This window comes from Methanosarcina sp. (assembly GCF_049706645.1).
Classification (GTDB): Archaea; Halobacteriota; Methanosarcinia; order Methanosarcinales; family Methanosarcinaceae; genus Methanosarcina.
The window spans coordinates 1-57,671 of sequence record NZ_JBNAKP010000020.1; the positions used below are offsets into that span (position 1 = coordinate 1).

Sequence of the window (57,671 nt, forward strand, 5' to 3'; positions counted from 1 at the left end):
TATACAAGGAAACTATGGTTTAGATATTTAAAGAGAAAAACGAAGAGGCGAGGGTTCACTTCATCCCCTACCTAAAGGAAGGGGTATTCGTGACCCTCTGCGCTCCCGTTGTAATAAAATGCTGGTTCTCAGCATTTTCTTATTTTTACTTAAGATTCCTTATGCGGTTGCGGATTCCAAATCAACTACGGTCAGGGATTCCACAGGGCAAATCTTTGAGCAGGCTCCACAACGGACACAGATTTCGTCATCGATAATTGCCACTCCGTCCAGAATCCGAATTGCCAGTTCAGTGGTTTCAGGATCAAAATCTTCACTCTTCATCAGTTTTACGTTTACAGGGCAAACGGAAGCACATATGCCGCACCCAACGCATTTTTTGGACTGAACTATTTTTTTGTTTTTCTTATCTGCCTTTGCCATTAATAGTCACCTCAAAATTTTCCAGAAAACTGCCAGACAACGGGAGTAAGCCACAGGAAGTTGTAGAAGCTGGAGCTGGCTGCGAATATAATCATAAATTTATATTTGTTCTGTCGATGATATATTTGATATTTTTAAAATATATGAAGATTTCGAAGCAAGCCTTTTCAAAAAAATGTTTGATCGCAAACTTTTTCAAAAAAGTTTGATCAAAAACGCAAGCCTTTTCAGAAAAGGCTTGAGCGAAAACCCGATAAGCGGCGTGATAAACCGGCGCAACGGTTTACGCAAACCTTTTCAGAAAAGGCTTGAGCGAAAACAACGTAACGGCGTGATCAACCGGCGCAACGGTTGCGGCCCAACGATTGTGGCTCAACGGGTGCGGTTCACTCAAAGGGGGATTACATTCCCATGATCAGATCTGCAACACCTATACCTGTCATAGTGAGGGCAGTTACTACAATTCCTGCTATCATTACTCCTGCAGCAATTGCCGGTAACGCCTGCCTGAACTTGACCCCGAACACAAATGCCGCTGCGCAGCCTGACCAGGCCCCTGTAGCCGGCAGGGGTATGGCTACGAAGACGGTCAGCGCAAGGAGTCCGTATTTTTCAAAACTCTCGGTATTATTCTGGCGGGTCCTTGAGAAAAGCCAGGTGAAGAACGTATCAAAGATGGAGTAATGTCTGAGATAGTTTGAGACCGGTTCAAGGAAGAGCAGAAGGGGGATTACAGGAAGAAGGTTTCCAAGCACCGAGAAGAAAAAAGCCTCGAAGGGTCCCATTCCATAAATGCCCATCGCAATAGGGATTGCTGCTCTCAGTTCGGAGACCGGTAGAGCTCCCAGAATCAGAACTGCAAACCAGTGGGGAACAGATCCCAACATTTCTACTAATGCTATTTCAACAGACATGGTAATCAGGATTTATTAATTTGTATGTTCCTATTTTGAGAGAAGGCAGGATTCAAGCCCTTTCAACCTCTCTTGAGAGACCTGGAGTCTATAGAAGCTTTATTCCGGTTCATCAAACCTTAATCTGTGCTAGAAAGCGCAAAATGTGCGAGCAAGGCTTCGAGCTGGATCTTTTCAGTAGCTCCTTCAGTGAGCCTGAAATCAATCTCACCTATGATATCTACGAGTTCGACAATGCGCTTTTCAGAAAGCCCGAGATCCAGAATCATCCGGTTATCCATTTCGGAGATTGCCCTGTAAATCTGTCCAATTATATCTTCCCCAGAAAGCCCCTCTTCATAAAGCAACCTGTTCAGTTCCTTCCGTGCAGCCCTGAAATTTCCACGCAGGGCAGTTTCGATCAGGTTTCTGATATCCTCAGGATTTGCAGTTGCGGTAGTTCTATAAATGGTTTCCCTGGATATAGGTTTTTCCGGGTCTATGAAAGCAGCAGCCTGAAGAGAATTCACGGCTTTTCTCATATCTCCCTGGGCCACGTAAACAAGAGCTTCATATCCGTCTTCAGTGATGGATAAGTCCTGGTCTTTAGCTATGTATTCAAGGCGTTTCCTGATAGCCTCATTTGAAAGACGCCTGAACCTGAAAACTGCACAGCGGGACTGGATAGGCTCGATAATCCTGGAAGAATAGTTGCAGGACAGAATAAACCGGCAGTTGTTGCTGAAGCGCTCCATTGTCCGCCGGAGTGCGGATTGAGCATCCGAAGTCAGTGCATCGGCTTCATCCAGGAAGATAATCTTGAACCCTGCTCCACCCATAGGGGCAGTTTTTGCAAAGTTTTTGATTTTTGTCCGGACAACATCAATGCCTCTTTCATCCGACGCATTGAGTTCGGTAAAGTTTTCACGCCAGAGGTCTTCCCCGAAAATCTCTCTTGCAATCGAGACTGCAGAAGCTGTTTTCCCGACCCCGGGCGGCCCGGAAAACAGGAGATGAGGAAGATTTTTCGTTGCAACATAGGACTTCAGGCGTTCGATTGTTTCCTCCTGCCCTGCCACCTGGTCCAACCGGATAGGCCTGTATTTTTCGATCCAGATCTCTTCTTTAATCGTAGAGTCCTCCATTAATGCTTGCACCATAATTAGAGAAGATAATATTTAAACTTTCGAATGTTCTCAGTTGTTATGTTTAACTGCATTAAAAGTACAATTTGTGCGTTAGAGCCAGGATACAACCAATATATAAATGTATAGAAAACAAGGGATAAAAGAATGACAGAAGAAGAAAAATAACAACTTTAAAGTTGAAAAGTTAAAGAAAAACGATAACACTTTCATCTGCTTCTACTCATTGGTTTTTATTATCTCAGTCAACCTTATCAATTTTCCTAGTTTGCTGTTATTAATAATTTTTACGAATTTTACTATTTTTCACTATCGCCTTACAAATTTTTTCATAATTCAATCTTTCTACTGGTTCTACAATACTTATCCTCGCATATTTACCACTTTGCTTTTCCAAATTAAAAAAGGTATAGAAAAAATATATTCTAAAAGGTTATTGGACTATACTTTTAGGGAATTAGTATATTTGAATGCCGATCAAGGATATAGCAGTTGTCTTACATAAGTTACATTGAGATCAAATATTTTATTTAATTTGCTTGAGGAGTCGAAAATGGAAGAACAAACTGAAAAATCGAAGATGGAGAAACTAACCGAAGAGCTCAAAGAGATGGCTCTGACCCTTGGAGCCTTCAGAGTGGGCATCGCAACAACCGAAACCCTCACAGGCGGGCCTCCCTCCACGGACCTGACATATGTATTGCCAGGGGCAAAATCGGCAGTCGTTTTTGCCCTTGCTTTTGACCAGAACCTTATAGAACCTTACTTTAGAAAAGAGGACCATAAATCCCTCGATACTAATAAGGTGAGAACCACCACCCTTGCCAACGGGATAGCCCTTGAAATGGCAGGATTCTTGCAGCAGTATGGGTACAAAGCTATCCCCCAGCTTGCAAATTTCGTCTACCGTCAGGATTCGGAAAACTGGCTGCTGGATATGCACCCCCCTATTTCCCACAGGTACCTGGCCGTCCGCTCCGGGATAGGGCATTTCGGGTATTCAGGAAATATAATTACAAAGGAATACGGGTCAGCAATTGTCCTGGCGTCTGTAGTTACGGATGCAGAGCTTACCCCAACAGAGCCACTGCCGGAAGAAGAGAACTATTGTGACGAATGCAGGATCTGCCTTGCAGTCTGCTCCTCTGGATATGTGGACCCGCTTGAGAAAGTCACTGTAAATCTTGGAGGAAAGGAGTTTAGCTACGGGAAAAGAAGAAGCAACAGCCGCTGTTTCCTTGTCTGCGGGGGGCTTACAGGTCTGAATGCTTCGGGAAAATGGTCTACCTGGTCTCCGGCTCGCTTTGAAATCCCCAAAAAGGATGAAGATTTTATCGCTGCGTTGCCCGGTACAATAGAAGCATACCTAAAAAGACCGAAGATCAAAGGCGGATTTTTTATATGCCTTATTCCAGGGAACAGGATGGAATATACCTGTTCAAACTGCCATTTTGTCTGCCATCCTGACAAAGAAGTGCGGAAAGCCAGGTACAGGATGCTCGCAGAAAGTGGTGTGGTCATACAGGAATCTGACGGAACCCTCAGAGCTGTATCTCCTGAAGAAGCGAAAGAGTTTCTCAAAGCCATGCCTCCTGAGAGGAGAAAGCTGTACGAGTCGGTTCCAGAGGAATAATTGATCCAGAAGCACGGAGAATTAATTCAAAAAAGAATTAAAAAAATCACAGGTACAATGTGCACTAATGCCGCCAGAAAAAAGATCTAACAGAGAAAAAAGAGATAGCAGAAAAGAAAGATCTGACAGAAAAAAAGAGATAACAAAGAAGAAGGACATAACACAAAAAGTTTAATCCATGTGCACGGTATGCAGAGTTTCATAGATTGGTCCTTTCGGGGTCAGTGTGCTTTTCTTTAAAAGCACTTTATTTACCCACATAGTACCAATTTCTACATCTTTTAACTCCTTTAATGTATTTATGAAAGCGTTTTTCTGATCCTTCTTGAGGAATTTTACCCTGGCAAGAGTAGCATGGGCGGTAAATTCCCTGTCATCTTTTTCGAACTTGAAAGGTTCCAGTAAATTCTCTACATCGTCATGTAACGCCCTGAAATTTCCAGTTGCACCCAGCCAGAGCACTTTAGGATTCGAAGGTTTGGGAAAAACTCCAAGCCCCCCTACTTTTGCCTCGAAAGGTTCGCATGTAATGGAATCGAGAGCTGCGGAAAGTGATTGAATCCTTGATTCGTCCACATTTCCAAGGAACTTCAAAGTTATGTGAACGAGCTCAGGATCGACAAACTTCAGGTCAAAACCGGAGAATCTGTCTTGAAGCTCCCGAATCTTCTCCGTAAAACCGGGGTCTAATTCCACTGCTATAAATGTCCTGATCAAAGCATTCACCAATCTTAATTGAAAAGCGAACCAGAAAAATCTTCCTGTTAACTCTCTTCTGGAAAAATTGAGTTTAGATTCCGTTTTCGAAGGAATTGTAAACCCCCTGTGGACTGTTTATAAAAATAGAGTAAGAGGAGAGAGTGCTAAAAGCCATAACGGAAAAAAGGAAAGATCGAAGGAACTACAGGGCAATTATAATATATAAGAGATAAGTACAGAGAGATAAATAAGCTTAAGTATTTATAAAGTTGGCTTCAATGTTAACCTGAGGGAAATAATTCGGATCCGGAAAAAAGCGGAAAGTTAAAAAAATAATAACCCTAAATTTAAGAAAAATAGCATTAGTTCAAAGAAATAATATTAGCTTTAAAAATGAAAAGTAGAACCGCAAATCGGTTGCTGCAAAAAGAAAAAGTGGTGGATCATATGGATAGAGCACGTATAATTGCAGAAACGGCAGCCCGGATTTCCAGAGAACTTGATGCTGCCGCAATTATGGTTTCCGGGGAGCTGAGTTTTGAAGGGATCGAAACTGGGGGAATTCCGGTCTACTACATCTCCATGCGCCCGAAAAGCATAATAGACCATCTGGTCTCCACTGGAAAAGACGGGAAAAACCCTTTAAAGGAGCTCGGCGACCAAATAAATCGGGAAGCCTCAGGTAATTCTGAGAACCTTCAGCAGGCTGCCGCCATAGAGTACGTGCTTGGAGAACAGGAAAGCGGGATTATTGTAGGTGTAGTCGAAACTCGCGGCTCCAGTTCCATTATCGTACATAACCTCGACGAAAACCCCCTTGTAAAAGCCATGAAGGAATGTCAGGAAAGGATAAAGCCGGAAGTGATGAGTGCAATCATGAAAATTTCTTTTGATATCGTCCTGACAGGCAGAGAAGGCAAGAAAATGGGAGCTGCCTTCATAATAGGTGATTCCGAAGAGGTTCTGAAACGCTCTCACCAGATAATATTGAATCCGTACGCAGGCCACGATGAAACTTACCGGAATGTCCTTGACAAAAGGAACTGGGAATCCATAAAGGAATTTGCCCAGCTTGACGGGGTCTTTGTGGTAGATGAAAACGGCATTATCCATGCCGCAGGCCGCTACCTTGACGTTGACGGGAAAAATGTTGATATTGAAAAAGGACTGGGAGGCAGGCATGTTTCGGCAGCCGCAATCAGCAGAGATACGGTTGCGATTGCAGTTACAGTATCCGAGTCGGGCGGAGTTCTCAGGGTATATAAAGACGCAAAAGAAATAATCTGCATGGAGTGCCTGAAGCCTGCGGTAAGGTATATCTAATCCTGAGAATCAGAAACTTTTTTTTCTCAGTATCCGAAATTTTTAATTGCAAGCCAGAAGTGCAGGGGGCAGACTTTTTAAGAGCAGGTCTTTCAATGGGGTGTGTAAGGAATAAAGGCAGCAAATAGACTCATAAATAAAGAAAATATATTCCTAAACATGCGGGGAAATAAAGAGAGGGGGGCAATTCCATGAGAAAACAACTTTTTTACATTCCTTTTAGCCTTACATTCCTTCTTCTTTTGACCCTTATTCTGATCTTCGGGCTTAGTTTTCTCTTTTTTGGGGTAATTATTTCCGCTTTTACGAAAATCGGCTTCTCTATAGGGGATGCGCTTCTTATCCTGCTGTTGTCCCTTATCGGAAGCGGCATCAATATCCCTCTGGCAACCCTCAGGTCCGATACTCCGGCAGTTAGAGATACTTATATTCGTGTCTTTGGTGTGTCTTACAGGGTTCCAGTCCGGCGCGTGACAAGAAATGAAACGACAATTGCTGTCAATGTAGGAGGAGCAGTTATTCCGGTGCTGATTTCAGCTTACCTCCTTACGAAATTTCCTTCGTCTCTCCTGCTTGCAGGAGCCGGTATCTTAATAGTTGCAATCATAACTCATTCCGTAGCAAGGCCGATTCGCGGGATAGGTATCGCAACTCCGGCGCTGGTCCCACCCCTTGCCGCTGCCCTTGCTGCGATTTTGTTGACGTCTGTTATTCAGATTCCTGATTGCCCGGTTGACCAGTGCCGCGTTGTTACTGCCTATGCAGGAGGAGTGCTCGGAACCCTTATAGGAGCCGATCTACTTAACCTGGGAAAAATCAAGAACCTTGGAGCCCCGGTTGCAAGCATAGGAGGAGCAGGAACTTTTGATGGAATCTTCTTAAGCGGGTTCATTGCCCTTCTCCTGATATAAAAAAGAAAAAAAGGAGAAGGACTGTAAAAAAAGGAAAAGAACTGTAAAAAAGGAAAAAGATCCAGAAAAAGCATTAACTCTTCCTAGGATCAGTTACCTGAACTACATTATTTCTTCTCAGGAAGAACTTTAATCGGAACGGAGGAGTTATCCTTATTTACCTTATCACTGGTGGTTCCGTTAAATCCGGCAGCCGTCTTGTTCTCAATAGTAATATCCGCTGCTGGGTAGATAATATAGCCTTCCGGAGAAGTGCTGCCTTTTCCCTCATCTGAGGTCTGGAAATACCAGGAATCAGTGAAATAAGCCTTTTTATCCTTATCGAGGTCCAGAGTGATAGATTTCGAGCTTTTAAGGACAATTTCGTTTTCAGAAGCCTCCTTTACCTCAAAACCCTGATATTCATCTCCTTTTTCGATAAGCATCAAACCGTCTTTGTCAATGAGCCAGGTATACTTGAAGACCACAAAGGAGTCAGTAGCACTCGTGAATACTTTATCTACATAAGTGATAAAGTAGAGCTGGTCTTTTCCGTTCCCAAAGTCCGCAGTTGCCGTAAATGTCCGATCCTCGATAGCACCGCTTGTGTTCACGATCCCTGATTCAAGTTCTTTCCCGTTTTTATAAAGCGAGAACCAGACCTTATCGCCCTCGGAGTCGACCTGGTTAACGGCCAGAGAATAGTTTTTCCCGAGTTCCCAGGACTCCCCGGTCTTCAGTTCCTTTTTTTCTCCGGAAACCTGAGAGATCACAAGGTTTGCAAGCTGCGTAGAATCGTTTCCAACCGCGACATAGGGTTTTCCAAACCATGCAAGTTTATAGTAGAACATTCCGCCAAGTTTCTCAGGAGTTGTTTTGGGATTCAGTTCAAGGTCGGAAACAAGTTCATATTTGTTGGAGAACGGCCGCGTGGAATACACGAGTTCTTCTTCGCCGATTACATGGTTTCCGGGGTTGCCTTTGCCGAGTTCATTCCGGCCGTCTTTTTCAACATACTGAAGGCGTTCGCCCCACCGGCTTTCAGAAGCTACGAAATCTTTGTGTTTGTTTACAGGGTAGTTAAAGCCACCAAAAGTGGTAGCATTCCAGCTAAAACCATCAGATGAGACTTCGTTAGTGTCAAAAGGAAGACCTCTCAAAGTATAATTCCCAGGGTTGCTCAATTCCTTTGCTGGGTAGATAATATAGCCTTCCGGAGAAGTACTGCCTTTTCCCTCATCTGAGGTCTGGAAATACCAGGAATCGGTGAAATAAGCCTTTTTATCCTTATCGAGGTCCAGAGTGATAGATTTCGAGTTTTTAAGAACTATTTCGCTTTCAGAAGCTTCCATTACCTCAAAACCCTGATATTCGTCTCCTTTTTCGATAAGCATCAAACCGTCTTTGTCAATGAGCCAGGTATACTTGAAGACCACAAAGGAGTCAGTAGCACTCGTGAATACTTTATCTATATAAGTGATAAAGTAGAGCTGGTCTTTTCCGTTCCCAAAGTCTGCAGTTGCGGTAAATGTCCGGTCGTCAACAGTTCCGCTTGTGTTTACGATCCCGGACTCGAGTTCTTTCCCGTTTTTATAAAGCGAGAACCAGACCTTCTCGCCTTCGACATCGACCTGATTAACGGCCAGAGAGTAATTTTTCCCGAGATCCCAGGACTCTCCGGTTTTCAATTCCTTTTTCTCTCCAGAAACCTGAGAAATCACAAGGTTTGTAAGCTGGGTAGAATCGTTTCCAACGGCAATATATGGCTTTCCTCCAAACCAGGCGAGCTTATAGTAAAACATTCCGCCAAGTTCCTCAGGAGTTGTTTTGGGGTTTAGTTCAAGGTCGGAAACAAGTTCATATTTGGAGGAAAAAGGACGAGTGGAATACACAAGTTCTTCTTCGCCGATTACATGGTTTCCGGGGTTGCCTTTGCCGAGTTCATTCCGGCCGTCTTTTTCAACATACTGAAGGCGTTCACCACACCAGTTTTCAGAAGCTACAAAGTTTTTATGCTGGTTTACAGGGTAGTTAAAGCCGCCAAATGTAGTAGCATTCCAGCAGAATTCATCGGATGAGGCCTCTTTAGTGTCAACGGGAACTCCAGAAATAGCTGGAGCCGGAGCTGCAAGACCCAATGGTGCAAGCACCAAGCAAACTGTAAGCGAGGTAAGCAGTAACAATAAAGTTTTTTGAATATAGGGTTTCATAGGAATATCACTCTTTTTCATTTATTATTGATACGTAATTATAACAATCGAAAATACGCAAGTAAATATTATTATAAATTAAACTAAAAGTAACAACAAATAAAGCTAATTAGTTAATAAATTTTACTAATTTGAACTAAAAAAAATAAAAATAATACTAAATATAACATAAAAAGAGAAAAATAGAATTCTCAGCTTTTTCAATAAAAACAGGCACAGCAAGCACTGGAAGTAAAAAGAAAAGATAAAGAAATTAAAAGATAAAGAAATCGATAAAGAGCCTGTACCTGGAAGATACAGGGTCAGGCAGAGCTCAGCCCCTCACCCTGAAACGGAGCAGAGCTGCAATTCCTCCCAATTTATGAAGCTTTTCTCCGGGCTCAAAGGCTGTGCTGAAAACAACTACCTTCCCCTGGGCCTGTTCAACTTCCATAAGGAGTTTATCAATATCCTCCCCTTTTTCCCGCCCTTCCCGCAGGGTTTCGTCAGCAACAAGCAGGGTTTCGACAGCCCCGTAATCAAGAGCATTCTTAACATCTTCAAGACCATAAGCCGCTTTGCCGTCCATTGAGATTTCACGGATAAGGTCTTCCATCAGGGCTGATTCGCGGGCTATACGGGATTCCTGCATAATGCGATCCACTGCGCCTCTGCGGAGAACTTCCTGAAAGCCGGACATTCCTATCATGGAGGTGTCTTCGATCAGGGCTTTTGAAGCCATAGCCGGCTCGATTTCCTGGAAGTATTTAACGAAGTCTTCTTTGGTAAATCCGGGACCTGCAACGACTATAGACGCTTCCTCAGGGACGGCGTGCCTGAGCTGCTCTACAACTTCCCTGAAAAACTCATTTCTCAAACTGGTCTCACGCTTTCCTGAAGACTGCCGAATATGAGAATAAATTTCTATTCCGTAGTGATGCACAAAGCCGATATCGGCATCTCCCTCTTCTATTGCCACCATAACGACTTTCGGGCGCTTTGAAGCTTCTTCAGCGTCCTGGATCCGCTGGAACTGGTCGTTTTTCCAGTGCTCCTTGACTATAGAAAGATTGGTTCCGATCTCGACATTAAGGGTATGATAGGAGCCCACATCCATCCCGTGCTCTATCATCCCATGTACACGCAGCCGGTTCGCAAACTTGTGAAACTCGATCTCATCAACCCTGATTCCGAGCCTTACCTTTACTTTCTCGACCTTTTCAGGGCGTATCTTGTCACTTGCCGCATCAGCCTTCCGTTTGGTAACCGCAAAAACCAGGTCCCCTTTTTCGATTATGTATTTCAGGTGCCAGAGGTCGTCGAGGGTTTCGGCTGTTACTGCAATCTCCCCCTCCCTTCCTTTAAGGGAGCGGTTTGTAACTCTCATACCTTTTTCACTCCACGCATTTCAATTTTCTCTTCACTTCCCTTCCCGGCTTCGTCTTCGATTTTGCCTTCAAGTTCCCCTCCAATGCTCTCTTCAAATTTTGCTTTAATATTTTCTCCGGCCTTTTCTCCGGCTTCCTCTGCTAATCTGTCCCTGAATTCCTTTTCAACTTCCTTCCCGAAGCCTTTTCCGAGTTCCTCTTCGATTTCCTCCCCATTATCTTCAGGTTCGTGCTCTACTTCCGGGATTCCGTATTCCTCCCCTTCATACTCAATCCTCTCCCCCTTCCTTTCCGGCTTCTGGCTCTTTAGGTCCGATTCCCCTGGAGGGATCATCATGGCTACCTGGTCAGGAGAAGCGATCTGCTTTACGAAACGGGGATCATTGAGTTCATCCGCATAAATCCTGTAGATCTTTTTTGAAATATCATTCTGGTTAAAAGCACCCGGGACTATTTCGAGGATATAATCCCCATGCTTCCGGACAGCAGAAACTGGCCCGCCTATCACTCTCGTCTCGCCTCCTTTAAGCTCAAGCCCGACTGCAACACCGAGAGGAACGTCCTTAAAGTAATTGCGCTCCCCGCGGATGATAAAAGCCCCTTTTCTGACATACTCTCCTGATTCCGGGGTCTTTGTGACCTGCTCGGCTTTGACCCAGTAGCAGTCCCCGCTGAAGTGCCCGGCTTTCCAGAGGCTGGAATAAGAGACCGAAAACTGCGCCGCTTCCTGCAGGGTAGATTCGGGAACCTCTTTTCCACCGGTCTTGATGACTGTGAGAGGAGCACCAGGCGTCTGGGTATGGAAGACGAGATCTCTCTTTTCCAGGTATTTTTTGAAAACTTCCTCATTGGTATCGGCGTCCCTGCCTCCTACGATAAAGAAGCCGTCCGAGGATACGAACCACCTGAACCTGTCATACCAGTGCTTTTTTCGGGATGCCTGAAGCTTCCTTCCTGCCTTTGCAGCCTTTGCTACAGCCTTTTTCTCCATTGCCTTCCTGGTATCTTCGATAGCCCTGAGAGCGCCCTCTTTTTTCTTACTGAATTTCTTGACCTTCTCGTAGTATTCCTGAGCATTCTGCGGTACTGTCTTCCGGATATCAAGATTAACACTCTTCCCGTCAAGGTCCACAGTTATGGTCCCGGTCCTGGGGTCAATGTTTGTGATCTTTTGCGCAGCAGGCACGGTCTTTTTAGCCTGCTTCAGAATGGAACGGATCTCATCCCAGGAATAACCCTTTGCCCTTGCGCCATTGAGCACGGAAAGAAGCTCTTCGATAATCTGGTAATTTGCATAGACTATCTCGGCGAGGGTATTATTTTTCTCGATTTCTTTTTCGAACTTTGCAAGGCTCTCTTCCTGCTGGAGAAGCCGCCTTTCGTAGACGCCAAGGTTTTTCTCCTTTTTCTGAGCCTCTTTTACCTCTTCGACCTGCTCAAGCGCTTTTTTCCCAAAAAACTCATCAAGTGCCGTATTAAAGGAATCGAAATATTCTTTTTCAAATCCGGAATAGCGAGTAAGATCGAAAGGGAGCACATCGAAAGTTTCCAGCTTTCCGTTAATTTCTTTTTTCACATGCTGGGGTTTGAGTCCCGGAGCCCCGGCTTCAACCCCGGTTTCGGGTTTAATCTCGCTTTCGGGCTTGAATTCGGCTTCAGGTTTAAGTTCAGCTTCAGGTTTAAGTTCGGTTCCGGATTTAACCCCGATTTCGGCTTCGGTTTCTCCGGCTCCTTTGTCTCCGGCTCCTACCCTGAACAGCGGGGAAAAGAGGTCATGCATTGCATTGCAGAGCCTGGATGCATCCTCTACAGTTGCTTCTTTTGAAGGCTTTGATTTGTCAATTCCCGCCCTGGCACAGACTTCTTCTGCCAGAACTCCCCCCAGATTGAACCTTGTGGCAATCGTCCGCACTATATCAGCCTTAGACCTGGAAAAAGCCTCCATGAGGTCAGAAACCTTAGCCTCTATCGGGCTAATCTGTGCCTCTGGAAGCTCGTAAATCTCTCCGCTCCGAAGCCTCCTGTCCTTCAGAGTCACAGGATTCATGGGCAGGATAATTTTGTTTTCCGAATCAACAATAAGCACGTTCCCCCGCGCAAAAAGCTCCACAATAAGAATATTACGGACTCCTGCCCTTTCGATCCCGATTTTCACGACCCTGTCAAAATCATGCTGCTCTACAGATACGATCCTGCCCCCGGTCAGGTATTTTCTAAGCAGCATCGGAAAAGCCTGTGGAAGCGTTGGGCTTACCCTGAAGTGTTTACTTAGATGTATGCGCTTCCCGGCCTCAATAACCAGGTTGTCCCTGCCCTGGTGAAAAACGTAAAGGTTGATGCGAATCTCCTCACTCGTGGGCTGGTAGATCTTCCCGATCTTCGCATCAATAATGGACTTCGGCCCTGCTGACAGCTCGGCAACAACTGCAGCAACGTCGGCACTTGACATATCCTGTTTCATGAAGTGGATATAATAGAGGCTTTTCGTATAAGTATTACTGTCACCCGAATTGCGCCTCGGCAGAGTTGCGGCTCTGCAGTGCGCTGTCCTTTTCGCTTCGCTCAAGAGGACTTATTTATGGCAATGGTTGTTTAAGAAATTTTGAAATTGATATGGGAGAAGAAAATAGGTCGGAGCCAAGACAGCCAGAAACCCCATTTTTAACCTGTCTTGTCCCACACCGATGGTGCGGCTTTTTCGCAAAGAAATTTCGCAAAGAAAAGGTTTAGAGTTCCATCAAGAGGCGAAAGCCCAGAGTGCTGGAGCGGTACTTATTGGGGCGTCTGAGGCGAACCGTTGAACGGCAGTACCCGGATTTGATTCTCCAGCAACCACCCCGATAAACCCGATCGAAACTATTTCCTTCTTCCCATGCACAACCATCAGAAGGAGCCCCATTGTAATTCTCATGCCACTAGTCCTGCACCCATTCCCATATTTTTCCAAGTAACATTCTTCCATCTGGCACAAGTATTCATTTCTTTCACCAGATCTTAAAAAAGCATGAAGCCCATTTATACATTTGGAATTTATGCTTCTGCTAAAGTCAAGTTCTGAATTAATTTAACTCTTCAAGGGCACAAAATTACTCTTCAAAGATCCCTCCAGACAGAAACTGCTGTAAAGCCGATTTTATGTAGTATAACTATATCCCCACCAGTCACTTTTTTCGCTCTTCCTATCCATCGAATCCACAGTCCAGACACGCCAGCGGCCGGGATATGTGCCAGGGGATGAAAATGTATAGCTGTTTGTAGTCACGTAAGATGTTATCACGTTACCCCAGTACCCTAAATAAACTTCAACCTCGACTCCGTAAATTGTTGCCCCGGGAACTTCGGTCCATTCTAGCGTTATCTCATTTGGATATTCATCGAATACCGTACCATCAGCTGGCGAAACTTGTTCTGGAGCAGATAAAATGGGCTCGTCTACAGTGACTTCTGTACTATTTTCGATAACACCATTGGTCACCTGGTGAACCGGTTCATCCTCACCAGTAGTCCCCTGATCGTCAACCTGGGGATTGTCCACGCCCGTAATCCCCTGGTTGTCAATTTCAGGTTCGTTCCCATCATTAACCACCTGATCATAGATGAGCCAAATCCCACCTATGGCAGTTATCAGTGCAGCAAGTCCAGTAAGAATGCCTGGTAATGTGGTCCAGAAGGATGAACTATTCTCCCCGCTCATAAGTTATACCCCAATAAATCCTTGAAATAATTTGTAGTAATATTATGTATTTAGTATTTATACGATTTACCACATAAAACCTGTATAAAATCTAAAGATAATATTATAATTGTTTTAAAAATTCTCAGATAAACAAAAGTAAAATATGAGACAATTTATCCAGGGAAAACCCTGAAATAAATTCCAAACAAAAAGATCCAGAACCCCGAAAAGTCCCGAAACCATGGATATCCGAATCACCCACTTTTGGAAATTTTGTTTTTAAAATAATTACAAAATGCCGAAATCGGCCTCCCTGGCCACCTGCCTAACAGAAAATGGACTTTTATTTTATATGGTGATACGCCTGAAAAAAATGATGCACAGGCACAAGTGTTTAGATTCTCCGAAGAAACTTTGATCATCTTTACGACATGGCTCCTGCTGACCTTTAGAATTCGACCGCGTATTACGAATATCTATAGTCAAGTACCAAAATTTCTTTACCAATCTCAATTGAAAGGTTAACCACGGAAAGCACGGAAAACATAGAATAAAGGAAAATAGGGTTACAATTCTTCCGTGCTTTCCGTGTCTTCCGTGCTTATAAAGTAAGTCCGAATATTATTTTAGGGAATATAAAAAAGAAAAAGAACGAAAAAATCCAGAAAATGAGACCGCGGCCATAAGAGCTGAAAAGAGGAAATTAAAGTTCCCTCAAAAGCCGAAAACCCAGATTGGCGAAACAACTCTCAAATCCGCGCCTGAAACGGCCAGCTGAACGGCAGAACCCGGTATTGCAGAGCCAGCTACACCCACGAGAGACCCGAGAGGAACCATTTCCTTCTTCCCATACACTCCCATCGGAAGGAGCCCCATTGTAAGTCTCATGCCACTCGTCCTGAACCCATTCCCAGACATTACCATGCGTGTCGTAAAGCCCCCAGGGGTTTGGTTTCTTGAGGCCAACTGCGTGAGTTTTACTGCCTGAGTTTTCAACATGCCAGGCGTATTCATCAAGTTTTGACTCATCCTCGCCAAAGAAACACCTTGTTTGTGTGCCGGCCCGGCAGGCATACTCCCATTCGGCTTCTGAGGGTAAGCGGTACTTATCAGTTCCTTCCATCTCATTCAGCTTTGTGATAAATTGCTGGACGTCATCCCATGAAATCATCTCAACCGGGCGGTCTTCACCCTTGAAGTGTGAAGGATTGGTCCCCATTATTTTTTTCCATTGGTTCTGTGTGACAGCCGATCTACCCAGGTAAAAAGAGTTTTGAATTACTACTTTATGGACCGGAGATTCGGAGTCGGACCGATTCCTCTCTTCAGAAGGTGAGCCCATCTCGAATTCCCCGGCCGGGATCAGTACAAGTTGTATACCTGTAGAAGGGCTGGTAATGATTTCAGTATCAATTGCATTATCCGCCGGCGCAAAAATCGATGATTCTTCGGCTTCTTCTTTCATCAGGTAGTATCGAACTGTATTAATGTAACTCTTAATGCTGGATTTGCTTCCCACAAGCCCCACTCCATAAGATCTCCTATTAATTTGCCGATTTTTATTTGTCAGTTGTTATTTGTCAGCTGTCAAATTTTACTTGTCAATTATTATTTGACCGCTGTTACTTTCAACTTTTATCTATCAGCTTTGTTTGAGCTTATATTGTCAGGTTCTATAATCCTGCAGCATTTATTGTTGTTCGTGTTAGAATTAAACTTTACTGTCAGAGATAGCTTGATCGAAAAATCGCTATGCATTCCATTGTAATAAAAAGAGTTCCCTGAACTCGAATTGGCTGTTAAACAATTTTAAAAAAACTGATATAACCAAAAGTAAAATATGAGATTGATTTATCTTAGGAAAACCCAACCAAAATCCTAAACCAAAACCTTAATCAAAGCCCCTGATCAAAGTCACTGAATTAAGTCCCTGATCAAAGACACTACAAAATCCCTAGTCAAAATCCCTAAACAATACTCCCTGATCAGAATCCCTAAACAATACCCATGATCAAAACCCCTAACAAAGATCCAAAAACCCAGAAGCCCTGAAACCATGGACAGCCGAACAGCCCGTTTTTTGAAAACCCGCTTCCAGAATTATTACAAAAATGCCGAAATCGGTCTTCCTGACCACCTGCCTAATAGAGAATGGGCTTTTATCTTCTATGACGATATGCCTGAGAAGATGATGCACAGGCACAAAGCCTTCGGCTCGCCAGGCGAGGCTCTTGATTATCTTTACGGCATGGCTCCTGCACATGTTTATAATTCCACTGCGTATTACGAATACCCTGATGCCAGGAAGATGAATGAGAAAAACTGGCTCGGGGCAGAATTGATTTTTGACCTTGATGCAGACCACCTGCCGAATGCCCCGAAGAACTATGCGGATATGCTTGAGCTCGTAAAAAAGGAAACTTTCAAGCTCATGGATTTCCTTTTAGATGACTTCGGGTTTTCGGAGCAGGAAATCGAGCTTGTGTTTTCCGGAGGGAGGGGTTACCACTTCCATATTAGAAGCCCGAAAGTCCTGGCACTTGGGAGTGCTGAAAGAAGGGAAATCGTGAATTATCTGAGCGGGAGAGACCTTGATTTCAAATATTTTTTCAGGGATGTCGCTATGGATGGGGAATTCGGGACAGGATCGAAAACATTCAAGGGCATGAAAAATGTGCCTGTGAAATGCACGCTTTTGGGATATGATTCAGGCTGGGGGAAAAGGATTGCCCTCTACCTTACGGAGTATATGAAAACCGAGTGTGGAAAAAGGTATAAAAAAGATATGTTCCCCGAGCTTCGCAGGTACGAGAAAGTAGGCGATACTACGGTAAAAAAGTTGATTAGTCTTACAAATAGCGAAAATGGTTTAAAGGATATCCTGGAGAGGGGAAGACTTGACTTTGATGTCAGAAACTTTAAAGATATTGCTGCCTATTTTATGAGAGAATCTGTGGAGGATTTTCTGCACAGATTCGGGGCCAGCGTTGACGAACCCGTGACTGCGGATATCAAACGTTTGATCCGGGTGCCAGGCTCATTGCACGGCGGGTCGGGGATGCTGGTTAAAAAACTTGCTTTATCTGAGTTAGAGAAGTTTGATCCGCTTAACGATGCCGTTGTCTTTGGCGAAAGGCCGGTAAAGGTAACAGTTTCAAAGCCTTTTTCGGTACAATTAAGGGGCAAGGATTTAAGAGTAGAAGAAGGCATACAGGAAGTCCCTGAGTATGCGGCAGTGTATCTAATTTGTAGAGGTGTTGCGGAGTATGGATATAGAAAAAATCAGCCAGGTCCTGTATAAGGAAAAGAACCAGACAATAAAGACAATTCCGGCTGATTTTTACCTGGAGTCTGAAAAATATATCCGGGAACTTGAAGAAGAGATCGGTAAAGTAAACAATTCCCGTTCTCCGGAATCCAAGATGCTTCACGACGAGCACGAAAGAGCGCTTTCGGACCTTGAGACTATCTTCATGAAACGGATAGGAAAGGTTATTACCAGGGCAACAATCCAGTCTCATGCGGATAAACCTATTTCAAAGGATATTGAAAAGCTGCTCCCTGCGGAAAAAAGGCTTTATGACCTTGTACTGCAGGGAATTGAAGCCGCAAAAACCGAACTTTTAGGTCCTATTCTGTACCCTGATTCCGAGAATATCGCAGTCTGGCCTGAGATCGTAGGGGAAAGGCAGACTTTTGTCGGTGTAAGGGGGGACACGGAGGCAAAAATTGGAATTCCTGCTGTTGCAGCCAGCGGGGAAATGGGAGCAGGACCAGACAAAAACAATATAAATAAGGAATACGTTGTTGTCCGAATACTGAAGGATCTGCCGACCTTCACAGGTGCAGACGGCCGGAATTATACGGTCAGTGCCGAAGAAGTCGTTGTTTTGCCGCAGCTTAATGCTACAGGGCTGGTAAAGCGAAACGCAGCCAAACTGATTGCCGGACAGGAAAATTCCGGAAAAGACTTATTTCCCGGAAAAAATTAATTTTCTGAGATTTACAGCTTATTTTAGCCTGGAAAAAAGGAAGGCACGCAGTTCAGGAACCTGGTAATCCAATTAAGGCACAACGGCATAAGCCTGCCAGGTAATAGTATGAGTATTTATATGTGTAGCTATATTTGTGTAGCATCTGTGTAGCTTAACTTTGTTAGCTGCTCTGATCTCTTCCTCGATGGAAGACCGCCAGTCGTGATATCGAGATCGAAAGAGGTCTGAGGATTTTCAAGTTCATCCAATCAAAGGCTTCCCAAATAAGATCTTCCCAGGATCAAAATGTCATACGTAGACGCCATGCGTATATTCCATGTATATTCCATGTTTAACATAGTGTCTTTCCGTAAAAGCCGGAAAAGGCAAGCTCAATACCAATAATCATTAAAAAGGTGTAAAGAATGAAGATTCCAAAGAGGTTCAGGACTTACTGCCCGTTCTGTAAGACCCACAGCGAACACATAGCAGAAAGGGTCAAGAAGGGTCAAGCTTCATCCATGACTCACATTGCAAGACAGAAGAAGAGACAGCAAGGCATAGGAAACAGCGGAAAGTTCTCCAAGGTGCCCGGTGGCGACAAACCCACAAAACGCATCTGGCTTAGATACCGCTGCACAGTATGTAAGAAAGCTCACCAGAGACCCTGTTTCAGGGCAAAGAAGTTCGAGTTCAAGGAGTAAGATAAAATGGTAGACTATATCCAGAGGCCAAAAAGCAGGTTCCTGCGCGTAAAGTGCAACGACTGCGAAAACGAACAGATCATATTCGGAAGCGCCAGCCGTAAAATCACCTGCGTTGTCTGTGGAAGGACCCTTGCCGAACCAACCGGTGGCAAATCGACAATTACCACTCACATCCTCGAAGTGCTTGAATAACCGGATAGGTTAAAGCACTTTACCGGATTAGAGTAAAAAGCAATAAAGAAACAAAATTTGAGAAGTGGTGCGAATGGGAAACGATAACTGGCCCGAAGTCGGAGAATTCGTTGTCTGTACTGTAAAGAATGTGACGGATTTCGGAGCCTATGTCGAGCTTGAGGAATTCGGAGGAAGGGAAGGTTTTATCCATATCTCCGAAATTAAAGCAGGCTGGGTCAAGTACGTCAGGGACTACGTAAGGGAAGGGCAGAAAATAGTCTGCAAGGTTCTTAACGTGGACCCTTCCCGCGGCCACATAGACCTTTCATTGAAAGACGTTAACGAGCATCAGCGGCGCGCTAAAATCCAGGAATGGAAAAATGAGCAAAAAGCCGCCAAATGGCTCCAGTTCGTGGCTGAAGAGACGAAAACCGATGAAAGTAACCTGCAAGCTCTGCACGAAAAACTCGTAGAAGAGTTCGGAAGTGCATATTCTGCCTTTGAAGAAGCTGCTGTCGAAGGAGAGAAAGCCTTCAAGGGAATCAAAGTCAATAAGAAATACTTAAAGAGCATACTCAAAATAGCAGGGGAAAACATCAAACTGCCTTTTGTAGACATCGCAGGCTATGTGGACCTTACATGTAACCTTCCAAACGGCATAGAAGTCATAAAGCAGGCTCTTAGCGCTGCAAACTCTATCAATGACGTTGATGGAAAAGATGTCAGGCTCGAAATAAGTTACACAGGGGCTCCGAGATACCGGATCAAAGTAATTGCCCCGGATTACAAGAAAGCCGAATCAGTCCTTAAAAAATCCGCCCAGACCGCAGTTGATAGCATTGCCAAACTCGGTGGACATGGGACTTTCAAGCGGCACATCGAATCAGCAAAGGCGTGATACCCTTTGGGACAAAAGATCCGCAAATGCAAAAATTGCGGCAGGTACACTTTAAGGGAAATTTGTCCGGTTTGTGGGGGAAAAGCTTTCCCCACACATCCGGCCCGCTTTTCTCCTCAGGACCCTTACGGCAGGTACCGCAGAATGGCAAAGAAAGGATAAGGAATTGTTATGCAGCAGAGTACACTTGTCCGCCTGAAAGAAAATCTTGAGCTCAAAAAACCCATACTTGTGGTCGGACTCCCAGGAGTAGGACTCGTAGGCAAGCTAGTGGCAGAGCATCTGGTAGACGAACTTGGGGCCGAAAAAATTATGGAGGTTTATTCTCCGCACTTTCCGCCTCAGGTCCTGGTCAATAAAGATTGTACGGTCCGTCCGGTAAGCAATATCATATATCACGGAAAGGCGAAAGAAAATGATCTGCTTTTCCTTGTAGGAGACCATCAGAGCACAACCTCGCAGGGGCATTACGAACTCTGTTCTCTCTACCTTGACATTGCGGAAGAATTTGGAGTGCCGAGGATTTACACGCTTGGAGGATATCCTACAGGCAAACTGACCTATGAGGAAACAGTTCTTGGGGTTGCCAATGATACGAAATTGATTGAAGAAATCAAAGAGTATGGGGTAGAATTCAGGGAATCCGAGCCCAGCGGAGGAATAGTTGGAGCGTCGGGCCTGCTTGTAGCTTTCAGCAGGATGCGGGGTATTGATGCTGCCTGCCTTATGGGCATGACCCCTGGATATCTAATGGATCCTAAAAGCGCCCAGTCCCTTCTAAAGGTAATCTGTAAAATGTTCGGGATCGAGGTAAACACCGAGTCGCTTGAGAAAAAGGCCGAGGAAATGGAGAACATCCTGGAAAAACTAAAGGAAAAAGAAGAACAGCAGATTATCCAGGAAGTCAAGCCAACCGAGGAAGACCTGCGCTACATAGGATAACAGGACATTGTCTGATTAAAACAAGCGCTAAAAATCAGAGCTTCCGGTAAAGGGAAGGAAATGAAAGTCAATACAGACCTCCATCTCCATTCAAAGTACTCCATGGCATCTTCCAGGAAAATGGAATTGCCGACAATTGCCAGGGAGGCTTCAAAAAAAGGGATGGAATTGATCGGTACTGCCGACTGTACTCATCCGAAGTGGCTCGAAGAGATCAAAAGAGCATCCGTTTCGGATGAAGAAATCCGCATAGATGAAATTTATTTTATCCCCACTACCGAGATAGAAGACAGCAAACGTGTACATCATCTCCTTATTTTACCTTCGATTTCAAAGGCTGAAGAACTGGCCGAGCGCATTGCTCCTTTTGGCAATCTTGAAGCCGACGGCCGCCCGAATGTCAGGCTGGACGGCAGTGAAATTGCAGAAATTGCAAAAGACCTTGGAGCCCTTATCGGCCCCTGCCATGCCTTTACTCCCTGGACCGCACTTTACGGTTATCACGACAGCCTGAAAAGCTGCTACGGGGACATGACAGATTATATTTCGTTTCTGGAGCTCGGCCTGAGTGCGGACAGCGATTATGCCGACCGGATAGAAGAACTGCACCGCCTGACTTTTCTTTCGAATTCCGACGCCCATTCCCCTTCGACCAACAAGCTGGCAAGGGAATTCACCCAGTTTGATGTGCCTGAAATTACCTTTGACGGCTTGAAAAAAGCTATTCTCAGGGAACAGGGGTACAGGGCTACCCTGAACGTAGGTTTTTTTCCCGAAGAGGGCAAATACAACCGGTCAGCCTGCATCAAGTGTTTTACCCAGTATGCGATGCCCGAAGCCGTTGAGAATAAATGGCGCTGCCCGATCTGCGGAGGCATTATAAAGAAAGGGGTTTTCGACCGAATTAATGAACTCGCAGACTTTAAGGAACCGAAACATCCTGACCACCGCCCACCTTACCTTCATCTCATTCCCCTTGCCGAAATTATCCAGATGACGCTCGGCCATGCAAGCGTCCAGACAAAAGGTGTGCAAACCGCCTGGAATAAGCTTATAGAACGCTTCGGAAACGAAGTTGAAGCCCTCATTTATTCAGAACCGGAAGACCTGAAAATCGTGGGTGACGACCGGATAGTAAACGCGATCCTGGCCTTCAGGAAAGGAAATGTTATAATCCATCCCGGTGGAGGGGGCCAGTACGGCTGGCTTGAGCTGCCTGAAAACCTGAAAGGGGAAGAAAACCGGCACACAGGACAGCTTTCATTTGCCGACCTTGAGAAGCTAAAACCAGGGAAAAAAAGCAAAACCGAAAAAAAGCGTGATAAAAAGCCCAGGAAAGAGACCGGCGAAACCGACAAAGAAGGACCTGATAATAAAGAACCGAATAATAAAGAACCTGATGATGCAGGCCAGAGTTCACTTTTCGATTTTTAAGATACAGATCCCACTGATGACAAAATATATAAGAAAGAAAGTATATTCACTAACCCTGCATCTCAAACACGTTGCACTAAAAACGTCGGGCAGCGCCCGAAAATTTTCTCACTTCAAAACAAAATGCCCAGGTAGTCTAGCGGTAAGGCGACGGTCTCGAAAACCGTTTCTTCTTTGGGAGAGCGCAGGTTCGAATCTTGCCCTGGGCGCTTCTCTTTATATTTCAGCATGTAAAACCTCATTCCTGCCGTTAACTATTTAAAATAGAAAAGATATTTGAGTATCCTTGTTAAGGGGCTGTGGCCTAGCCCGGCATGGCGATGGGCTCCAGCGGATAAATGATGAACAACGGGTCTACCGAGTCTTTCCCGACGGGGCAGGACGATGAGGAACCGTTGGAGCACTGATAGATGCTCACCAGAAGACTGTTAAAGCAGTTGTTCGGAGATACCCGTCGATCGTGAGTTCGAATCTCACCAGCCCCACCTTTTTTAATTTAATTTTACTTCTCTATACGTACTCTTTTAACATTTCCTCTCTATATGTTCTATATTTTTTCTAACATTTCGGCTCTGTGCATACTCGTTTAGTGTCTCAATATCAATTGCGTTAGACTCACAAATCTAACTTTTTGATACTTAGAAATGTGGAGAGTTTTAAAAAGTATTACTTTCACGTAACTCCCCCAATAGTTAATAACCTGCAAATCCAATCTTCTTCTACCTGCTCAAATCTGGTCAATAGCAACCGAGGTTCTCATTTTGAGGCGCGAAAAAGAAGAAATAGCCGTTCTTATCAGAGCCACCCCTGAGAAAAGCAAAAAGGATGGGGAAGGGCATGCCGTCGGGGTAATCGGCATTAATAAATATGGAGAACTGCTGAGGCTCTATCCTATGGGATTCAGGTACGGGGAAGGGCTGGTTGATTTCAGGAAGAATGACCTGCTTGAGGTTACGGTTACAAAACCTGAGCATGACATCAGATGGGAGAGCAGGAAAGTACTCAGTCACACGAACCTGGAAAAGCCCCTTAAAGAGAGGGAAATAAAAGAGCTTGTCCTGCCGCTCGTTACGTCTATAGAAAGGCTGAATATCGAAGGAGCGAGCCTTGGAGTGGTAAAGCCGGAAATCATGAACATCGAGATAAGGGTAAACAGCACTGAAGCTTATGACCGGCAGCAGTATTTTAACCTCATGGGAGATTTTCTGGAAAAAGGTGAGAAGACCGCCAGAATGCCTGTCGAAGTTAGATATTTTTTCATGTGTGAGAGAGAAGAGGCGTGCAGGGGGCATAAAATGATCCTGCTCGACTGGGAATTCAATGAAACCGTGCGGAATATCATAAGGGACGAGCAGGAGCCGGCAGCCGTAGAAAGGAAAATAAAAGAGCATTTTTCGGACCTCATGAAACAGAGGGAACTTTACTTTATCATGGGCACTCATTTCACGTACGGAACCTGGATGATAACAGGGCTTTTCTGCCCGGAAAAAAACGGCAGGACCCAGAGCAGCCTTTCCGGATTTTAAGAAGCATCCGGGGAAACAAACTTAAAAATATATAAGCAAAATCTGGAAAACATCGTGAAAAAGAGAAAAAGACCGATCATAAGGTGATCAGAGGGAAAATAAAAGGGAAATAAAAGGAGAAAAAGATAATCGTATTCGACTATAGAAATTCTCATCCTTCAAGTTCTTTCTCCAGAAAAGTTTCCAGCCGGTCCATACCTTCTTTTATATTTTCAATGCTGTTGGCATAGGAGAAACGCAGATAACCTTCGGCTCCGTTCCCGAAATCGATTCCGGGCGTAACTGCAACGCCGGCCTCGTTAAGGATGCGGCGGCTCAGTTCCAGGGAGTCGCTACCGTATTTGCGGGCGTCGGCAAGGACATAAAAAGCTCCCATCGGCTCTTTGCGTACGTCAAGGCCCATTCCCAGGAGCCTTTTCAACATATACTGGCGGCGTGTGTTGTAAGTCTGAACCATCTCGGTAACGTGTTCCTGTGAACCTTTCAGGGCCGCGATTCCTCCCTCCTGGACAAAGGAGTTGGCGCAGATGAAAAAGTTCTGGTGGATTTTCTGGATTGCACGGACACATTCAGGAGGGCAGATAATATAACCGAGCCTCCAGCCGGTCATTGCATATAGTTTGGAAAAGCCGTTAAGGACAAAAGCATTTTTCGTATATTCCAGAATAGTGTGGTCAGCGCCGCCATAGATCAGGCCCTGATAGATCTCGTCTGAAACAATAGGAATTCCTTTTTCATCTGCGATCTCGGCAAGCCCCTGCAGACTTTCCGGAGACATAACATGCCCGCCAGGGTTTGAAGGGCTGTTTATCAGGATGGCTTTAGTATTCGGGCTCAGGCACTGCCTTACTGTTTCCGGTTCAAGGGCAAATCCGTTTGTCTCGCTCGTGTAAACAAAAACAGGAGTCCCACCAAGGTATTTCACGAAATTCGGATAGCAGGCATAATGAGGGTTCGACATTATTACTTCATCCATTTTCTCGAGCAGCGCCATGAAAACCATCAGGAGAGCCGGGCTTGTACCCGAAGTTACAATGACCTGATCCGGGTTCAGGTTGACTCCGAACTTCAGGTGGTAAGACTCAACTATCGCCTCTCTGAGCGAAAGAAGTCCCTGGCTGTGAGTGTATTTCGTAGCCCCCCGGCCAATAGCAGCACAGGCGGCCTCACATATATGCGGAGCTGTAGGAAAATCAGGCTCTCCGACCTCGAGATGGATTATGTGTCTTCCCTCAGCTTCCAGAGCCTGGGCACTTTCCAGCACTTCCATCACATAGAAAGGAGGGATATCTTCAGATTTTTTTGATAAGATGCATTCGGAGTTTATCGAAAACATAAAAGACCTTCTGAAAATCAATTATTGTGAAAGGGGCTGAGGTAAAAGCAAGTAACACCGCTGAAGCTATACCTGAAACTGCGTATGCTTTCAAGATTTAAATATTCTGTGGGAAAAAACCGAATCAGAATTGAGAGAACAAAAGGAAAAAGATAAACTTCTGAGAAGACGCAACGGAAAAAAAAGTTAATTTTTAAGAAGATAGAAAGAAAAAATTAATTCCTGGTGTCAAACCGGTTTTATAAGGTAGCTTAATTTTTTGGCATGATTTTTTCCAGAGCCTCTACATCCGGGCTGTCCCATCCCTGACTTTCAAGCATTTTTGCAAAATCTCGCTGGAAAGCCTGGAATTTTTCAACATTTTCGGGAATAATATTAAGGAAGTCATAGTCCCCATATGCACCTGTAAAGAAGGAAGAAACCGTTTCCTCATACTTTTCCTCGATTCTTTGTGGATACCAGAACCCGTTCTGTGAGAGCAAAACAAGGTTCGGATCAGGAATCGGTACATCCTCCGAGTAAGTATAAAATCCTATGAAAATTTCTTCCCCGTACTTTGCAAGAACCAGTTTCTTCTCAAACCCGGATTTCTGGAGCTTAACGAACCACTCCCCCTTTAAAAGATCAGCAACTTCATTAATAACCCCGTGGGCTTTGAGTATCTTTTCTGCCACCTGCTGTATTTCCAGGATGAAAGTTTTGCGCTGTTCCTCAGGCATTTCAAGGCAGGACATACAGCTCTCACCGGCTGGACCGCCAGCATAACGTATCCCCTCTTCATCGGGCTTTTTCGGTTCTTCGGCCCTTCCCTCAGCCTTTCCTTCGTATTCGTTTCCTGCACCCTGCTGAATATTGGGAACAGCTTGCCACACCTTATTTTCAGGATATTCTACCGTAATTTCGCACCCCCTATGTATATAGGTCGGAACACCCATAAATATTAGGTACCAAAAGCCTTTTCACAAGCCTTTTCAAAAAAATGCTTGATCGAAAACCCCGGACAGCGGCGTGATCAAACGGCGCAACGGTTGTGATTGAGAAATACTTCTAATCCCCAAACCCTATCCGGCGTGATCAAACGGCGCAACGTTTGCGGCTCAACAGATGAGGCTCAACGGTTTCCGTAGATGTTAGTTATTATGGTTTTTCGGCGTGGTAAGGGGGCGTAACGGTTTCCGGGCTGGCTTCACGCTTTTTCCCGGAGTGGGAAACGCTGTTCTCGTTTTTGGAGTTAAGCCACCTGACTCCAAGGTACACAAAGGGAGTATCAAGAAGGGCAAAAACGATTTTAAGAGCCCAGAGCGGCAGAACCAGCTTGAAGACTGCGACCACATCCAGATCCGGAGTCAGCCTGTAGAAAGCGAGAAACATAAACACAGTTGAATCAATTAACTGGGAAACGATCGTTGAAAGGTTGTTCCTGAGCCAGAGGTGCCTGCCGTTTGTCTTTTGCTTCCAGAAATTGAAGGCCCAGATATCATGGTGCTGGCTTATAAGAAAAGCTGTCATACTTGCCAAAATCATGCGCAGCGAATTTGAAAAAACCCCGATATATGCTTCATTATCGTAATATATAGAGGCAGGGGGGACACCTATACTAAAAGAAACAAAAAGGAACGCAACACAGAGGGACAGGAAACCGGCATGCACAAAAATACTGGTAGCCTCCTTTCCCTTAACCTCTTCTACTATATCCGTAATCAGGAAAGTCAGGGGATACCCTAGAAGGCCTACTGAGGTTACGATGCCGAAGATTTCAATCAGCTTATTTCCCAGGAGGTTCCCGAGAAGCAGGCAGCTGATGAAAATCGTGAGTAAAATCTGTAATTTGTAATCCGTGGATTTCATGGATTCTCAGGATTTGGCTTGGGTTAGGGGTTGAACGGCTATCTTTTAAATGAAATTTGGGTCTTTTTAATTGATTTTTATTTGAATTTATTTTTTAGTTGAACTTTTTTAATTGAATTTTCTAGTTGAACCTTTTTATATAAGCTTCTTAATTTAGTTTTTTACCAGTGGCTCAGAAAGTTCTCAGGGAGATTTATAAAGGTAAGGAAATCCCATGAGACGGAAAGATTATCTGAAACGTTCAGCTCTTCTGAGGAGATTTTGAGGGGACCGATCCACTTCGTCGCAAATAATCCTGTGGCGAACCTGGCCCGGAAGAATGGAGCAGGTCTGATTGTCCGTACCCCGAAGCCCCCAGGTTTCGTCCGTTAGCAGGAAGTATGAGTTTTCAAGCCTGACACCTTTTGCTTCCAGAGATGAGAGTACCAGTGGATCGGACAGGTCTGTCCTTATTTCCTCTGCAACTTTTACCTGGGTGCCAGGGCCTCCTTTTTTTATAAGGTAAAGCCGATCATCCGAAAGGATTCTGTCCATTGTACGGATGATCAGCCTGTAACAGGTTTTTTTATTCGTAGATTTTTCTTCGACTTTCTCCAGATAAAGGATGTCGCGCCCGTTTCGGGCAATATCGGAAAGAATATCTTCCCTGCGGGAAAAAGACTCTACTTCACAGGTTGGAATACTCAGGAAAAATACCGGAAACTTTTTAGACAAACTGTCCGCAATTGCCTGATTTACCTTTTCGCGTGGAATATACTCAAAATTAATGACGAGCCCGGACAGTTTCTTTTCGATTTCCGGCCTTTCCTTCTGGAAAACTTTTACGGCTTCAGTAGAATCATTATAAATGGTAATATCCCGATCATCTTTGGAAAAAATTCTGGCCAGGGTTACAGCGAAGTTGAGAGCTGCAAGTTCACAGTCAAGATTATTTTTAGGGACATCCGGAACCTTTGTTGTAGACTGGTGGATCTGTTCACCGTTCCGGAGCACGGTACAGCCAATATAAGAGTCCTCACCTTCATTGAAGGAAGAATCACAGTAAACTTCAAACATGTTTTTTTCACCTTCTAGGCAGAAAGATTCGATCGCGAACCGGGCTAAGATGTACAGGCCAAACTTATACAGTTACCCGATAATGCCGTGAATTAATTATGACTATTGATAAAGTATGATATTAGAAATATATTACGTAGTCATAAAATAAAAATAGTTGAGGCAAAAAAAGAAGATAAGCTGGAGAAAACATGAAAACGAAAAAAGGAAAAAAGGTAGAGAAAAGCAAAAGGAAAAAAAGGAAAAAATTAAAATCAAATAATAATTGCAGCTGTCCTTTCATCCTTTTCTTCATCAAAATCCGTTACAAGAGCTTCGGTTGTGAGCACCATTCCTGCAATTGAGGCAGCGTTCTGGAGGCCGCTTCTTACTACTTTTGTGGGGTCGATAACACCTGCTTCGAAAAGGTCTTCAAAGATGTCTTTCTTTGCGTTGTACCCGAAGAGTTCGCTGGATTCAGCCCTGATGGTTGCAACGACTTCAGCGCCTTCCCGGCCTGCGTTTGTAGCGATCTGGCGTACCGGTTCCTCGATAGCTCTCTGGACTATCTTTACACCTACCTCCCTGTCGCCTTCAAGTTTCAGGGAATCCAGAGTGGCAGCTGCACGGAAAAGGCTTATTCCGCCCCCGGTAACCACTCCTTCTTCAACTGCAGCTTTTGTGGCATTGAGAGCATCGTCAATTCTCATCTTTTTCTCTTTCAGCTCGGTTTCGGTTGCAGCTCCCACTTTGATTACTGCAACCCCGCCTCCCAATTTTGCCTGGCGCTTTTTGAGTTCGGTCTTCCTGTAATCCGCATCTGCAATGTTAACCTGGGCTTCGATGAGTTTGACCCTTTCATTAATCTTTGCTTTATCACCCCTGCCTTCCACAATAATGGTCTTATGGTTGTCAACAGTGACTTTCCTGGCACTTCCGAGCATATAATCATCGAATTCCTCAAGCTTCATGCCTTTTTCTTCGCTGATTACCTGCCCGCCGGTCAGCACGGCAATATCCTCAAGCATCTCCTTCCTATCATTTCCAAATCCGGGAGCTTTGACAGCACAGACCCTCAGTGCTCCGCGAATGATATTCAGGATCAGGGCGGCCTGGGCATCCCCATCGACATCGTCGGCAATAATAAGAAGGGAACGGCCTTCAGAGGCAACCTTTTCAAGCACGGGGACGATCTGCTTCATACTGTTGATTTTCTTGTCCGTAATCAGGACATAAGGATCATCAAATTCGCAGACCATTTTCTCGGTATCGGTTGCCATATAAGGTGAAACAAAACCCCTGTCGAACTGCATGCCTTCCACAACATCCAGGCTGGTCTCCATTGTTTTGGAGTCCTCAACCGTGATTACCCCGTTATAGCCAACTCTTTCCATGGCATCGGCGATCAAATTGCCTATCTCATCATCGTTATTTGCAGAAATAGTAGCTACCTGTACGACTTTTTCCTTGCCTTTTACTTCAACGCTCTTTCTCTTGAGATAGCCTACAACCTTTTCTGTTGCAATCTCGATGCCTTTCTTGACATCTATCGGGTTTGCCCCGGCACTGATATTTTTCAGGCCTTCCCGAATCATGCTCTGAGCAAGAAGAGTTGCAGTAGTTGTTCCATCTCCGGTATTGTCCTGGGTTTTGGAAGCAACCTCTTTGACAAGTTTAGCCCCCATGTTCTCGAACTTATCGTGAAGTTCGATTTCCTTTGCAATGGTTACACCGTCGTTTGTTACCACGGGTTTTGTACTTTTGTCCAGCACCACATAACGTCCTTTTGGCCCGAGAGTGATCTTGACGGTATTTGCAACTTTGTCCACACCGTTTAAGAGTGCCTTTCTTGCACTTTCGTCAAACATTATCTGCTTTGAAGCCATCCGTATTCACCTGGATTAAAATCAAATCTTTTCCTGAATTAAATCTGAATATACCCTTATTTCCGGGTTTAAACTCAAATATACCCTTACACTGTGTTCATCAGAATCGGCCTTATTCGATGTTATTCTTCCGCAACTGTTGCCAGGATATCCTTGAAGTCGACAAAAAGGTATTTTTCGTCATCAATTTCTATTTCATCTGACTGATATCCCCCGTAAATAACACGGTCACCTTTCTTCAGGGGAAGCTCCCTTCCATCTTCAAAAGTCCCCACCGCAATAACAATTCCTTCCTTTTTCTCCTGCCGTGCAGGCTCCGGGATATAGATCCCGCCTTTTGTCACTTCTTCTTTCTTCTGGTGCTTGAGCAAGACTCGTTCGCCAATAGGTCTGATAATCACTCTGTTGTTCCTCCTTATGCGTAAGTGACCCCATATTAGCTGAACATTAACTGGTAGCTATGAGTCAGTATGGGATTGGTCAATGTGTTGAGCGCTCGTACGCTCGACTATCTGCATATAATGCGAAACTCATATTTAAAAATTGCCGGAAAAATAAATACGATTCCCAAAAAGTAGAAATGAAATCGATAAAATCTAAAGAAACTATATATATTAGATATTGTAAAATATACACTGATGGTTCAACAGATAATCCTCAGACACCTTGAAAAACCGCATATCAAAAGTCTGGAAGAGGATCTTCTATGGTTATGCAATAGCTTCGGCTTTTCTTCGGGCAGGGACACGGAAAATACCTCGACCAGGATAATTTTTAGCCTGCTCGATAAACTCTCAAATGATGAAATAACTTCCTCAGAAGCCCTTGCTGAAGACCTTGAAATAAAAATATCAAGAGTAAACCATCATCTAAGAAATCTTAACGATTCAGGCCTCCTTTACAGAAAAAAACGCCTGATATACCTGCGCGGAGGCAGCCTGAAAGCTGCAGTAAAAGAAATGCGAAAGGACTCGGAAAGAATTTTCGATGAGCTTGAAAGCATAGCTGAAGAAATAGATTCCAGAATAGGGATCAAAAACCGATAAAGAATCAAGACAAAGCCGATAAAAAGTTAAGATAAAACTTGTGAGAATTAAGATAAAGTCGGCAAGAAATTAAGTAAAATTGGTAAGAAGTTAGCAAAATTGATAAAAGGTAAAAATAAGAGTTTGAGAAGAAAGTCAATTACTTTGAACCAAGTTGATCACTTAGACCTTACTTTGACCTTACTTTGAACCTTACTTTGAACCTTACTTTGAACCTTACTTTGAACCTTACTTTGAACCTTACTTTGAACCTTACTTTGAACCTTACTTTGACCTTACTTTGAACCGGAAAGAAATTCAATAATAAACTCGTTTATTTTCCAGCCGTGAATCGAGTATCCATAGTCCGCTGCCCTGATTATTCTGACACAAAAAGAGCGATAGCAGAAGCTCTGGAACTTATCGGAGGGCTTGAGAATATAATCCATCCGGGCGACAGCGTGCTTCTGAAGCCAAATATTCTTGCAGCCAGTCTTCCGGAAAGTGCGGTAACCACTCATCCTTCAGTTGTAGCGTCCATGTGCGAGTTCGTGCTCCAGGCCGGAGGGAAACCCGTAGTAGGGGACGGAGCTGGAATCTCAAGGCAGGGAGCCACCGCAAAAGCCCTGAAAGCCTCAGGCATAGAAGAAGCTGCCCGAAAAGCCGGAGCAAAGGTAGTAAATTTCGAAACCGCAGGCTTTACCCTGGTAGATGTGCCTGATCCCCTGCAGTTTCGTAAACTATACATTGCAAATCCTGTCCTTGAAGCCGATGTTGTAATATCCCTTCCGAAATTAAAAACCCACGAGCTTACCTATTACACAGGTGCGGTCAAGAACTTTTTTGGGACTCTTCCTCTGAAGTGCCGAAAACAGGCACATCTTCTTGGAAAAAGAGACCTTTTTGGCGAAGCCGTTGCCGACGTTTACTCGGTTGTCAGGCCCGGTTTTGCAGTCATGGACGGAATTATCGGCATGGAAGGGAACGGTCCCTCTCACGGGAAACCCGTAAACTCCGGGGTAATTCTGGCAAGCCAGGATTGTGTTTCCCTGGATATTGTCGCTGCGGAAATGATAGGATTTGAACCCCTCAAAATTCCCACGACTGCAGGAGCTATAAAAAAGGGTTTTGGAAACCAGTGTCCTGTTGTGGTCGGAACTCCATTAAAAGAAGTCAAAATGAAATTCAAACCATCCAGTGGAGGAGTCAGCACAGCACCCTCCTTTCTTACTCGCAACCTGGGCAAATATTATAAGATCTATCCCAGAATCAACAGGAGAAAATGCACTCACTGCGGAGCTTGTTATTTAAATTGTTCTCCCCATGCCATAGAACGGCTCGAGGACGGGAGTTTCAGGATCAATCAGGAGAAGTGCATTTTATGTTATTGCTGTCGCGAACTGTGCCCCAGTAACGCGGTAGAAATTAAAAAATCGCTGCTTGCAAGACTCTTGACAGAAAAAGAGAATCTAATTCGTAAAACGTGACAATAAATAAGAAAAAATGTAAACCGAAAACAATGTACTATAAACCCACTTAGTCCTGGCTTACACTTTTACCCTAAATCCAATTTATTCCGGGGAGGCATGCAAAATGTCTCCCTTACTGGCTATCACTTGTATTTGTGCTCCCGCCTCTCTGCTATCACTTTTTCTTTTTCCAGCCGTTCCCGTCTTTCTTTATCACTTTCTGTCTTTTCCATACTTTCTATCCGTTCTTTTTCCTGCCGGGCCATTACTTCCTCTGCCGTATCCAGTTGCCCTCTTTTCTCAGTGCGAGTCGTCCTCTGTGGTTCGGTCTCTCTGGATACTCCTGCTGCCACTCCTCTCTGCCAGTAAGGCTGGTATCCGTAGTAAGTGTAGTTGCCGGAAAGCTCCTCGCGAGTTAAAGGCCAGTTGTCCTTATCAAAGCCCTCTGCCCTTTCCAGAACGTCCCTGGAAATATCAAGGACAAAGGCGTGCTCTTGCGGCCTTGGCGAAAGAGCCTGCCAGGGAATAGCAAACCGTTTATCGGCCATACCCAGGAATCCACCAAAAGACATTATGGCATATGCTACTCTACCGTCTTCGAGATCAATCATTAATTCTTCAATTCTTCCAAGGTCTTCTCCCGCAGTATTGATGACCCTATCCGTTTTTATCGTGCTTGCCGACAAAAAGTCCGGCATCGCTCTTTCCAACCCGGTTTCTACCCGCGTCGGTACTTCCATCCGCTCTTTTTCCAGCTGGGCAAGCCTTTCTCTCTGTGTACTTGCCAACCTTTCTGCCTCTATTCTTTCTTGTTCCAATCTGGCTAGAGTCTCCTTTTCAACCCCTGCCTGTCTTTGTGCCTCAGTACACGCTCTTTCCAGTTCAGATAGTTTTTCTTTATGGGTTTGTTCATGAGTCTGTACTATCATCAGTTCTTCTTCGAGCCTGGCTACTTTTTCTGTCTCTTCCTTCCTTCTTGCTTCCTGCAGCTCTTTTTCCAGCTGTAGCAGTCTTTCTCTCTCGGTCTGTGCCTGCCTTTCTGCTTCTATCCGTTCTCTTTCCAGCTGTGCCAGCCTATCTCTCTCAGCTTCCGCTTTCTTCTGTGCTTCCATCCGCTGTTTTTCTAGCTGCGAGATTTTCTCTTCCTGTGTTCCTTTTAAGCCTTCAAGCCTTTCTATTTCCTGCCGACCCCTTATCTCTTCTCCTGTTTCTGTTGGGATAACTCTTTCTTCTACTACTTCCGTCGGCTCCCGTGGCTCCCTTTCCATCCGTGCCATCCTTTCTGCTTCTGTCCCTCTGGACACTCCTGCTGCTGCAGCCCCTGCTACTGCTCCTGTCAGCCAGTAAGGCTCGTATCCATAGTAGGAGTAGGTCCTGGAGAGTTCTTCACGAGTTAAAGGCCAGTTATCCTTGTCAAAGCCCTCAGCCTTATCGAGAGTCTCTTTAGAAACATTAAGAGCGAAGGCGTGCTCATGCACTCTCAGTGTAAGAGCATCCCAGGGAATAGCAAACAATTTACTGCCTATACCCAGGAATCCGCCGTGTGAGATTGCGACATATCCTACTTTTCCGTTCTGGAGATCAATCATAAACTCTTCAATCTTCCCAATTTCATCTCCAGTCGTACTGACGACCTTATCCCCTTTTATCGTGCCTGCTGACAAGAAATCCGGATTCTCCCTCTCTCCCGATGTTCTTCTTCCTGTCGTCCGGGCCATCCTCTGTGACTCGGCTTCTTCAGGCATTCTTGCTGCCACTCCCGTCTGCCAGTAGGGCTGGTATCCATAGTAGCTGTATACCGTAGAAAGCCACTCACGGGAAGTTATAGGCCAGTTATCCTTATCAAAACCCTCGGCTTTCTCAAGAGTTTCTTTAGGAACATCAAGGACAAAAGCATGGTCGTGAAGTTTCAATCCGAAAGCCTGCCAGGGAATAGCAAAAAATTTGTCGCCCATACCCAGAAATCCGCCAAAAGACATTACGGCATACGCTAGCCTTCCATCACGAAGGTCAATCATTAACTCTTCAATCTTTCCGAGGTCGTCTCCAGCTGCGTTGACGACCTTATCCCCTTTTAACGTGCTTGCTGACAAAAAGTCTGGATTATTTCTATCTGCCATAATTCCAACTCCCTAAATTTGCAATTATTTATTTAGATGCCTGTATTCCAGGTAGAACTTCTAATATTTCCCCCGATAAGTTTATTCCAGCACCCGATCTGACAGTGATACCTGTTCTGTTTGCCCGATTAAGGCTCAGATATCGACGACAACTTTATAGCCTCGGTGTTTGCCAGTAAGGCTCGTATCCATAGTAGCTATATACAGCGGAAAGCCACTCACGGGTAGTTGCAGGCCGGTTATCTTTGTCAAAGCCTTCTGCTTTTTCAATAGTCCATTTAGGAATGTTAAGTAAGAAGGCATGCTCGTGAAATTTTACTTGAAGAGCCTGCCAGGGGATAGCAAAGAATTGGCCGCCTATAACTGGGAGCTCGCCAAAAGAAAGTAAGGCATATGCCACTCTTCCAGCCTGGAGGTCAATTATTAACTCCTCAATCTTCCCAATATCCTCTCCAGCAATACTGACGACCTTTTCCCCTTCTATCGTGTCTGCTGGCAAAAAATCAGGATATTTTCTACCTGATGTTCTTCCCAGTCGGGACATTCTTTCAGATTCAGTCTCTCCGGGCAATCCGGTTTGTTCTGCCATTACGGTTTGCCAGTAAGGCCGGTGTCCATAGTAAGTGTAGTTGCCGGAAAGCTCCTCGCGAGTTAAAGGCCACCTGTCCTTTTCAAAACCTTCTGCTTTTTCCAGAACCTCCCTGGAGATGTCAAGAACGAAAGTGTGCTCTTGCGGCCTTGGCGTAAGAACCTGCCAGGGAATAGCAAATAGCTTATCTCCCTTATACAGGATTCCACCAAAAGACAACACGGCATACGCTACTCTTCCTTCTGCAAGATCAATCATTAATTTTTCAATCTTCCCGATATCCTCTCCGGCCTTATTGACAACCTTATTCCCTTTTAGCGTACCTGCTGACAAAAAATCCGGATTGTCTCTACCTGCCATTATCTTCTAGCTCCTCCAAACGCAGGAGACACGTGTTTTAAAGCCTGCACTCCCAGGCATAACTTTCAAAATCTCTCCCCCGATTAAGTTAGTTCCAACCTCCCTATTTGCCAGTAATTGATACCCGCGTCTGTCTGAATGACTAAGGGTTCAGATATTGCCCGGTCGACTTTCTATACTCTTTGTCTGCCAGTAAGGCTGGTATCCATAATAGCTGTACATAGTAGCAAGCCATTCGCGGTTGGTTACAGGCCAGTGGTCCTTATCAAAACCTTCTGCTTTTTCCAGTACATCCTTGGGAACATCAAGTAAGAAAGCGTGATCGTGCAGCCGTAATGAAAGAGCCTGCCAGGGGATAGCAAAGAATTTGCCGCCCATGCCCAGGAATCCCCCAAAAGACAGTACGGCATATGCTACTCTTCCGTCCTGAAGGTCAACCATTAGTTCTTCAATCTTCCCAAGATCTTCTCCGGCTCGGTTAACAACCTTATCTTTTTTTATCGTGCTTGCTGACAAAAAATCCGGGTTATCCCTACCTGCCATAGTTTCTGTCCGGGCCATCCTTTCCGATTCGGTTTCTCCCGCCATTGCTATCTGCCAGTAAGGCTGGTACCCGTAGTAGGTATAGGTTCTGGAGAGTTCCTGACGATTTAAAGGCCATCTGTCCTTTTCAAAACCTTCTGCCTTTTCCAGAGTTTCTTTAGGAATGTCAAGTAAGAAGGCGTGCTCGTGCGGTCTCAGTGTAAGAGCCTGCCAGGGAATAGCAAAGTATTTGCCGCCCAGACCCAGGAATCCCCCAAAAGACAGTACGGCATATGCTACTCTTCCGTCCTGAAGGTCAACCATTAATTCTTCAATCTTCCCAAGATCCTCTCCTGCCCTGTTGACGATCTTATCCCCTTTTATCGTGCCTGCTGACAAAAAATCCGGATTATCCCTATCTGCCATAGTTCAACTCCCTAAATTTCAGGAGACATCCGTTTCAAAGCCTGCGCCCCCAGACACAGCTCCAAAACCTCTCCTCTAATTAATATTATTTTTTTGATGTTACTTAAAACTACCGGAATCACTAAAAGTAATATTTTATGTTATTAAGTAGAAATTTATAGATAAATATTATAAAGAGAGGACAAAAAAGGAAGGTTTTTTTGCAAAAGTTTTTCTTTGTATTCCGGGATATAAAGCTGGCAAATAGCCTGAAACTCCCGAGAAGATATCCTCCGGAGCCAAAAGGTATTGCTGAGACTGATGACTAAAAAAAAGAAACTTGTAGAGAAAGATTTTTAATTAGTTTTGAGAATCGAATTTTTGCAGCACTGTAAAGCTCTTTTAAAAGATTTTAAGAATACAAATCCGAAAGCCTGTATCTGCTGAAAGAAAAGAAAAACCGGCAATTAAGTTATAATCTTTTCCTTTTTATCTTTTTGAAAGCTCTTTTAACCCAGAAAGCCGAAAGTATATATCAAAAGGATTTTTCAGACAATATTTCGATAATCTTACCTTCGAAGGTGATAAGATGCTCCATACCTATATAGACACCGAATATGCTCCGGAAAAGTGCTCTCTTTGTAATGGGACCGGACATGCTAATGGCGGAATTTGTGAGGTTTGCGGGGGACAGGGGGATGTACTCGTTGCCCAGCCTGCAATAGCGTGTCCTCTCTGTAACGGGTCCGGAAGTCTTGAAATTGGAACATGCAGGGCATGTGGAGGAAGCGGCTGGGTCCTTTTGTGAAAAAAGGTTTTTTTAGAACCTCAGGATTCAAAAGAAAGATTTATAGGGAATCTCTGAATTATCCGGAAACCTATCAGCTTTGTCTTGCCCGGAATTCCGCCTTTTTTTCTTCAGGCAGGCATTCAAAACAGGTTTCATAGTTTACGGACTTGTATTTATTCCTGCATTCAGGGCAGAGATTCATACCCCTGAGACTTGCAAAATGGCAGCGTTTGCAGAGTACGACTGCATTTGTCAGAGACTCGCATTCTTCCTCTGCTTTTTTAACTTCTTCCTCAATCAATGCTTTAATCCCAGTTTCTTCAAGCCATTCATGATAGAGCTTTTTGAAGTTGCCTTCTCCCGAGTCTTCAAGAAGAAACTCAATAAATTGTTCCTCCAGGTCAGTATGGTCAGGTTCGATTTTATGTACAGTTGAGGCTTTGTGCCATGTCGGGTGACTTTTATGGCGGTGTTTTCCGGTTGGGATGCAGTCAAACTTCTGGTACTTCTGTCTGTAAACCTCCCTGAACCTGGCATATGCAGCACTGTAAATCTCGGAGCTGACCTGAGCAGGAGAAAAAGCCCTGGGAATATGAATACACAGGGAACCGGAAGACCCGCACCACGCACAGGTCTTGCCTTTGAGGAATTCGGCCCTTTTCTCTTTCCATTCCTTTGTGTTGCGTTTCATAGAGCTACCTCAAGCAAAATTTATTAAAACGGACATTTTGAGATTAGACATTAAAAGGGAGTTTACAGGATTATCCAAATGCTTACTGGCGGCCTGAAATTAAATAATTATGCCTATGAGAGTAGGAAGATCCAAATGACCCAGGAAGACCCAAATGACCCAGGAAAATCCAGATAACCCAGGAAAATCCAAATAAGTTAGAAGAATTATAAAATAACTGAGAAAGCTTATAAGACGATTTAAAAGTAATACAAAGTAACTGAGGAAGCTTACAAAACAAATTAAAAAGAATTATAAAATGAATTAAAAAAGACCATAAAATAAGTAATATATTGACCAAACAAAAAAAACAAATTGAAGAAAGACACAATAATACAGAAAAGGCTCAGTTCTAATTAAAAGTTCGAAGGCAGTACGCCTTAAAGGGGTAAAGAAGGAGGGGATTTCGATTAATAGAATGATTATCATGCTACTTATAATCCTGTTAACTTTCTCAGCCGGATGTACTGAAGGACAATCAGGAACCTCAGAGGATGCAACAATAACCCACAAAACCTACGGGGGATTTACGGTTCCGGAAATGCAGCTACAGGAGTTGACAGTAAATAGCACGAGTGTCGTGTTTACGACATCGGACATGGAAGGGAGATTCAAGCAAGTATATGAGAAACCTTTCAATGAGACCGATTTCGAAGAGCTTGTTGGCCTGTTTGAGAGAAACGGATTTTTTGAGATGCAGGACCGCTATACTCCACAAGAAGGGCAGCCTGTAGTTACGGATGTCGGGATAGTGGAAATAAGCCTCACTGAGGAAAACCGGGCAAAAACCGTAACTGTGGACCCTTACTATTCAGAATACATGCCTGAAGGACTTCAGGAGATCGATTCGGCACTGCTCGAGCTTCGGGCTTACGCCGTATCCACTTCACCTGAAGAAGCCGAAAAAATAGCCGCTGCCTGGATAGAAAACGCGCCCACATACAGTTTCGATGGCTTTGATCTGAAGCTGGAAGACCATGAGGTTCTGGACGCAATTCCCGAACAGCATTTTCTAACCTATACGTTTACAAGCAGGCACGGGGGCTACGGGAACCGGACAGGCCAGATCGTGACTGAGGCTCTCACTCCCCACAGGATTGAAATCACTATCTCAGACAGGAATATAACATCTGCCATAATCGATGGAGAATGGGACGAATTTGCCCAGAAACCTGTCGAAAAAGCACCTGAGGATTTTGAGAACACTACCTGGACAGAAGGAAATCTTAAGGAAGAAGCCGAAGGAAACCTTACAGAGATAAAATATCGGATACCTGAAGGAAAGACTCCATGGGACCAGTGGTACGAAGAAGGAAACATCCGGTTTATTAAAGCTCCCTCTCAGCCAGAACTGATAATCGCTTATTATGGAACCGTATATAATATAGAAGTATTCGATGTAAAAAGAGTTGAAGGCTGTGACCTTTATTATTCCGGTGACGGTTTTTTTTATACTGCTAAGGTAAGAGAAAACGATTTTGCGAAAATGAAAGATCTTGGATGGACAGCCAAGGGAGAGTATTGAGTCCTTATTAAAGTCACCTTTGAGGGAGAGACTTCAGGGAAAGAAAATTAAAGAGCTCCAGGCAAAGCATCACTGGAACTCTAACCATTTCTTTTCACCGGATAAATTGTCATTATGATTAACCATACCGGCAAAATCGTCGGTCCTGTTTTCCGTGCCTGTCAAACTGCTGCTGTGCCCGCGGTCCGGGGAAGAAACTCTGAGTAACTCATCGAGTTCCCTAACCGTCTCATTGTTTATATCTCTGCCAAGAATCCAGGCAAAATTGAATACCTGCTGGCTGGGATATGTGGGTTCGGGTTTAATAACCTGCAGGTAAGAACGCGCAGCATCCGACAGCTTCCCGCTTGGCTCTGTCAGGATAAGGAAGCCATGTTTTCCCATATGGGACAGTACTCCGCTTGGAACTGTAACCCTCCAGTCTTCAGGGCTTGCCAGAAGAAGGTTATGCCCGGGTTCCGCATAGCCCCATCCGACGCTACGGGACCTGTAGCCAACAAGCCACGAGGTTCTGTGCCCGCTGTCTTTATATCCGGCCCACCTTACTGCCATTTCCTGGGGTGTACTTCCCGGGATGCGCTGGACGTGCCCGTACTGCGAAAGTTCTGCCATTATCTCATCATCGACAACGGAAGAGGGAGCAAATACGTAGATGTAAGGATAATAAGGCCAGCGCCTTTCAAGAATTCTCCTTGTCTCTTCAGGCACCCCTTCCGGGGTTACATAAGCAAAAGCGTCTCCCATGTGGGCATTCCAGTTCGCGGCAGGATATGCATACTCAAGAGCATCGGTAGAAGCTATAAAAACAATCTGCCTGTGGTTTGACTCCAGTACTGAAATGTATTCGTCCAGGACTTCTGTAAACTCAACCGGATTTGATGCATATATTATGCGGGTTTTCAGTTTGAGTTTTTCGACCTCGTCCACTACGCTCCTGTCAATATCCCCGACAATATATACCTGCACGTTATTATCCATCATAACCCCCTCCGGCCCTAACCTTTCGAGCTCTTTCCTAGACTCTTCCGGCAGTACGGTACCGTTATCAGTAACAAAAAGCATAGGCGCATTAACCGGGAAATGCTGCAGACGTGTCGTAGCGAGTGCAGTTGCTGGGTCATCGTCCCTTATAAGGACAACTGCACCGGGCCTATCTTTGTCCTGGGCAGCAGCATAGATTGCCTGAGAGTAAGCAGTAGCAGTCTGAATATGGTTTTCACCGGAAAGCCTGGCAGTACTGCCAGTCAGCTCAAGTAAGTCCTCATTTTGAGTTGTACTTACATCAAGAGGCTTTCCCTGAGGTTCCCATAGTAATACGTATCCAAGAACCAGAAGAATTGCAAAAACAGCAACCGTAAGAAGAGTATACAGAGGCTTTATCACATCTCTCCCTCCTTCCAACCGGCTTTAACCATAAAGTAATTGGGGATAAGGGCAGCAAAAAGGCCTGCAGCCGCAGAAATCCATAAAGGAGTTACCCAGAGCCAGAGGTCTTCCCCGCTCATCCAGCCCCTCCAGTTCATAACATACCATGCAGTGACGAACATCCCTATAGAAGCACTGACCATGGAAAGGACGACTATGGGAAAAGCATGCTTTACTCCTTCCCAGTATTTTTTCTGACGCATATCAGCCATCATCGGTCCCATGTAAAATAAAGAGGAGACGATAATTGCAGGGATAACCATTATCAGCCACATTATAGTTGTCATCGGAGAGCCTAACCAGTACAGCTGGGTAAATTCAAAAGTCCTTAAGAGCGGCAGGCCAGAAAACTGGAACAGGTACATAGAAGCAATCATCAGCGCCATCCCTACTCCAGTGCTCATAATCGTTGCCGATAGAGCCCTTGCCCACGGAGGGCGCTTGAATTTTGTCATCTGTCCCATGGACATCACAGGCCTTTCATGATAAGCCATAAGGAAAGCCAGAATACCTGCAGGCCCGAATACCAGTATTGCCATAGGCCAGTAAATCCGGGGATAAAAAGAGCTGTAAGGCAGGCGTTTCGGCATAATAAAAAGAGCCCAGATAGCTCCGAAGAACCCTATAAAAAACCAGGACCATCCGAGAAGGGCAAGCCCGCTTGCTCCGGCGACCTGGTTCTTAAAGGAACGAACTTCCAGTGCAAGGTCAGCTCTTGCCTGGGCATTATAACTTAAACTCTCCGGATCTCCCACAGCCCTTACATTCATAAAAGGACCATCTGAAGGGAAGGCAAAATAATCAGGAGAAAGCCCCCAGAAATACTGGTCAACATAATCGTTCAGGTCTCCGCTTTGAGTGTAAAGCAATGGCCCGTAATTGCCCTGATAAGCTAGAGGCAGAGCGGCTGCAGCAAACTCCGGGGTCTCAGGGTTTGCCAGTACGAAATTATAGTACGCATCGAAATGGTAATTTTCATCCATACCCCAACCGAAGTTATCCCAGCGACTTCTTGACCACAATAGAGCGTGCCTGTAAATATTGTTGTCTGCTACGCGGTTTACCTCTCCGAAAGCTTCCAGTTCTTCAAGAAACTGCTCTGAAAGGAGCCTTTCCGGGGCAGCCACGAAAATAACCTTTTCCTCTCCGTTTTCGAGTGAATTCTGCAAATTCTGAGGAATGGACCCTTCTTCAGCAGGGACTACAGGAGCTCTGAAATATGCAGCAGTATATGCTGCAGGCAGAGCATAGGCAGGTTCTTCTGCCGAAATAACCACAATGACAGGGCTGTCTCCCAGAAGAGTTAACGATTCCCCAACAAGGGCATCCAGATTTTCCGGGTCGTTCCCTCCGGCACCGTAAACAAGGGTCTGGTTTCTTGCTGCAGCCACGGGTGCCAATACCGCGGCTGCAATCGGGTCAGCAGGAATTTCAAGAGGCTCAGTCGCATACATCTCAAGCATTGAGTCCCCAACCTGATCAGGCGTATCTCCCGGGATTCTCTGTACGTTTTTCATGGTATATCCTATACGGGACTCCTGATCAGATCCGTTTCCATAAGCAGCTGAAAGAATCCAGATATATCCCACAGCACTGAGGATTATTGCAGCAGTCAGGACCGCAATCCCCCATGCAAACCATTTGTTCATGTTTAATCCGGGCCCGGAATTTTTAGCTTCTTCAGCCCGATGGAGCTGATCTGCAGAAGCCAGAGAAGCGATTGTTCCGCCAAGGCTTGCGCCAAATATAGTAAAAAAGATAGTAACCGAACCGTAAGGTGCTGCAAAGAGAGGCTCAAGCCTGGGAATTATAAGGCTCCCGTTTTCTGCAAGATAGCCTATAAGCCCGAAAACAAGCCCTCCAAGAATTGCTCCGATTAGAGTGATAAAAAGAGACTTTGAAGTAAAGATCCTGCTTTTTCCGAGATTTTTTGAATTGTCATTCTTATTGTCATTCTCACCATCATTGTTCTCCTCAGCTATATTGACCCCTCCCCAGAATATAGCTTTCCGTACCTGATGTTGTCAGTGAAAGCATGTCTATAAATAACGATTTATTAATAATTAGATTTAGATATTATAAATACCATAACGCTTTTAAAAAAAGAAAAGATGAGCTATAATGTCAGAAGGATAAAAATAGAATTAATTAAAGCAGGGAAAAACAGAACCGGTTAAAGTGAAGAAAAAAATGGTTAAAATTGGTAAAAGAATTAATTGAAGTGAGTGAAATAGAATCGGTTACTTTCGGCCAAAATATAAAAGTCCCATTCCTACCCATAAAAACATAACAATAGTTGTCAGAATAAGCACGGGAATAGGGCCAAAATTGAATATTAGAGGAACTGATATAGCTGTAAACAGGCCTCCTCCTACAATTGGCTCAAACATGAGCTGTTTGTACCCAAAGCTCTCAAGCGCAGGAGATTTGTTATCAGGGTCTGCAATTTTCATCAACAGGAGTCCGCTTGCAGTCATACCCATTGACTGCCCAAAATCTCCTATGCCTCTTTCAAACCAGTATGAGGGTATCATTCTGGGCCCGAGAAAAAGGAAAGCTGCTACGTTCCAGAGAATACCGACAATACTCAGGATAATGAAAGGCCCCAGGTTATTCCCTATGACATTAAGGGAAAGAGTTGCAATAGCACTAACTATCAAAATATCCAGGGAAAGACCCTGTATCCTCATCATCAGGTTTCTATCAAGGGTTTTATACTTATCAAATTTATCAAGAAACAGCTCGAGAATAATTCCGCCAATCATCGCAAGCGGAAAAAGAGGCATGTTCTCCAGAAGATATATGCCAGTTATCCTGCCCCAGGTCAATTCTTCTATCAGCTGGAGGACTTGAAGAATAAAATAACCTATTCCTATAGCAACTCCAACATAAGCAAAATGAAGGGAGAGAGGTTCGATAGATTCGGGTTTCGTTGTAATTTTGCCTGCTGACTCCCTTGAATCGAAATCAACAATTCCTGCCTGTTCGCTTTTTTTAAGAGAGATTTCACCAGGGTTCTGCAAAACAATGGTTTTCCCGGTTCTTACACCATAGTTTAAAAGAACAATTCCGAAAATTACACTGAAGAGCAGTCCTATAGTAGCAAAGCCGAGTGACAGGTCTGCTCCTTCAGGGAATCCGACCTCTTCAAAGGTAGAAGCCAGACCTGCTGCAGTCCCGTGACCCCCTTCAAATCCGATCTCAATAAGTGCACCTGCCATCGGATCAATGCCAAAGAAAGGAGTCAGTATAAGAATAGCTATCAATATTCCGAAAACGTACTGTCCCCAGGCTACGGTCTGGCCAAATGCTACCTGGGGCCCGGCTATGTTCCAGATCTCTCGAATCCCAGGGAGCTTTTTCCCGAGAAAGAGTGTGGCAAAAATAATATTTATGAAAAGCCCGGGAAGAGCAGCCCATATAACCAGCATGTCTTCAGGAAATATCCCGCCTGAAAGCAGGGCAAGTGTAGTGTCCTCATATTCAGACCATTCAACCAGGTTGCTCAGGACCTGCGGCCCGAGGACGAGAGCTAGAAACCCACCGATTAAAGAACTGGGAATGAGAAGTCTCTGAAGATAAGGAGTAACTACCCTTACCCATTTTCCTAGAAGTAAAAGTATCCCCAGCACAATAAAGCTCATTCCTACCATTGAGGGTGACATATAAATTGTACCTTCAGACTCCCTGTGGTAATATTTATACGCAATGCATTAAATACCGGTTTATTTCTAGATAATATCTCCTCGTTCAATCGCAGATAAACTTACTTTTTGAAAAAGAGGAAAGCTACGAATCATGTTATTTTTATAGCCTGTACCTGGGGATTTCAATTTTACTTTCCCTCATTACTGAAACAGATAACGTATTCTGTTCCCGGGTTCCTCTTAAGCTCGATATAGCCATCGATCTGTTCCACAAGAATATTTACGAGCTGGAGCCCCAGAGAGTCGGTGGTCTGGAAGTCAATTTCTTCGGGAATTCCTCTTCCATTATCGGTTACCGTAAGTATATAGCGGAAATTATTATTATTATTATTATTATTTGTACAATCTTCGCCGTCTATACATTCTTCTCCGTTCGTACAATTCGTATGCTCCGGACAGCCTTTATCCGGACCTGAGACACCGTACTTTGCGGCAAAAGTTTCGGTTCTGCAAAAATTTATGTTGATTTCGCCTCCGCTTCCCGCAGGAAAAGCATGCTTCAGGGAATTAGAAACGAGCTCGTTTACAATAATCCCGAGTGGGATTGCAGTATCCATGCCCAGGAAAACCTGTTCAAGGTTCAGCTTGAGATTTATATTTCTATTTCCCACCCTGTACGAACTGAAAAGATCTGCGGTTAGCTTTCTCAGGTAATCTGAAAAATCGAGGGCATCCGTGCTTTCACTCTCATGCAATTCCTCGTGGATCATTGCTATTGATGCAACCCGATTCTGACTCTCCCTGAAGGCTTCGAGCACTTCTTTGTCTTCGAATTTTTCGGCCTGCAGGCTGAGGAGGGACGAGATTACCTGAAGGTTATTTTTTATGCGGTGATGGACTTCTTTTACCCGTATTCGGTCTATTCTTTCCAGAGCTTCCTCAGCCATTTTGCGTTCAGTGATATCATAAACCAGACCCTGGAACTTCTCTGAATTTTCAGATTCCCCAGGAATTCTCTGGATGATTTCCCTGACCCATTTTATCTCCCCGTCTATTCTCCGTACCCTGTATTCGCTTTCGACAATGAAATTGGGGTTTAACCTCAATTTATTCCTGTTTTTAAAGGTGACAGAGCGGTCTTCAGGTACGATTATTTCCTGCCAGTCGACTTTTCCGGAAAGGAAATCCTGTTTCGGATAACCTGTCATATCTTCAACAGGGCCGTGTATGAAGATCGGTTTAAAGTCCTTACTAAATTGGAATCCGATCCCCTGAAGGTTTTGCATGAAGGAACGATAACTGTCTGGATTGTCCTTTCGTTTGTTTTTCTCCTCAACAGTTTGATGTTCAGTCAGATACTTCTTGCCTATCATCCTGCAAATATGACTGTACTCATCTCCAAGAAACACGGCTTTCTGCCTGAAATCCTCTTCACGGTGCTTAAGTTCCCTGAAAAGCAAACTGCAAGGCTCTTCAAATCCGATATCTACAATTGCTTTATAAATCAGGTAAAAAGACAGCAATTTAAAGATGGGGCTTATAACGCTTGAAGCCATATCCATTTGACTATAAAATACAAAGGACAATTCCGCAAAGATTGTCAGGACCATCGATAGTGAAATCAGCCTGAAAACTTTTTCTTCAAATCTGTCCCTGGTTATATACAGGAGGAAAAGTGAGCAGAGAAGTATGAAAGAAATTATGTATCCGCTTGTTACTGTGAATTGAGTAAACCCTGATCCCTGAATATAGGAATCCGGGAAGTTCTGGAAAAAAAGGATTGAAACCAGGCAGGTAACAGTAATTACTGCGTATAAGAGAAAGGTCTTCCAGGCAAAAGTTGCGCTTTCAAGAATTCTGACGTTCCCTTCCTGGCTCTTTCTAGCGAGTATTAAAAATAACGGAGCTACCAGAAAAGAAGCGCTTTCAAGGGACCTTGCAACCGTCCGTAGCTGAACGGTGAGGTTTGTATCAAACCCGGGAAACACCCCCATTCCGTGGAATGCAAGTGTGCTCAAAAAGTCGATGCTTCCGACAAAGAAGTAGCCAACTCCAAGAAATATAAGATACCGGTTCTCCAGGCGGGATCTCGATTTCCAGACTATGAGAAATATCACATATGCAACATAGACGCTAAATAACTCTACTACTGTATGAAAGAGGAGGTAATTGTTAAGACTAATTAAATAAAGCAAAATGATTATGGTTATCCAGACCAGTACTTCATAGAGATCTATTTTTAACGTGTTTTCCCTAACGTCTGAGATGATCAGTTACCCCCATTACACTCAAGCGCCTGAAGAGTTAATCGGCTTCACGTAAGATTGAGTTATTTAGGCTTGTAAAGTGACTTTAACCTTGAGGTATTGGACTTATAAAATGACTTTAATCTTGAGGTATTAGACTTATAAATGACTTTAACCTTGAGTAATACTAAAACTTATTATGATTTTAGATCTGCAATAACCTGCAAGATAATGGAAGATGATGGAAAAGGAAGAGCAGAACGCATTGCAGAAAAGAGATTAAGAAGAAGCCCGAAGGCTCTATATCCCGTTTACCGTATCCCCCAATACAGCAGCCCAGATGATATGCTCCCCCAGATATATCGATTCCGAGCAGGATCAATGGCCTCCAGGAGTTCTTTTTTACTTCATACCCAGCTCACTTCCCAACTCCAGAATATACTAAGGACATAAATTATTTTAAATTAATTATTCAAAAAATTGCCTGTAAGCAAAAAATAATCTGGCATGAAAAGTTTTAAGCGCCTGATAGAATTTTTTATTATATCGGGTTAAAGTAGACAGAAAAAGAAAACAAATGTTCTCAAATTCTTACTTTCTCCTGGCCTCGATTTTGATAAAGGAGTAATTATATAACGTTTTAAGCTTAAAGTTTATACTCTATACGTTTAAGGGTTTGAACATAGATACTATAGATTAACATGGCTTATCTTATCAATTAATCCAGTTCGACAGGGGGTTGAGGGGACTAATGGCACTTTTTAAAGACAGGGTGGATGCCGGAAGAAAGCTGGCAAAAGAACTTTCAAAATATGCAAACCGTTCAGATGTGTTGATACTTGCGCTCCCACGTGGTGGGGTTCCGGTGGCATTTGAAGTTGCAAAGGAACTGAATGTAAAAATGGATGTGTTTATAGTGCGGAAACTGGGAGTGCCCGGAAACGAAGAACTGGCAATGGGAGCGATATCTTCTGACAACATCCGTGTGCTGAATGAAGACGTTGTCAGGTCTTTTCAGATACCTGAACGGGTAATTGATATGGTTTCTGAGAATGAACTCAGGGAGCTTGAACGCAGGGAAAGCACTTATCGTGGGGGTAGGCCCAAGCCTGAGATAAGCGGCTCAACTGTTATTTTGATAGATGACGGGCTTGCCACAGGTGCAACAATGCGTGCAGCCGCAGCTGCCATTAAAACTAAAAACCCGGCTAAAGTAGTGGTTGCAGTGCCTACGGCTGCACCTGATACATGCGAGTTCTTCGGAAAGGAGGTAGATGAGGTAATATGCGTGACTACCCCTGAACCTTTCTATGGGGTTGGAGCCTGGTATGTTGATTTCAGCCAGACAACTGACGAAGAGGTCATTGAACTCCTGGAGAAGGCAAGAGCCCTTCCGGCGAGATAATAACCCGATTTAATATTTACTCACATGCAGATCTGCAATTAACAGTAAAAGTTTTGGGGAGTTGGCATGAGCGAATTATCGAGTAAAAGCAAAAGTACTAATGAAATTCGAATTCCTATCAATTCTATTACACTTGAAGGAAATCTCACTATTCCTGAAGGAACAAAAGGAATTGTTGTGTTTGCACATGGTAGCGGGAGCAGTCGTTTTAGCTCTCGGAATCGATATGTTGCACAGGAACTTCAGAAAGAAGGCCTTGGAACACTGTTATTCGATCTCCTGACAGCTGAAGAAGAGAGAATTGACATGGTAACGGCTCACCTAAGGTTTGATATTGACCTGCTTGCAAACCGGCTTGTTGATGTAACAAACTGGCTTTTAAACAATCCTGATACCGAAAAGCTCAATATAGGTTATTTTGGAGCCAGTACGGGAGCTGCAGCCGCGCTCATAGCTGCAAAAGAGCATGCAAATATTGTAAAGGCAGTCGTCTCCAGGGGAGGAAGACCCGATCTGGCTGAAAAAGCCCTGCCGGATGTAAAGGCACCAACACTGCTTATTGTAGGTGGGGAGGATTTTCAGGTAATAGAGATGAATCAATGGGCATTAGACCGATTGAAGACAGGACAAAAAGAACTTAAGATTGTTCCCGGAGCAACCCATCTGTTTGAAGAACCGGGCACGTTAGAAGAAGTTGCAAATCTGGCTGGAGAATGGTTTAAAAAATATCTTCAGGAAGAGAAATAACAAGCCAGTAACAAGCAACAAGCCAGTAACAAGCTGTTAAATAGATTTAAAAACGTAATACAACGTAATACAGAATGATTTAAATAAACTATAATATAAATTTAAAAAAGCTAATAAATATTAATTTACGTAAGATAATAAATAGTATAAGTAAGCTAATAATATTTATAACTAAACTAATAAGATCATAATTAGACTAATAATATTATAAATAGACCAATAATATCATAAATAAGCTAATAAATGTTATTTAATTAAACTTTTATTTTTATTTCCCGGAGCTGCTGAACCGGATCACGAACTCGGTTCCCCTGTCCCTTTTAAGCTCAATACAGCCATCGATCTGTTCCACAAGAATATTTACTAGCTGGAGCCCCAGGGAATCAGTATTTTTAAAATCAATCTCCCCGGGAATTCCTCTTCCATTATCAGCCACAGCCAGGATGTAATCATTTTTCGGCTCACTCTGGCAGCCCAGACCCGTTTCTGAGTTTTCTAATTTTGAGGTGTATTTTTCTGTTTCTTGCAGGCAAATACTGATCTCCCCTTTATTTCCGGCAGGAAAAGCATGCTTCAAAGCGTTTGAGACCAGTTCGTTTACAATAATTCCAAGAGGGATTGCAGTATCCATGCCGAGAAAAACCTGCTCAAGTTCAAGCTTCAGGCTTATACGGTTGTTTCCAACCTGATACGAGCTGAAGAGATCTGCGGTCAGTTTCCGCAGATAGTCTGCAAAATCGAGGGTATCCATACTGTTACCTTCATGCAGTTCCTCATGAATTATTGCTATGGATGCAACCCTGTTCTGGCTCTCCCTGAAGGCTTCGAGCACCTCTTTGTCTTCGAATTTTTCTGCCTGCAAGCTTAGCAGGGACGAGATCACCTGAAGGTTATTTTTTATACGGTGATGAATTTCTTTTATCCGCGTGCCTTCTATTTTTTTCAAAGCTTCTTCTGCTATTTTATATTGAGTAATATCATGTACTGAGCCCTGAAATTTCACAGACTCTCGGGATTCATCCGGAATTTTTCGTACGAACTCTCTGACCCATTTTATCTCTCCATTTCCGGCACGTATCCGATATTCGCTTTCAATGACGAAATCCGGACTTGATCTCAATTTTTTCCTGCTTTCAAAAATCACAGAACGGTCTTCAGGTATGATTGTTTCTTTCCAATCAACCTTTCCGGATAAGAAGTCCTGTTTTGTGTAACCTGTCATTTCCTCAACAGGACCGTGTAGAAATATCAATGATAAATTTTCATCAAGCTGGAACCCGATCCCATGGAGATTTTGAATGAATGAATAATAATTTTCTTCATTCTTTTCCCACTTTTCCCCGCCCTCAGCGAGATATTTATTTATCCCGATCATTCCGCACATACGGTTGTACTCTTCCCAGAGTAAAGCTGCTTTCTGCCTGAAATCTTCTTCGCTATACTTCAGTTCCCTGAATAAAAAGCTGTAAGGCTCTCCAAATCCCATTTCTACAATAGCCCTGTAGACCAGGTAAAAAGACAGGAGTTTGAAGTAGTGCCCGAGGGCAAAAGAGAAATCATCAACGCGAATGTATGTGGTAAGGGTCAGTTCTGAGAGGATTGTCAATATTATAGAAGCTGCTAGAAACTTGAAGATCCTGTTTTCAAAAAAGTCCCTCCTTAAGTATAAGAAAATTAAAGAGCAAAGGAGGATTAAAGATATTATATACTCGCTTAGAATATCAAAACCAGTTGGTCCTGAACCTTCGACATAACTGTCAGGAAAGTTTCTGAAAACAAAAATAGAGAGTATACAGATCAGAGTAATTACCGCATATACAAAAAATACTCTCCAGGCAAACATAGATTTCTCTACAGGTCTCACATAATTTCTTACATTATCTGTACCGTGATTTGTTAAAAGCAGGGGAGCTACCAGAAAAGAGACGCTTTCCATATATCTTGCAGCTATCCAGAGCTGGGTAGGGAGATTTGTACCAAAACCCAGGAACATCCCCATACTTTCATATGATAATGTATGTAAGAGATCCAGAGTACCAACGAAAAAGTAAGATATTCCTATAAACAGAATGTACCTGTTCTCCAGAAAAGTTTTTGACTCCCAGGCAAGAAGAAAAATGACATATGCAACTATTATGCTGAAGAGCTCTATAAGGGTATGAAAAAGAAGGTTGTTACTAAGGCTAAGTATATGAAGCAGGCCTATTATAACTGCCCAGAATATTATACTGCTGTGCTTGAGGCTGATTATTTTTCCCCAGGTATCCGAGATATGCATAACCCCTTTCTTACAGTTTATTCTGTAGCTAAAAGAACCTATTCACTTTATATCAATTATATTGCCCAGTTTATAAATCCAGCTTATTTAATATTCCAATTTCTACCATGAATATTTCAGGAAATTCGAAAATGGATAGTGAGATCTTAAAAATACAAGAAACGAATTGAAAAAAAATAAACTTCAATTAAATCTGCGTTTAGAGCTTATATCATATTTAAAATTAAATTGGATTTAATTGCATTGCATTTAAATTTTCACTGTCTGGAGATCCCTATTTTTTTCACTGTCTGGAGATCCCTATTTATATTTGCTATCTGGTTAATAGATTTCCTGCTCTTGCCTTCGTTCCGGATACTTACGGCTTATGCACTCAGTCCGGTTATTTCTTGCTTGCGACCCCTGTCTAATTATTTCCCACTCCTGCTTCGGTTTATCTGACTATTTACCACTTTTATCTTCATTTTGTCTAATTAGTTCCTGCTCATATTCTTTGTCTGACTATTTCCCATTAGGACCTTTTATCTCATTATTTGCTGCTTGTCTAAATCTCATTTCTGAACTTTATAATGAACTTTACACCTTTTCCTCTTTCCAGATCGAGGCTGCCCTCTATCTGGTCTATAAGAGCATTCACAAGTTGCAAACCCAGCGTTTCCGAGTTCTTGAAATCGAGTTCTTCGGGAAATCCTCTTCCATTATCTGCATAAATAAGCCTATAACTTTCACTCGTTTCAGAAAGCTTCCTTGCGTTTCCAGGGAGGATTCTGTCCGGAACTTCGTTTCCGATTACATTTTCAGTAGATCTTTCTCTGACCAGGGAAATATCGATTTCCCCACCTGCCCCCGCTGGAAAAGCATATTTTATAGAATTTGTGAATAGCTCGTTTATTATGATGCCCAGGGAAACTGCCGTATCAACCCCAAGGAAAACGCTGCTGATATCAAGCTTTACCCGAATTTCGCCAGTTTCGGTATTGTATGATTTAAGAAGATCGGCTATCAGTTTGCGAAGATAGGATGAAAAATCAAGGGAGTCCAGTTTTCCGGATTCGTAAAGTTCCTGGTGTATGAGAGACATCGACAGAATTCGGCTTTCACTTTCCTTAAAAGCTTCAATGACTTTTCTGTCACTGAACTTTTCGGCTTGAAGATCAAGCAAAGATGAAACTATCTGCAGGTTATTTTTAATTCTATGGTTGATCTCTTTCTTCCGCAGCTGTTCAGCTCTTTTCTTTTCCGTAATATCCCTGCACATTTCGAGAACCCCTATAATCGTTCCATCCTCTTCGGTTACAGGGATTGCCTGGATAGACCAGATCCTGCCGTCCCGTGCAGTAAATTCCCCTGATTTTTTATTGCCTGTTACGAAAATTTGCTCAAGCTGCAGGTAATCGGATAACAGGCCACCTATGCCAGGAGCATCTTTAAGGGATATCCCGACTGTCTTTTGAAGATCCCGCTTCATACACTCAAGGGCAGCCTTGTTTGCCCAGATAATCTTAAGCTGGGGGTCTACGAAAATAACCAGCTCGCTCAGGGAGTCGAGCAGGACTTTCTTTTCTCTTTCCTGTGCCTTTAATTCCTGTTCTGCAAGATAAATGTCATTTAACATCCCGTTTATTTCCCTTGAAAGGCGATAAAGTTCATCATTGTCTTTAAGAGACAATCTTTTGGAAAGATCCTTCTCCGACCTGATCCGGGTAACGAAGTTGTCAATTCCGGTTAACCTTGAGATAAATAGCTTATCAAGCGCAAATTTAACTCCTGCCCCGGTCATAAGTCCGGTTAGCAAAAGGAAAAAATACATGTTATTCAGGGTTCTTTCACCATGTGAATAGAGTTCTCTTGGAAAATCCGCTCTCATAATAAGGGCAGGCTTGCCTGAAATATCCTGTAACTCAAAATAGCCGGCTACCTTCTCTTCACTAAGAGGTTCGACAATAGTTTTGTCAGGTTTCTCTGAAAAACTTTTGAACTTAGTCTGGAAATCAGGAGGCAAATCTCCATCGACCCTGTACATCAAAAGGGAGGAACGAGTAACTTCTTTGAAGTATTCAAGAAGGGCATTGTCAAAGAATCTCCCGAAAATCAAAGTGCCTTTCATAGGCCCCTGGTACTTTGTTGTAAGAATAGGATGGCATGAAACAAACATAGGGTTTTCTTCGAGCAAAACAAAACCGCTTATGGTGTCATTTTCGGTTTTTGTAAGTAGAGTTCCCTTTTCTACCAGATCAAGAAGGTCCTCCGGCACTGGCATTTCCTCTGCAGTGTCAATATCTATTGATTTTGCATAGACCACAGATCCGGCTTCATTCACAAAAAGCATGACATTAATTTTGATTCCGGCAAGAGTTTGATTTTGAAGGTTTACATTTATATACTGTTGATTCTCATCTTCAATAAATTTATAAGTATCATCCCAGCAGGCCCAATCCTGTACTATGTAATCAAGATACCCCTGTTCAGTTGAAACGGCATTCTGTACTCTTTCTACATTATCCAATGTGTCAGCCTGTTCAAGCTCCAGAAAGTTTGAAAGCTGCATATTGTGGGAAAACGTAAATGCCGCAATTAAAAATGCAAAAATTAGAATTGTGATTATAAAAACCTTTTTACTAATATCTATTCTGGACACCCCACAGATTGTAGATAAGAGAAAAATTAAGGATTAATAATCTATAAAGGAAGAACACTATATAAAATTTAGGATAAATATGAAATAAATTAAAAAGACAGATTATAAAATTTAGTATAAACATAAAATAAATTAAAGAGATAAGCGATTCTTTCCAAATTTCAAATGCTTGCGCCTACAGATACAAAATAATTTCAGAGACGCACCTCAAAACGTAGCCTTAATTCCGCAAGAGTGAACATCGAAAGGTAATAAATGATGTTAATAAAACAGTAAAAATAGATTGTAGAGTAAAAAAGAGAAAGAGTTGAGAACAATGGATTAAAAAAAGATATGAAAGCTATAGCAATTATGAAGCTGTAATCATAGACAGACAGGATAGAAGAGTAATCTCTGATCGCGAACAGAACCGGTTATTATGGGTATGTGGAAATAAGGATATGTTCAAAGTTCGAACAGTTTGCTCAGAAGCAGATAAATTTTAAAGATAGATTTAAATCTATTTCCCCAAAATCTAATAAAACCCAGAGGAGGCTAAGAACCTCGCTAAGCATACAAGTTATTTTAAATTAATTATTCAAAAAATTGTTTTTAGACAAAAAATAATCTTAGATTAAAAATTTTAAAACTCGCAATAATGGATATAAAACGAAAGTAAAGAGCTCAATTTCTCTTTCCGATATCTCTTTTTTCCCGTAACTCCTAACTATATAGTAAGTTGCGGATTGCTAATATCCTTACCTGCCCACCCATTTGATTCCCCATTTGATTCCCCATTTGATTCCCCACTTGATTCCCCACTTGATCCCAATCCCCTGGATATTCATCCTCTCTTTGCCTTTGCCTCATAACTATTACTGATACTGATTCTGCTCCTTTACCTTCTTTTCCAGAAGCCCATAAACGGCAGGACTCTTGATTACCTCTCCCCTAGCGTTATAGCGGGAGCCATGACACGGGCAGTCCCAGGTTTTTTCAGCATCATTCCAGAAGACGACACACCCCATGTGCCTGCAGGCAGGATTGAGGGTATAAAGTGCACCCTGCTGATCCCTGTATACTGCCACCTTATCTTCCCCTTTTTCAATAAGGGTGCCCTGGCCTGGTTCGATTTTAGGGAGATCTTCCCGAACTATGAACCGGGATACCGGTTCGGACCTTGAAGGATCATATACTTCAGTCCAGGGGTTATCCTTGCCAAGTATGGTATCCGTGAGAATTATTGCTGCGGCAGTGCCCGTTGTCATGCCCCATTTTCGGAATCCGGTCGCCAGATAGGAGTGCCCACTGTCCGGAGTAAGCCTGCCTATAAGCGGCACGCCGTCATCAGGCATAACATCCTCAGTTAACCAGTGATAGTCAATAGACTGTACATTATAGATCGACCTTGCCCAATCTTCAAGCTGCCTGTAATGCTCATGTGCTGAACCTCCATGCCCTGTAGGGTGTCCCTCGCCGACTGCAATTATCAGTTCGCCTCCCTCGGCGGGCTGGGAACGCAGGGACCGTACCGGCTCCTCGGCATTGATAAACATTCCATCCGGAAACGCCTCTTCAATATGCATTCCAAGCACGTATGACATTGACTGAGAGAGTCTCTTGAATAGCTCTCCAGGCTTATCAACAATAGGGAAATGCGTAGCCTGAATGACATCCCCGGCTCTTACAGTTCCCCTATCGGTTTTTACTACTACGGGCTCTCCTCCTTCTATCCCGAGTGCCCGCGTTTTCTCAAAGATATGGCAACCGTCCCCCTCAATCTCCCGGGAAAGGGCGCAGAGGTACTTTCGAGGATGAAACTGTGCCTGGTTGTTAAAGCGAACTGAGCCGTAGGTTTCGAAAGGCAGCGGTAGATTATCTTCAAACCAGGCTGGAAGCCCCAGGCTCCTGGCTGCCAGAACTTCATCCAGGATCTTCTGCGCAGAATCTTCAGAGCCGGCATAAACGTAAGCCGGCTTACGCACAAAGTCGCAGGATATGCCCCATGAACGAACTATGTATTCAATCCTCTCGATTGCCTCCTGGTTAGATTCGGCGTACTGTTTCGCCTGCCCTCTTCCTAATTGTGAGATCAGCCTGCTGTAGATCAGGTTGTGCTGGGATGTGATTTTGGCAGTCGTATAGCCCGTAACCCCTTTTGCGATCCTGTCGGCCTCGATAACTGCGACAGACACTCCAGCCTGCTTCAGAAGAAAAGCCGAAGTTATTCCGACTATTCCTCCCCCGATTATCGCTACGTCAACACTAATATCCCCTGAAAGAACAGGATAATTTGATTCAGGGGTAGTTGCCAGCCAGTATGATTCTGTCCTGCCAGGCAGAGTATAGCCAGTTTCCTTCCCGTTTGTCATATTTGTCACTGCGCCTTATTCTCGTTTATTTTAAGCGATAAGAAAATTTCCCTCATCAGTTACGGGCGAACGCTTAATAGACCAGCTATTTCACCCGGTATGATTATGCGGCCCTGTAGAGATACTGGCATTTCACTCTTTCATTTTCTTTTCCGAAAGCCCATATGCTGCAGGACTCTTGATTACCTCTCCCATTGCGTTATAACGGGAGCCATGACACGGGCAGTCCCAGGTCTTTTCTGCATTGTTCCAGGAAACGATGCATCCCATGTGCCTGCAGGAGGGGTCAAACGTGTGGAGAACTCCTGCCTTATCCCTGTATGCTGCAACCCTTTCGCCTTCGATTTTGACAATTGCTCCTTCTCCGGGCAAAATCTGCGAAGCTTTTTCATGAACAGGAGTTATCCGATCTCCCACAAGGCCTTTAGTCGCTTCGGCAGCCTGTGAAAAGAAGGTTTTAGCCGATTCGATAGGTTTGAATCTCGAAGGATTATATACCTCCTCCCAGGGATTAGACCTTCCAAGAACCAGATCTGTAAGGATCATCGCTGCAGCCGTACCTGTGGTCATGCCCCATTTCCGGAACCCTGTTGCAACATACAGGTTTTCGTTACCTGAGGTTAGCCGGCCAATGTAGGGAACATGGTCAAGAGTTATAACGTCCTGGGTCGACCAGTGGTAATCAATGGAATTGACTGAATAGACTGACCTGATCCATTTCTCGAGATTCCGGTAGTGGTCAATTTCGTTCCCCTCTCCAGTCCTGTGTCCGTCCCCTGATACGAGTATCAGTTCACCTTTTCCGGCAGGCTGGGAACGCAGAGACCTGACAGGCTCCTCGGCATTGATGAACATTCCCTGCGGAAAAGGCTCTTCAATACGAACCCCCAGCACGTATGAACGAGATTGATGTAGACGCTGGAAAAACAATCCGGGTTTGTCGTGAATCGGAAAATGCGTTGCCTGGATAACCCTATTTGCTTTAACGGTTCCCTTATCCGTTGTTATAGTTACAGGGCCATCTCCTTCAAGCTTCAATGCCCTCGTCTTCTCAAAGATATGGCAGCCATCTCCCTCAATCTCCTTTGCAAGGGCACAAAGATATTTTCTGGGATGGAATTGCGCCTGATTGCCGAAACGAACCGCACCGTATGTTTCGAAAGGCAGTGGAAGGTCAGATTCAAACGAAGCCGGGAGCCCAAGGCTTTGAGCCGCATCTACCTCATTTCGGATATTTCCGGTAGACTCTTCAGAGCTGGCATAAACATAAGCCGGCTTACGGACAAAGTCACAGGCTATGTTTTTTGAGCGTACGATGGAAGCTATCTTCTCTATGGCTGCCTGATTGGAATCTGCGTACTGCTGTGCCTGCTCTTTTCC

Annotated in this window: 45 protein-coding genes, 2 tRNA genes and 2 pseudogenes (1 of these 49 running past the window's edge); 21 read left to right on the forward strand and 28 right to left on the reverse strand. The window is 43.9% G+C overall.

The features are described 5' to 3' along the window. Positions 1–159: 159 nt before the first annotated feature. From ACPK8D_RS08215 to ACPK8D_RS08225, 3 genes are all read right to left on the reverse strand, one after another. Positions 160–423, reverse strand: a complete 264-nt coding sequence (locus tag ACPK8D_RS08215) for a 4Fe-4S dicluster domain-containing protein (protein WP_424717371.1) — start codon at positions 421–423, stop codon at positions 160–162. 401 nt (positions 424–824) lie between these two features. Then, complete coding sequence (locus tag ACPK8D_RS08220; protein WP_424717372.1) at positions 825–1,337, reverse strand: COG2426 family protein; 513 nt, start codon at positions 1,335–1,337, stop codon at positions 825–827. A 119-nt stretch (positions 1,338–1,456) separates the two neighbouring features. Then, positions 1,457–2,461: a replication factor C small subunit gene (locus tag ACPK8D_RS08225; RefSeq protein ID WP_424717423.1), complete on the reverse strand. Its 1,005-nt coding sequence runs from the start codon at positions 2,459–2,461 to the stop codon at positions 1,457–1,459. 553 nt (positions 2,462–3,014) lie between these two features. On the opposite strand from ACPK8D_RS08225, the gene ACPK8D_RS08230 reads away from it, so the two are divergent. Next, complete coding sequence (locus ACPK8D_RS08230; RefSeq protein WP_424717373.1) at positions 3,015–4,094, forward strand: epoxyqueuosine reductase; 1,080 nt, start codon at positions 3,015–3,017, stop codon at positions 4,092–4,094. Positions 4,095–4,265: 171 nt separating this feature from the next. On the opposite strand, the gene thpR is transcribed toward ACPK8D_RS08230, so the two are convergent. Continuing rightward, a complete protein-coding gene (gene thpR / locus ACPK8D_RS08235; RefSeq protein ID WP_424717374.1) occupies positions 4,266–4,811 on the reverse strand; it encodes an RNA 2',3'-cyclic phosphodiesterase in 546 nt (181 codons plus the stop codon). Between the two features lie 429 nt (positions 4,812–5,240). Between thpR and ACPK8D_RS08240 the strand changes: the two genes are divergently transcribed. Then, positions 5,241–6,116 (forward strand): DNA integrity scanning protein DisA nucleotide-binding domain protein, encoded by an 876-nt coding sequence (locus ACPK8D_RS08240; RefSeq protein ID WP_424717375.1) that lies wholly within the window; start codon positions 5,241–5,243, stop codon positions 6,114–6,116. A 191-nt stretch (positions 6,117–6,307) separates the two neighbouring features. Next, positions 6,308–7,027, forward strand: a complete 720-nt coding sequence (locus tag ACPK8D_RS08245; RefSeq protein WP_424717376.1) for a DUF1614 domain-containing protein — start codon at positions 6,308–6,310, stop codon at positions 7,025–7,027. Between the two features lie 107 nt (positions 7,028–7,134). On the opposite strand, the gene ACPK8D_RS08250 is transcribed toward ACPK8D_RS08245, so the two are convergent. The 5 genes and pseudogenes from ACPK8D_RS08250 to ACPK8D_RS08270 all read right to left on the reverse strand — a co-directional run bounded on the left by ACPK8D_RS08250 (position 7,135) and on the right by ACPK8D_RS08270 (position 14,277). Continuing rightward, positions 7,135–9,156, reverse strand: a complete 2,022-nt coding sequence (locus ACPK8D_RS08250) for an S-layer protein domain-containing protein (protein ID WP_424717424.1) — start codon at positions 9,154–9,156, stop codon at positions 7,135–7,137. 373 nt (positions 9,157–9,529) lie between these two features. Beyond that, positions 9,530–10,582 carry an mRNA surveillance protein pelota gene (locus tag ACPK8D_RS08255; RefSeq protein ID WP_424717377.1) on the reverse strand — a complete coding sequence of 351 codons (1,053 nt, stop codon included), beginning with the start codon at positions 10,580–10,582 and terminating at the stop codon, positions 9,530–9,532. Beyond that, positions 10,579–13,044, reverse strand: a complete 2,466-nt coding sequence (gene rqcH, locus ACPK8D_RS08260; protein WP_424717425.1) for a ribosome rescue protein RqcH — start codon at positions 13,042–13,044, stop codon at positions 10,579–10,581. Before rqcH ends, ACPK8D_RS08255 begins: the two co-directional genes overlap by 4 nt. A gap of 265 nt (positions 13,045–13,309) precedes the next feature. Further along, positions 13,310–13,438 (reverse strand): annotated as a pseudogene (locus tag ACPK8D_RS08265) (formylglycine-generating enzyme family protein); the annotation flags it as partial. A 278-nt stretch (positions 13,439–13,716) separates the two neighbouring features. Continuing rightward, positions 13,717–14,277, reverse strand: a complete 561-nt coding sequence (locus tag ACPK8D_RS08270) for a hypothetical protein (protein WP_424717378.1) — start codon at positions 14,275–14,277, stop codon at positions 13,717–13,719. A gap of 223 nt (positions 14,278–14,500) precedes the next feature. Here ACPK8D_RS08270 and ACPK8D_RS08275 point away from each other — a divergent pair. Next, a pseudogene (locus tag ACPK8D_RS08275) lies at positions 14,501–14,708 on the forward strand (DNA primase catalytic subunit PriS); the annotation flags it as partial. 254 nt (positions 14,709–14,962) lie between these two features. Here ACPK8D_RS08275 and ACPK8D_RS08280 read toward each other — a convergent pair. Then, positions 14,963–15,787 carry a formylglycine-generating enzyme family protein gene (locus ACPK8D_RS08280; protein WP_424717379.1) on the reverse strand — a complete coding sequence of 275 codons (825 nt, stop codon included), beginning with the start codon at positions 15,785–15,787 and terminating at the stop codon, positions 14,963–14,965. 528 nt (positions 15,788–16,315) lie between these two features. On the opposite strand from ACPK8D_RS08280, the gene priS reads away from it, so the two are divergent. The 11 genes from priS (at position 16,316) to ACPK8D_RS08335 (ending at position 23,914) form a co-directional block, all read left to right on the forward strand. Then, positions 16,316–17,560: a DNA primase catalytic subunit PriS gene (gene priS, locus ACPK8D_RS08285; RefSeq protein ID WP_424717380.1), complete on the forward strand. Its 1,245-nt coding sequence runs from the start codon at positions 16,316–16,318 to the stop codon at positions 17,558–17,560. Further along, positions 17,526–18,251, forward strand: coding sequence for a hypothetical protein (locus ACPK8D_RS08290; RefSeq protein ID WP_424717381.1), 726 nt, complete (start codon positions 17,526–17,528; stop codon positions 18,249–18,251). The genes priS and ACPK8D_RS08290 overlap by 35 nt, the downstream gene beginning before the upstream one ends. A gap of 407 nt (positions 18,252–18,658) precedes the next feature. After that, positions 18,659–18,937 (forward strand): 50S ribosomal protein L44e, encoded by a 279-nt coding sequence (locus ACPK8D_RS08295; protein ID WP_424717382.1) that lies wholly within the window; start codon positions 18,659–18,661, stop codon positions 18,935–18,937. Between the two features lie 6 nt (positions 18,938–18,943). Beyond that, entirely contained in the window at positions 18,944–19,132 is a 189-nt protein-coding gene (locus tag ACPK8D_RS08300; RefSeq protein ID WP_011306561.1) for a 30S ribosomal protein S27e, read from the forward strand. A gap of 73 nt (positions 19,133–19,205) precedes the next feature. Further along, positions 19,206–20,012: a translation initiation factor IF-2 subunit alpha gene (locus ACPK8D_RS08305; protein ID WP_424717383.1), complete on the forward strand. Its 807-nt coding sequence runs from the start codon at positions 19,206–19,208 to the stop codon at positions 20,010–20,012. Positions 20,013–20,018: 6 nt separating this feature from the next. Beyond that, positions 20,019–20,174: an RNA-protein complex protein Nop10 gene (locus ACPK8D_RS08310; protein WP_424717384.1), complete on the forward strand. Its 156-nt coding sequence runs from the start codon at positions 20,019–20,021 to the stop codon at positions 20,172–20,174. Positions 20,175–20,183: 9 nt separating this feature from the next. Continuing rightward, positions 20,184–20,954, forward strand: coding sequence for a proteasome assembly chaperone family protein (locus tag ACPK8D_RS08315; protein ID WP_424717385.1), 771 nt, complete (start codon positions 20,184–20,186; stop codon positions 20,952–20,954). Positions 20,955–21,014: 60 nt separating this feature from the next. Beyond that, positions 21,015–22,388, forward strand: coding sequence for a TIGR00375 family protein (locus ACPK8D_RS08320; RefSeq protein WP_424717386.1), 1,374 nt, complete (start codon positions 21,015–21,017; stop codon positions 22,386–22,388). A gap of 125 nt (positions 22,389–22,513) precedes the next feature. Continuing rightward, positions 22,514–22,597: transfer RNA gene (locus ACPK8D_RS08325), tRNA-Ser, on the forward strand. An 84-nt stretch (positions 22,598–22,681) separates the two neighbouring features. Beyond that, positions 22,682–22,873 (forward strand) — tRNA-Trp (locus ACPK8D_RS08330). A 276-nt stretch (positions 22,874–23,149) separates the two neighbouring features. Further along, the gene (locus tag ACPK8D_RS08335) at positions 23,150–23,914 is read left to right on the forward strand and encodes a hypothetical protein (protein WP_424717387.1); all 765 of its coding nucleotides are present in this window, start codon (positions 23,150–23,152) and stop codon (positions 23,912–23,914) included. A 151-nt stretch (positions 23,915–24,065) separates the two neighbouring features. Here ACPK8D_RS08335 and ACPK8D_RS08340 read toward each other — a convergent pair whose 3' ends face one another. The 6 genes from ACPK8D_RS08340 to groES form a co-directional block, all read right to left on the reverse strand. Further along, a complete protein-coding gene (locus ACPK8D_RS08340) occupies positions 24,066–25,250 on the reverse strand; it encodes a pyridoxal phosphate-dependent aminotransferase (RefSeq protein ID WP_424717388.1) in 1,185 nt (394 codons plus the stop codon). 251 nt (positions 25,251–25,501) lie between these two features. Continuing rightward, positions 25,502–26,185, reverse strand: coding sequence for a hypothetical protein (locus ACPK8D_RS08345; RefSeq protein ID WP_424717389.1), 684 nt, complete (start codon positions 26,183–26,185; stop codon positions 25,502–25,504). Positions 26,186–26,387: 202 nt separating this feature from the next. Then, on the reverse strand, positions 26,388–27,098 hold the full coding sequence (locus tag ACPK8D_RS08350; protein WP_424717390.1) for a queuosine precursor transporter: 711 nt from the start codon (positions 27,096–27,098) through the stop codon (positions 26,388–26,390). A gap of 228 nt (positions 27,099–27,326) precedes the next feature. Then, positions 27,327–28,154, reverse strand: coding sequence for a hypothetical protein (locus ACPK8D_RS08355; protein ID WP_424717391.1), 828 nt, complete (start codon positions 28,152–28,154; stop codon positions 27,327–27,329). Between the two features lie 254 nt (positions 28,155–28,408). After that, positions 28,409–30,019, reverse strand: a complete 1,611-nt coding sequence (gene groL / locus ACPK8D_RS08360) for a chaperonin GroEL (RefSeq protein WP_424717392.1) — start codon at positions 30,017–30,019, stop codon at positions 28,409–28,411. 122 nt (positions 30,020–30,141) lie between these two features. Then, positions 30,142–30,420 carry a co-chaperone GroES gene (gene groES, locus ACPK8D_RS08365; protein ID WP_424717393.1) on the reverse strand — a complete coding sequence of 93 codons (279 nt, stop codon included), beginning with the start codon at positions 30,418–30,420 and terminating at the stop codon, positions 30,142–30,144. Positions 30,421–30,657: 237 nt separating this feature from the next. Here groES and ACPK8D_RS08370 point away from each other — a divergent pair, with 237 nt between their 5' ends. Both ACPK8D_RS08370 and ACPK8D_RS08375 read left to right on the forward strand, forming a co-directional pair. Further along, positions 30,658–31,065 carry an ArsR family transcriptional regulator gene (locus tag ACPK8D_RS08370; protein ID WP_424717394.1) on the forward strand — a complete coding sequence of 136 codons (408 nt, stop codon included), beginning with the start codon at positions 30,658–30,660 and terminating at the stop codon, positions 31,063–31,065. 326 nt (positions 31,066–31,391) lie between these two features. Beyond that, positions 31,392–32,531 (forward strand): DUF362 domain-containing protein, encoded by a 1,140-nt coding sequence (locus ACPK8D_RS08375; protein ID WP_424717395.1) that lies wholly within the window; start codon positions 31,392–31,394, stop codon positions 32,529–32,531. Positions 32,532–32,656: 125 nt separating this feature from the next. Here ACPK8D_RS08375 and ACPK8D_RS08380 read toward each other — a convergent pair whose 3' ends face one another. The 3 genes from ACPK8D_RS08380 to ACPK8D_RS08390 form a co-directional block, all read right to left on the reverse strand. Next, the gene (locus ACPK8D_RS08380; protein WP_424717396.1) at positions 32,657–34,633 is read right to left on the reverse strand and encodes a PRC-barrel domain-containing protein; all 1,977 of its coding nucleotides are present in this window, start codon (positions 34,631–34,633) and stop codon (positions 32,657–32,659) included. Between the two features lie 154 nt (positions 34,634–34,787). Then, entirely contained in the window at positions 34,788–35,582 is a 795-nt protein-coding gene (locus ACPK8D_RS08385) for a PRC-barrel domain-containing protein (RefSeq protein WP_424717397.1), read from the reverse strand. Between the two features lie 150 nt (positions 35,583–35,732). After that, positions 35,733–36,530, reverse strand: coding sequence for a PRC-barrel domain-containing protein (locus tag ACPK8D_RS08390; protein ID WP_424717398.1), 798 nt, complete (start codon positions 36,528–36,530; stop codon positions 35,733–35,735). A gap of 568 nt (positions 36,531–37,098) precedes the next feature. Between ACPK8D_RS08390 and ACPK8D_RS08395 the strand changes: the two genes are divergently transcribed. Next, the gene (locus ACPK8D_RS08395) at positions 37,099–37,317 is read left to right on the forward strand and encodes a transcriptional regulator (protein ID WP_424717399.1); all 219 of its coding nucleotides are present in this window, start codon (positions 37,099–37,101) and stop codon (positions 37,315–37,317) included. 73 nt (positions 37,318–37,390) lie between these two features. On the opposite strand, the gene ACPK8D_RS08400 is transcribed toward ACPK8D_RS08395, so the two are convergent. After that, a complete protein-coding gene (locus tag ACPK8D_RS08400; protein WP_424717400.1) occupies positions 37,391–37,990 on the reverse strand; it encodes a hypothetical protein in 600 nt (199 codons plus the stop codon). Positions 37,991–38,447: 457 nt separating this feature from the next. On the opposite strand from ACPK8D_RS08400, the gene ACPK8D_RS08405 reads away from it, so the two are divergent. Continuing rightward, on the forward strand, positions 38,448–39,554 hold the full coding sequence (locus ACPK8D_RS08405; RefSeq protein WP_424717401.1) for a hypothetical protein: 1,107 nt from the start codon (positions 38,448–38,450) through the stop codon (positions 39,552–39,554). Positions 39,555–39,623: 69 nt separating this feature from the next. On the opposite strand, the gene ACPK8D_RS08410 is transcribed toward ACPK8D_RS08405, so the two are convergent. From ACPK8D_RS08410 to ACPK8D_RS08425, 4 genes are all read right to left on the reverse strand, one after another. Then, positions 39,624–40,937 carry a cell wall-binding repeat 2 family protein gene (locus ACPK8D_RS08410; protein ID WP_424717402.1) on the reverse strand — a complete coding sequence of 438 codons (1,314 nt, stop codon included), beginning with the start codon at positions 40,935–40,937 and terminating at the stop codon, positions 39,624–39,626. Continuing rightward, positions 40,934–42,628 (reverse strand): DUF4396 domain-containing protein, encoded by a 1,695-nt coding sequence (locus ACPK8D_RS08415; RefSeq protein WP_424717403.1) that lies wholly within the window; start codon positions 42,626–42,628, stop codon positions 40,934–40,936. Before ACPK8D_RS08415 ends, ACPK8D_RS08410 begins: the two co-directional genes overlap by 4 nt. 591 nt (positions 42,629–43,219) lie before the next feature. Beyond that, a complete protein-coding gene (locus ACPK8D_RS08420) occupies positions 43,220–44,644 on the reverse strand; it encodes a sodium/glutamate symporter (RefSeq protein ID WP_424717404.1) in 1,425 nt (474 codons plus the stop codon). 170 nt (positions 44,645–44,814) lie between these two features. Beyond that, the gene (locus tag ACPK8D_RS08425; RefSeq protein ID WP_424717426.1) at positions 44,815–46,899 is read right to left on the reverse strand and encodes an MASE3 domain-containing protein; all 2,085 of its coding nucleotides are present in this window, start codon (positions 46,897–46,899) and stop codon (positions 44,815–44,817) included. Positions 46,900–47,623: 724 nt separating this feature from the next. Between ACPK8D_RS08425 and ACPK8D_RS08430 the strand changes: the two genes are divergently transcribed. Beyond that, positions 47,624–48,277 carry a phosphoribosyltransferase gene (locus tag ACPK8D_RS08430; protein ID WP_424717405.1) on the forward strand — a complete coding sequence of 218 codons (654 nt, stop codon included), beginning with the start codon at positions 47,624–47,626 and terminating at the stop codon, positions 48,275–48,277. 66 nt (positions 48,278–48,343) lie between these two features. After that, positions 48,344–49,024, forward strand: coding sequence for a dienelactone hydrolase family protein (locus ACPK8D_RS08435; protein ID WP_424717406.1), 681 nt, complete (start codon positions 48,344–48,346; stop codon positions 49,022–49,024). A 268-nt stretch (positions 49,025–49,292) separates the two neighbouring features. Here ACPK8D_RS08435 and ACPK8D_RS08440 read toward each other — a convergent pair whose 3' ends face one another. The 4 genes from ACPK8D_RS08440 to ACPK8D_RS08455 all read right to left on the reverse strand — a co-directional run. After that, positions 49,293–51,302 (reverse strand): MASE3 domain-containing protein, encoded by a 2,010-nt coding sequence (locus tag ACPK8D_RS08440; RefSeq protein ID WP_424717407.1) that lies wholly within the window; start codon positions 51,300–51,302, stop codon positions 49,293–49,295. A 544-nt stretch (positions 51,303–51,846) separates the two neighbouring features. Next, positions 51,847–53,850 carry a CHASE4 domain-containing protein gene (locus ACPK8D_RS08445; protein WP_424717408.1) on the reverse strand — a complete coding sequence of 668 codons (2,004 nt, stop codon included), beginning with the start codon at positions 53,848–53,850 and terminating at the stop codon, positions 51,847–51,849. 944 nt (positions 53,851–54,794) lie between these two features. After that, positions 54,795–56,291 carry an FAD-dependent oxidoreductase gene (locus tag ACPK8D_RS08450; RefSeq protein ID WP_424717409.1) on the reverse strand — a complete coding sequence of 499 codons (1,497 nt, stop codon included), beginning with the start codon at positions 56,289–56,291 and terminating at the stop codon, positions 54,795–54,797. A gap of 132 nt (positions 56,292–56,423) precedes the next feature. Next, a protein-coding gene (locus ACPK8D_RS08455) for an FAD-dependent oxidoreductase (protein WP_424717410.1) crosses the window boundary here: on the reverse strand, positions 56,424–57,671 show its 3' portion. 294 nt of this gene lie beyond the right edge of the window; the window shows 1,248 of its 1,542 coding nt (coding positions 295–1,542); its start codon lies off the right edge, out of view; its stop codon occupies positions 56,424–56,426.

Bases quoted from the DNA above. Each gene is read 5' to 3' on its own strand.
- ACPK8D_RS08215 (WP_424717371.1), bottom strand. From the start codon at position 423: ATGGCAAAGGCAGATAAGAAAAACAAAAAAATAGTTCAGTCCAAAAAA.
- ACPK8D_RS08220 (WP_424717372.1), bottom strand. From the start codon at position 1,337: ATGTCTGTTGAAATAGCATTAGTAGAAATGTTGGGATCTGTTCCCCAC.
- ACPK8D_RS08225 (WP_424717423.1), bottom strand. From the start codon at position 2,461: ATGGAGGACTCTACGATTAAAGAAGAGATCTGGATCGAAAAATACAGG.
- ACPK8D_RS08230 (WP_424717373.1), top strand. From the start codon at position 3,015: ATGGAAGAACAAACTGAAAAATCGAAGATGGAGAAACTAACCGAAGAG.
- ACPK8D_RS08240 (WP_424717375.1), top strand. From the start codon at position 5,241: ATGGATAGAGCACGTATAATTGCAGAAACGGCAGCCCGGATTTCCAGA.
- ACPK8D_RS08245 (WP_424717376.1), top strand. From the start codon at position 6,308: ATGAGAAAACAACTTTTTTACATTCCTTTTAGCCTTACATTCCTTCTT.
- ACPK8D_RS08255 (WP_424717377.1), bottom strand. From the start codon at position 10,582: ATGAGAGTTACAAACCGCTCCCTTAAAGGAAGGGAGGGGGAGATTGCA.
- rqcH (WP_424717425.1), bottom strand. From the start codon at position 13,044: ATGAAACAGGATATGTCAAGTGCCGACGTTGCTGCAGTTGTTGCCGAG.
- ACPK8D_RS08270 (WP_424717378.1), bottom strand. From the start codon at position 14,277: ATGAGCGGGGAGAATAGTTCATCCTTCTGGACCACATTACCAGGCATT.
- priS (WP_424717380.1), top strand. From the start codon at position 16,316: ATGGACAGCCGAACAGCCCGTTTTTTGAAAACCCGCTTCCAGAATTAT.
- ACPK8D_RS08290 (WP_424717381.1), top strand. From the start codon at position 17,526: ATGGATATAGAAAAAATCAGCCAGGTCCTGTATAAGGAAAAGAACCAG.
- ACPK8D_RS08295 (WP_424717382.1), top strand. From the start codon at position 18,659: ATGAAGATTCCAAAGAGGTTCAGGACTTACTGCCCGTTCTGTAAGACC.
- ACPK8D_RS08300 (WP_011306561.1), top strand. From the start codon at position 18,944: ATGGTAGACTATATCCAGAGGCCAAAAAGCAGGTTCCTGCGCGTAAAG.
- ACPK8D_RS08305 (WP_424717383.1), top strand. From the start codon at position 19,206: ATGGGAAACGATAACTGGCCCGAAGTCGGAGAATTCGTTGTCTGTACT.
- ACPK8D_RS08315 (WP_424717385.1), top strand. From the start codon at position 20,184: ATGCAGCAGAGTACACTTGTCCGCCTGAAAGAAAATCTTGAGCTCAAA.
- ACPK8D_RS08320 (WP_424717386.1), top strand. From the start codon at position 21,015: ATGAAAGTCAATACAGACCTCCATCTCCATTCAAAGTACTCCATGGCA.
- ACPK8D_RS08340 (WP_424717388.1), bottom strand. From the start codon at position 25,250: ATGTTTTCGATAAACTCCGAATGCATCTTATCAAAAAAATCTGAAGAT.
- ACPK8D_RS08345 (WP_424717389.1), bottom strand. From the start codon at position 26,185: ATGGGTGTTCCGACCTATATACATAGGGGGTGCGAAATTACGGTAGAA.
- ACPK8D_RS08350 (WP_424717390.1), bottom strand. From the start codon at position 27,098: ATGAAATCCACGGATTACAAATTACAGATTTTACTCACGATTTTCATC.
- ACPK8D_RS08355 (WP_424717391.1), bottom strand. From the start codon at position 28,154: ATGTTTGAAGTTTACTGTGATTCTTCCTTCAATGAAGGTGAGGACTCT.
- groL (WP_424717392.1), bottom strand. From the start codon at position 30,019: ATGGCTTCAAAGCAGATAATGTTTGACGAAAGTGCAAGAAAGGCACTC.
- ACPK8D_RS08370 (WP_424717394.1), top strand. From the start codon at position 30,658: ATGGTTCAACAGATAATCCTCAGACACCTTGAAAAACCGCATATCAAA.
- ACPK8D_RS08380 (WP_424717396.1), bottom strand. From the start codon at position 34,633: ATGGCAGATAGAAATAATCCAGACTTTTTGTCAGCAAGCACGTTAAAA.
- ACPK8D_RS08385 (WP_424717397.1), bottom strand. From the start codon at position 35,582: ATGGCAGGTAGAGACAATCCGGATTTTTTGTCAGCAGGTACGCTAAAA.
- ACPK8D_RS08390 (WP_424717398.1), bottom strand. From the start codon at position 36,530: ATGGCAGATAGGGATAATCCGGATTTTTTGTCAGCAGGCACGATAAAA.
- ACPK8D_RS08395 (WP_424717399.1), top strand. From the start codon at position 37,099: ATGCTCCATACCTATATAGACACCGAATATGCTCCGGAAAAGTGCTCT.
- ACPK8D_RS08400 (WP_424717400.1), bottom strand. From the start codon at position 37,990: ATGAAACGCAACACAAAGGAATGGAAAGAGAAAAGGGCCGAATTCCTC.
- ACPK8D_RS08405 (WP_424717401.1), top strand. From the start codon at position 38,448: ATGATTATCATGCTACTTATAATCCTGTTAACTTTCTCAGCCGGATGT.
- ACPK8D_RS08415 (WP_424717403.1), bottom strand. From the start codon at position 42,628: ATGAACAAATGGTTTGCATGGGGGATTGCGGTCCTGACTGCTGCAATA.
- ACPK8D_RS08420 (WP_424717404.1), bottom strand. From the start codon at position 44,644: ATGTCACCCTCAATGGTAGGAATGAGCTTTATTGTGCTGGGGATACTT.
- ACPK8D_RS08430 (WP_424717405.1), top strand. From the start codon at position 47,624: ATGGCACTTTTTAAAGACAGGGTGGATGCCGGAAGAAAGCTGGCAAAA.
- ACPK8D_RS08435 (WP_424717406.1), top strand. From the start codon at position 48,344: ATGAGCGAATTATCGAGTAAAAGCAAAAGTACTAATGAAATTCGAATT.
- ACPK8D_RS08440 (WP_424717407.1), bottom strand. From the start codon at position 51,302: ATGCATATCTCGGATACCTGGGGAAAAATAATCAGCCTCAAGCACAGC.
- ACPK8D_RS08445 (WP_424717408.1), bottom strand. From the start codon at position 53,850: ATGCAGCTTTCAAACTTTCTGGAGCTTGAACAGGCTGACACATTGGAT.
- ACPK8D_RS08450 (WP_424717409.1), bottom strand. From the start codon at position 56,291: ATGACAAACGGGAAGGAAACTGGCTATACTCTGCCTGGCAGGACAGAA.